At 66.4% G+C, this 54,414-nt stretch carries 59 protein-coding genes and 1 riboswitch (2 of these 60 only partly in view); of the genes, 34 read left to right on the forward strand and 25 right to left on the reverse strand.

Annotated elements, in window-relative coordinates; translation table 11 throughout:
- Positions 1-2,161, reverse strand: the 5' portion of a protein-coding gene (locus VGV37_RS12725) for an ATP-binding protein (RefSeq protein WP_326880053.1). The gene continues 701 nt to the left of window position 1, outside the view; only the first 2,161 of its 2,862 coding nucleotides appear in the window; its start codon is at positions 2,159-2,161; its stop codon lies off the left edge, out of view.
- Between the two features lie 315 nt (positions 2,162-2,476).
- Between VGV37_RS12725 and VGV37_RS12730 the strand changes: the two genes are divergently transcribed.
- The 4 genes from VGV37_RS12730 (at position 2,477) to VGV37_RS12745 (ending at position 5,863) form a co-directional block, all read left to right on the forward strand.
- Positions 2,477-2,893, forward strand: a complete 417-nt coding sequence (locus tag VGV37_RS12730) for an organic hydroperoxide resistance protein (protein ID WP_326880054.1) — start codon at positions 2,477-2,479, stop codon at positions 2,891-2,893.
- 86 nt (positions 2,894-2,979) lie between these two features.
- Complete coding sequence (locus tag VGV37_RS12735; RefSeq protein WP_326880055.1) at positions 2,980-4,065, forward strand: thioredoxin family protein; 1,086 nt, start codon at positions 2,980-2,982, stop codon at positions 4,063-4,065.
- A 98-nt stretch (positions 4,066-4,163) separates the two neighbouring features.
- On the forward strand, positions 4,164-4,613 hold the full coding sequence (locus VGV37_RS12740; protein ID WP_326880056.1) for a polymer-forming cytoskeletal protein: 450 nt from the start codon (positions 4,164-4,166) through the stop codon (positions 4,611-4,613).
- A 128-nt stretch (positions 4,614-4,741) separates the two neighbouring features.
- Entirely contained in the window at positions 4,742-5,863 is a 1,122-nt protein-coding gene (locus VGV37_RS12745; RefSeq protein WP_326880057.1) for a potassium channel family protein, read from the forward strand.
- A gap of 13 nt (positions 5,864-5,876) precedes the next feature.
- Here VGV37_RS12745 and VGV37_RS12750 read toward each other — a convergent pair whose 3' ends face one another.
- On the reverse strand, positions 5,877-6,992 hold the full coding sequence (locus tag VGV37_RS12750; protein WP_326880058.1) for a PHB depolymerase family esterase: 1,116 nt from the start codon (positions 6,990-6,992) through the stop codon (positions 5,877-5,879).
- A gap of 195 nt (positions 6,993-7,187) precedes the next feature.
- On the opposite strand from VGV37_RS12750, the gene VGV37_RS12755 reads away from it, so the two are divergent.
- Complete coding sequence (locus VGV37_RS12755; RefSeq protein ID WP_326880059.1) at positions 7,188-7,421, forward strand: hypothetical protein; 234 nt, start codon at positions 7,188-7,190, stop codon at positions 7,419-7,421.
- Between the two features lie 119 nt (positions 7,422-7,540).
- On the forward strand, positions 7,541-7,789 hold the full coding sequence (locus VGV37_RS12760) for a CsbD family protein (RefSeq protein WP_326880060.1): 249 nt from the start codon (positions 7,541-7,543) through the stop codon (positions 7,787-7,789).
- A gap of 53 nt (positions 7,790-7,842) precedes the next feature.
- On the opposite strand, the gene VGV37_RS12765 is transcribed toward VGV37_RS12760, so the two are convergent.
- The 3 genes from VGV37_RS12765 to VGV37_RS12775 form a co-directional block, all read right to left on the reverse strand.
- Positions 7,843-8,226 carry a low affinity iron permease family protein gene (locus tag VGV37_RS12765; RefSeq protein ID WP_326880061.1) on the reverse strand — a complete coding sequence of 128 codons (384 nt, stop codon included), beginning with the start codon at positions 8,224-8,226 and terminating at the stop codon, positions 7,843-7,845.
- A 40-nt stretch (positions 8,227-8,266) separates the two neighbouring features.
- Positions 8,267-8,389 (reverse strand): hypothetical protein, encoded by a 123-nt coding sequence (locus tag VGV37_RS12770; RefSeq protein WP_326880062.1) that lies wholly within the window; start codon positions 8,387-8,389, stop codon positions 8,267-8,269.
- A gap of 210 nt (positions 8,390-8,599) precedes the next feature.
- Positions 8,600-9,940, reverse strand: coding sequence for a PLP-dependent aminotransferase family protein (locus VGV37_RS12775; RefSeq protein WP_326880063.1), 1,341 nt, complete (start codon positions 9,938-9,940; stop codon positions 8,600-8,602).
- A gap of 91 nt (positions 9,941-10,031) precedes the next feature.
- Here VGV37_RS12775 and VGV37_RS12780 point away from each other — a divergent pair, with 91 nt between their 5' ends.
- Positions 10,032-10,841 carry an alpha/beta hydrolase gene (locus tag VGV37_RS12780; RefSeq protein ID WP_326880064.1) on the forward strand — a complete coding sequence of 270 codons (810 nt, stop codon included), beginning with the start codon at positions 10,032-10,034 and terminating at the stop codon, positions 10,839-10,841.
- 23 nt (positions 10,842-10,864) lie between these two features.
- Entirely contained in the window at positions 10,865-11,638 is a 774-nt protein-coding gene (locus VGV37_RS12785) for an SDR family oxidoreductase (protein WP_326880065.1), read from the forward strand.
- A gap of 1 nt (position 11,639) precedes the next feature.
- On the opposite strand, the gene VGV37_RS12790 is transcribed toward VGV37_RS12785, so the two are convergent.
- Positions 11,640-12,134: a RidA family protein gene (locus VGV37_RS12790; RefSeq protein ID WP_326880066.1), complete on the reverse strand. Its 495-nt coding sequence runs from the start codon at positions 12,132-12,134 to the stop codon at positions 11,640-11,642.
- Positions 12,135-12,299: 165 nt separating this feature from the next.
- Between VGV37_RS12790 and VGV37_RS12795 the strand changes: the two genes are divergently transcribed.
- Positions 12,300-12,644 (forward strand): cupin domain-containing protein, encoded by a 345-nt coding sequence (locus VGV37_RS12795; RefSeq protein ID WP_326880067.1) that lies wholly within the window; start codon positions 12,300-12,302, stop codon positions 12,642-12,644.
- A 177-nt stretch (positions 12,645-12,821) separates the two neighbouring features.
- A complete protein-coding gene (locus VGV37_RS12800; protein WP_326880068.1) occupies positions 12,822-13,361 on the forward strand; it encodes a hemerythrin domain-containing protein in 540 nt (179 codons plus the stop codon).
- Between the two features lie 118 nt (positions 13,362-13,479).
- On the opposite strand, the gene VGV37_RS12805 is transcribed toward VGV37_RS12800, so the two are convergent.
- The gene (locus tag VGV37_RS12805; RefSeq protein WP_326880069.1) at positions 13,480-14,340 is read right to left on the reverse strand and encodes an alpha/beta hydrolase; all 861 of its coding nucleotides are present in this window, start codon (positions 14,338-14,340) and stop codon (positions 13,480-13,482) included.
- 3 nt (positions 14,341-14,343) lie between these two features.
- A complete protein-coding gene (locus VGV37_RS12810) occupies positions 14,344-14,466 on the reverse strand; it encodes a hypothetical protein (RefSeq protein ID WP_326880070.1) in 123 nt (40 codons plus the stop codon).
- A 145-nt stretch (positions 14,467-14,611) separates the two neighbouring features.
- Between VGV37_RS12810 and VGV37_RS12815 the strand changes: the two genes are divergently transcribed.
- From VGV37_RS12815 to ligD, 3 genes are all read left to right on the forward strand, one after another.
- Positions 14,612-14,920 carry a plasmid stabilization protein gene (locus tag VGV37_RS12815; RefSeq protein ID WP_326880071.1) on the forward strand — a complete coding sequence of 103 codons (309 nt, stop codon included), beginning with the start codon at positions 14,612-14,614 and terminating at the stop codon, positions 14,918-14,920.
- Positions 14,921-14,986: 66 nt separating this feature from the next.
- Complete coding sequence (locus VGV37_RS12820; RefSeq protein ID WP_326880072.1) at positions 14,987-15,487, forward strand: cupin; 501 nt, start codon at positions 14,987-14,989, stop codon at positions 15,485-15,487.
- A 42-nt stretch (positions 15,488-15,529) separates the two neighbouring features.
- Complete coding sequence (gene ligD, locus VGV37_RS12825; RefSeq protein WP_326880073.1) at positions 15,530-18,181, forward strand: DNA ligase D; 2,652 nt, start codon at positions 15,530-15,532, stop codon at positions 18,179-18,181.
- 8 nt (positions 18,182-18,189) lie between these two features.
- On the opposite strand, the gene VGV37_RS12830 is transcribed toward ligD, so the two are convergent.
- Positions 18,190-19,092 (reverse strand): ADP-polyphosphate phosphotransferase, encoded by a 903-nt coding sequence (locus VGV37_RS12830; protein WP_326880074.1) that lies wholly within the window; start codon positions 19,090-19,092, stop codon positions 18,190-18,192.
- Positions 19,093-19,155: 63 nt separating this feature from the next.
- On the opposite strand from VGV37_RS12830, the gene VGV37_RS12835 reads away from it, so the two are divergent.
- The 8 genes from VGV37_RS12835 (at position 19,156) to glpD (ending at position 28,729) form a co-directional block, all read left to right on the forward strand.
- The gene (locus tag VGV37_RS12835; RefSeq protein ID WP_326880075.1) at positions 19,156-20,610 is read left to right on the forward strand and encodes an MFS transporter; all 1,455 of its coding nucleotides are present in this window, start codon (positions 19,156-19,158) and stop codon (positions 20,608-20,610) included.
- A gap of 60 nt (positions 20,611-20,670) precedes the next feature.
- Complete coding sequence (locus VGV37_RS12840) at positions 20,671-21,438, forward strand: rhodanese-related sulfurtransferase (protein ID WP_326880076.1); 768 nt, start codon at positions 20,671-20,673, stop codon at positions 21,436-21,438.
- Positions 21,431-21,652, forward strand: coding sequence for a SlyX family protein (locus VGV37_RS12845; protein ID WP_326880077.1), 222 nt, complete (start codon positions 21,431-21,433; stop codon positions 21,650-21,652). The genes VGV37_RS12840 and VGV37_RS12845 overlap by 8 nt, the downstream gene beginning before the upstream one ends.
- Positions 21,653-21,748: 96 nt before the next feature.
- Positions 21,749-21,937: a hypothetical protein gene (locus tag VGV37_RS12850; RefSeq protein WP_326880078.1), complete on the forward strand. Its 189-nt coding sequence runs from the start codon at positions 21,749-21,751 to the stop codon at positions 21,935-21,937.
- Positions 21,938-21,992: 55 nt separating this feature from the next.
- Positions 21,993-22,217: a hypothetical protein gene (locus VGV37_RS12855; protein ID WP_326880079.1), complete on the forward strand. Its 225-nt coding sequence runs from the start codon at positions 21,993-21,995 to the stop codon at positions 22,215-22,217.
- A 183-nt stretch (positions 22,218-22,400) separates the two neighbouring features.
- A complete protein-coding gene (gene pobA, locus VGV37_RS12860) occupies positions 22,401-23,576 on the forward strand; it encodes a 4-hydroxybenzoate 3-monooxygenase (RefSeq protein ID WP_326880080.1) in 1,176 nt (391 codons plus the stop codon).
- A 658-nt stretch (positions 23,577-24,234) separates the two neighbouring features.
- Positions 24,235-27,024, forward strand: a complete 2,790-nt coding sequence (locus tag VGV37_RS12865; protein WP_326880081.1) for a hypothetical protein — start codon at positions 24,235-24,237, stop codon at positions 27,022-27,024.
- 151 nt (positions 27,025-27,175) lie between these two features.
- Positions 27,176-28,729, forward strand: coding sequence for a glycerol-3-phosphate dehydrogenase (gene glpD, locus VGV37_RS12870; protein WP_326880082.1), 1,554 nt, complete (start codon positions 27,176-27,178; stop codon positions 28,727-28,729).
- Here glpD and VGV37_RS12875 read toward each other — a convergent pair.
- Positions 28,673-30,847 (reverse strand): HAMP domain-containing methyl-accepting chemotaxis protein, encoded by a 2,175-nt coding sequence (locus VGV37_RS12875; RefSeq protein ID WP_326880083.1) that lies wholly within the window; start codon positions 30,845-30,847, stop codon positions 28,673-28,675. The genes glpD and VGV37_RS12875 overlap by 57 nt on opposite strands.
- Before the next feature lie 244 nt (positions 30,848-31,091).
- Here VGV37_RS12875 and VGV37_RS12880 point away from each other — a divergent pair, with 244 nt between their 5' ends.
- The 6 genes from VGV37_RS12880 to VGV37_RS12905 all read left to right on the forward strand — a co-directional run bounded on the left by VGV37_RS12880 (position 31,092) and on the right by VGV37_RS12905 (position 36,633).
- Positions 31,092-32,168 carry an extracellular solute-binding protein gene (locus VGV37_RS12880; RefSeq protein WP_326880084.1) on the forward strand — a complete coding sequence of 359 codons (1,077 nt, stop codon included), beginning with the start codon at positions 31,092-31,094 and terminating at the stop codon, positions 32,166-32,168.
- Positions 32,169-32,226: 58 nt separating this feature from the next.
- On the forward strand, positions 32,227-33,312 hold the full coding sequence (locus VGV37_RS12885; protein ID WP_326880085.1) for an ABC transporter ATP-binding protein: 1,086 nt from the start codon (positions 32,227-32,229) through the stop codon (positions 33,310-33,312).
- A complete protein-coding gene (locus tag VGV37_RS12890; RefSeq protein ID WP_326880086.1) occupies positions 33,312-34,175 on the forward strand; it encodes an ABC transporter permease in 864 nt (287 codons plus the stop codon). The genes VGV37_RS12885 and VGV37_RS12890 overlap by 1 nt, the downstream gene beginning before the upstream one ends.
- A gap of 10 nt (positions 34,176-34,185) precedes the next feature.
- Complete coding sequence (locus tag VGV37_RS12895; protein WP_326880087.1) at positions 34,186-35,028, forward strand: ABC transporter permease; 843 nt, start codon at positions 34,186-34,188, stop codon at positions 35,026-35,028.
- A gap of 540 nt (positions 35,029-35,568) precedes the next feature.
- Positions 35,569-35,736 carry a hypothetical protein gene (locus VGV37_RS12900; RefSeq protein WP_326880088.1) on the forward strand — a complete coding sequence of 56 codons (168 nt, stop codon included), beginning with the start codon at positions 35,569-35,571 and terminating at the stop codon, positions 35,734-35,736.
- Between the two features lie 168 nt (positions 35,737-35,904).
- Positions 35,905-36,633, forward strand: coding sequence for a 2OG-Fe(II) oxygenase (locus VGV37_RS12905; RefSeq protein WP_326880089.1), 729 nt, complete (start codon positions 35,905-35,907; stop codon positions 36,631-36,633).
- Between the two features lie 8 nt (positions 36,634-36,641).
- Here the strand turns inward: VGV37_RS12905 and VGV37_RS12910 are convergent, their stop codons facing one another.
- Positions 36,642-36,926, reverse strand: coding sequence for a hypothetical protein (locus VGV37_RS12910; protein WP_326880090.1), 285 nt, complete (start codon positions 36,924-36,926; stop codon positions 36,642-36,644).
- 179 nt (positions 36,927-37,105) lie between these two features.
- On the opposite strand from VGV37_RS12910, the gene VGV37_RS12915 reads away from it, so the two are divergent.
- Positions 37,106-37,582: a MaoC family dehydratase gene (locus VGV37_RS12915; RefSeq protein WP_326880091.1), complete on the forward strand. Its 477-nt coding sequence runs from the start codon at positions 37,106-37,108 to the stop codon at positions 37,580-37,582.
- Positions 37,583-37,598: 16 nt separating this feature from the next.
- Here the strand turns inward: VGV37_RS12915 and VGV37_RS12920 are convergent, their stop codons facing one another.
- Positions 37,599-38,234, reverse strand: a complete 636-nt coding sequence (locus VGV37_RS12920) for a glutathione S-transferase family protein (RefSeq protein WP_326880092.1) — start codon at positions 38,232-38,234, stop codon at positions 37,599-37,601.
- Between VGV37_RS12920 and VGV37_RS12925 the strand changes: the two genes are divergently transcribed.
- Both VGV37_RS12925 and VGV37_RS12930 read left to right on the forward strand, forming a co-directional pair.
- Positions 38,227-39,660, forward strand: coding sequence for a phospholipase D-like domain-containing protein (locus tag VGV37_RS12925; RefSeq protein ID WP_326880093.1), 1,434 nt, complete (start codon positions 38,227-38,229; stop codon positions 39,658-39,660). The two genes, VGV37_RS12920 and VGV37_RS12925, sit on opposite strands and share 8 nt — an antisense overlap.
- Positions 39,661-39,702: 42 nt before the next feature.
- On the forward strand, positions 39,703-40,152 hold the full coding sequence (locus tag VGV37_RS12930; RefSeq protein ID WP_326880094.1) for an NUDIX hydrolase: 450 nt from the start codon (positions 39,703-39,705) through the stop codon (positions 40,150-40,152).
- Here VGV37_RS12930 and VGV37_RS12935 read toward each other — a convergent pair.
- Positions 40,119-41,201 (reverse strand): citrate synthase/methylcitrate synthase, encoded by a 1,083-nt coding sequence (locus VGV37_RS12935; RefSeq protein ID WP_326880095.1) that lies wholly within the window; start codon positions 41,199-41,201, stop codon positions 40,119-40,121. The two genes, VGV37_RS12930 and VGV37_RS12935, sit on opposite strands and share 34 nt — an antisense overlap.
- Positions 41,202-41,291: 90 nt before the next feature.
- Here VGV37_RS12935 and VGV37_RS12940 point away from each other — a divergent pair, with 90 nt between their 5' ends.
- Positions 41,292-42,476 carry a citrate synthase gene (locus VGV37_RS12940; protein ID WP_326880096.1) on the forward strand — a complete coding sequence of 395 codons (1,185 nt, stop codon included), beginning with the start codon at positions 41,292-41,294 and terminating at the stop codon, positions 42,474-42,476.
- On the opposite strand, the gene VGV37_RS12945 is transcribed toward VGV37_RS12940, so the two are convergent.
- Entirely contained in the window at positions 42,452-43,291 is an 840-nt protein-coding gene (locus VGV37_RS12945; protein WP_326880097.1) for an AraC family transcriptional regulator, read from the reverse strand. The two genes, VGV37_RS12940 and VGV37_RS12945, sit on opposite strands and share 25 nt — an antisense overlap.
- 92 nt (positions 43,292-43,383) lie before the next feature.
- Here VGV37_RS12945 and VGV37_RS12950 point away from each other — a divergent pair, with 92 nt between their 5' ends.
- Positions 43,384-43,794, forward strand: coding sequence for a DUF2000 domain-containing protein (locus VGV37_RS12950; RefSeq protein ID WP_326880098.1), 411 nt, complete (start codon positions 43,384-43,386; stop codon positions 43,792-43,794).
- A gap of 45 nt (positions 43,795-43,839) precedes the next feature.
- Here the strand turns inward: VGV37_RS12950 and VGV37_RS12955 are convergent, their stop codons facing one another.
- The 3 genes from VGV37_RS12955 to VGV37_RS12965 all read right to left on the reverse strand — a co-directional run bounded on the left by VGV37_RS12955 (position 43,840) and on the right by VGV37_RS12965 (position 45,882).
- Positions 43,840-44,910 carry a GTP-binding protein gene (locus VGV37_RS12955; protein ID WP_326880099.1) on the reverse strand — a complete coding sequence of 357 codons (1,071 nt, stop codon included), beginning with the start codon at positions 44,908-44,910 and terminating at the stop codon, positions 43,840-43,842.
- A gap of 142 nt (positions 44,911-45,052) precedes the next feature.
- A complete protein-coding gene (locus tag VGV37_RS12960) occupies positions 45,053-45,547 on the reverse strand; it encodes a Fur family transcriptional regulator (RefSeq protein ID WP_326880100.1) in 495 nt (164 codons plus the stop codon).
- Entirely contained in the window at positions 45,547-45,882 is a 336-nt protein-coding gene (locus tag VGV37_RS12965; protein WP_326880101.1) for a hypothetical protein, read from the reverse strand. The genes VGV37_RS12960 and VGV37_RS12965 overlap by 1 nt, the downstream gene beginning before the upstream one ends.
- Before the next feature lie 141 nt (positions 45,883-46,023).
- Between VGV37_RS12965 and VGV37_RS12970 the strand changes: the two genes are divergently transcribed.
- Positions 46,024-46,773, forward strand: a complete 750-nt coding sequence (locus VGV37_RS12970) for an SDR family NAD(P)-dependent oxidoreductase (protein WP_326880102.1) — start codon at positions 46,024-46,026, stop codon at positions 46,771-46,773.
- Between the two features lie 91 nt (positions 46,774-46,864).
- Here the strand turns inward: VGV37_RS12970 and VGV37_RS12975 are convergent, their stop codons facing one another.
- A complete protein-coding gene (locus tag VGV37_RS12975) occupies positions 46,865-48,004 on the reverse strand; it encodes a hypothetical protein (protein WP_326880103.1) in 1,140 nt (379 codons plus the stop codon).
- Positions 48,005-48,122: 118 nt separating this feature from the next.
- A riboswitch (FMN riboswitch) is annotated at positions 48,123-48,280 on the forward strand.
- Between the two features lie 135 nt (positions 48,281-48,415).
- On the opposite strand from VGV37_RS12975, the gene ribB reads away from it, so the two are divergent.
- Positions 48,416-49,078, forward strand: a complete 663-nt coding sequence (ribB, locus tag VGV37_RS12980; protein ID WP_326880104.1) for a 3,4-dihydroxy-2-butanone-4-phosphate synthase — start codon at positions 48,416-48,418, stop codon at positions 49,076-49,078.
- 34 nt (positions 49,079-49,112) lie between these two features.
- Here the strand turns inward: ribB and VGV37_RS12985 are convergent, their stop codons facing one another.
- From VGV37_RS12985 to VGV37_RS13015, 7 genes are all read right to left on the reverse strand, one after another.
- Positions 49,113-49,874, reverse strand: a complete 762-nt coding sequence (locus VGV37_RS12985; RefSeq protein WP_326880128.1) for a substrate-binding periplasmic protein — start codon at positions 49,872-49,874, stop codon at positions 49,113-49,115.
- 149 nt (positions 49,875-50,023) lie between these two features.
- Positions 50,024-50,395, reverse strand: a complete 372-nt coding sequence (locus tag VGV37_RS12990) for a 6-carboxytetrahydropterin synthase (RefSeq protein ID WP_326880105.1) — start codon at positions 50,393-50,395, stop codon at positions 50,024-50,026.
- A 1-nt stretch (position 50,396) separates the two neighbouring features.
- Positions 50,397-51,029, reverse strand: coding sequence for a 7-carboxy-7-deazaguanine synthase (gene queE, locus VGV37_RS12995; protein ID WP_326880106.1), 633 nt, complete (start codon positions 51,027-51,029; stop codon positions 50,397-50,399).
- A 104-nt stretch (positions 51,030-51,133) separates the two neighbouring features.
- Positions 51,134-51,616 (reverse strand): DUF3833 family protein, encoded by a 483-nt coding sequence (locus VGV37_RS13000; RefSeq protein WP_326880107.1) that lies wholly within the window; start codon positions 51,614-51,616, stop codon positions 51,134-51,136.
- 42 nt (positions 51,617-51,658) lie between these two features.
- Positions 51,659-52,873, reverse strand: coding sequence for a cyclopropane-fatty-acyl-phospholipid synthase family protein (locus VGV37_RS13005; RefSeq protein WP_326880108.1), 1,215 nt, complete (start codon positions 52,871-52,873; stop codon positions 51,659-51,661).
- A gap of 8 nt (positions 52,874-52,881) precedes the next feature.
- Positions 52,882-53,685 (reverse strand): DUF1365 domain-containing protein, encoded by an 804-nt coding sequence (locus VGV37_RS13010; RefSeq protein ID WP_326880109.1) that lies wholly within the window; start codon positions 53,683-53,685, stop codon positions 52,882-52,884.
- A gap of 7 nt (positions 53,686-53,692) precedes the next feature.
- Positions 53,693-54,414 carry the 3' portion of an NAD(P)/FAD-dependent oxidoreductase gene (locus VGV37_RS13015; RefSeq protein ID WP_326880110.1) on the reverse strand. The gene runs 622 nt beyond the window's last position, so the window shows 722 of its 1,344 coding nt (coding positions 623-1,344); its start codon lies beyond the right edge, outside the window; it ends in the stop codon at positions 53,693-53,695.

Raw genomic sequence — 54,414 nt, forward strand, 5'->3', positions numbered from 1 at the left:
TGGCTTGGGCCGGGTGGCCTTGCAGCCACAGCGTCCGGGCAAGGCCGCTGCCGGCCAGGCTCCGATGCTCGAAACCCAGATAGATCCTGCCGGTCCGCTGAGAATTCCCGCGCTGCTGCAGCGCCGCCTCGAGCGCTGCGCGGGCGCCGGCGAGATCGCCGGTGAAATGCAGGGAAATCCCCACCAGAGATTGGGCCAGGGCCATCGCGGCCGGATCCGCGATGGTCCCGGCCACCGTGGCGCTACGCCGGGCGTAAGCCAAGGCGACCCTGGGGTCGCCCACGCGCCCGTGGAACATGTTCAGGATGCTGAGCAACTGCAGCTGGGTGAGGGCATCGTTCCGGTCCTCGGCGATCGCGAGGCTGCGGTTCAAGGCGGCACACGCCGCTTCGCTGCTGCCGCGTGTGAACATCGACGATAGTCCCAGCCCTGCCTGGAGCTGCATCTCCTCCGCCCCGCCGCACGCGGCATCGTCGAGCGCGCCGATGGCCCGTTCCGACCACCGATGACATTCCGTCAGCAGGGACATCGCCAGGAAAACCGGTGCCGCGGCCGCGGCCAGCCCGATGCCGAGTTCGATATTGCCACCGATGCCGAAGCACCATTCCAGGGCGGCGCGCACATTGCCGAGACCTGCGAGATGCGGCGCGCGTTCCAGAGAGGTCGACAAAGTCGGCCATTCGGCCCCGGCCTGCTCGAGCCATCGTCGGCAATAGGTCGCGTGGCGCGTCGCCAGGTCGATGCGCTCCGCATCGTCGATGCCGATGTCGAGGGCATAGGCGCGCGTGGTCGCCAGCAGCCGGTAGCGCATCATCGCGCCGACCGCCCGGGTCGCGACCATGGACTTGGCGACGAGGCTGTCGATGGCGTCGAACACGAGACTATGGTCGACCGTCGGGCTCGTCGCGACGGCCAGGGCCGCTTCGATCGTGAAGGTTCCGACAAAGACGGCGAGCCGTCGAAACACCATCCGCTCCAGCGCCGACAGCAGCCCGTAGCTCCAGTCGAGCGTGGCCTGCAGAGTCTTTTGGCGAGGTGGCGCCGTCCGTTGCCCCGACCATAGCAGGCTCAGGCGCTCGTCGAGCAGGGCGGCAGTCTGCTGCAGGCCATAGGCGGGCACCCGGCCGGCGGCCAGTTCGATCGCCAGGGCGACGCCGTCGAGCTTGCGGCAGATGCTCGCCACGATCGCGGCGTCCGCATCGGTCAATGCCAGGGGAGCACCGCTCGCCGCCGCGCGCTCGATGAACAGCTGGGTCGCCGGGAACGTCAGGGCGGTCGCGGCTGTCAGTCCGGGATCCTCCGGCGGAAAGGCGAGAGGGGTCAGCCGATGGACCTGTTCGCCTTCGACCCTGAGCGCTTCGCGGCTGGTGGCCAGGATATGGACTTGCGATGCGTTGATGAAGATGTCCGACGCCAGCGCCGCGGCCGCCTCGACCAGATGTTCGCAATTGTCGATGATCAGCAGCAGCCGCTTGTCACGCAGATAGGCCATCAGGCTGGGCATGGCATCGTCGGACCGGATGGCCAGCCCCAGCATGGACGCGAGCGAGCCGGCCACCATCGCCGGATCGCTCAGCATGCCCAGATCGAAAAACAGGACGGCGCCCTCGAACGACTCCAGCAGGTCGTGAGCGATGGCGACCGCGACCGTGGTCTTGCCGACCCCACCGGAGCCGACGATCGTGACGAAACGCGAGGCGACCAGCTGGGTCGACAACATGAGCACGCCGTCGGCACGCCCGACCATACGCATCAGCCGGGCCGGCAGGAAGTTGGCGCCCGGAACGGGGACCATGGCCTTCGCGAGCTCGATGGCCCGGTCGATCGACCGCGAGACCGGCGCCACGAAACAATAGCCCCGCCCCGCCAAGGTGGTGATGTATCGCGCGCCGTCTTTCCCGTCGCCCAGTGCCTGGCGCAGGCTGGCGATATGAAACCGCAGGCTGCCTTCTTCTACGGTGACATCAGGCCAGACCTCGGCCATCAGCTCCCGTTTGCCGACGACCTCGTTGGGTCGAGACACCAGCGCGATCAAGGTATCGAGGGTGCGCGCGCCCAATTCCAGAGGAGCGCCGTCCTTGGTGAGGAGCCGCTCGCTCGCCACCAGGCTGAAGGGACCGAACGATACGACGTCCCTCGTCCGAGCCGCGGGCCCCTCCATTCGTCATCTTTCGCAGCCGCGTGATCAGGGCCGCATCCTAGGGCAACGGTCGGCGCCGCACCATAGGGATCGAAGCCGCTGCGACCTCGCGATCGGAGCGCCGCTGGCAAACGCTAACAGGCATTCGCAACCGCTAACGGGTCTTCCTTGCGGCCTCCGCTTAAGTGAGTGCGGTCAAAGGGGAATGATCGTGCCCTCAACATCCGTACCACTCGACCGGCGCAGCTTTCTCGGGAGCGCCGAACTCCGCGTAGCCTTCAGGTCGCTGCGCTGACAGCTGCGCCGAAAACTCCGAAACCCTGAAAGGAACGCATCATGACCGAACTCGCGAAAGTCCTCTACACAGGCAAGACCCATACGACGGGCGGCAGGGATGGCGCGTCGCGCAGTTCCGACGGCCGGCTGGACATCAAGCTTTCCACGCCCGGCAGCGCGGGCGCCGGCACCAATCCGGAGCAGCTGTTCGCGGCCGGCTGGTCGGCCTGCTTCGAAGGGGCGATGAAGAAGGCGGCCGCCAAGATGAAGATCGCGCTGCCGGCCGGGCTGGCGATCGATGCCGAGGTCGACCTCTGCCTGGCCGATGATGCGTATTTCCTGCAGGCCCGCCTCAATATCAGCCTGCCCGGCCTGGAGCGCGACGTCGCGCAGGCGCTGGCCGATGCCGCCCACCAGACTTGTCCCTATTCCAAACTGACACGCGGAAACATCGACGTCGCGATCAACCTGGTCTGAGCGCGACCCGTCGCCGACCGACCTGGCCCAAGCACCGGGCCGGCCGGGCGGGCGGCTCCTTCATCCAACTTCGGGCGGCGCAACCGATGGTACTCCTCATCCTCCAGTCCCTCGCGGGCCTGTTCGCGATCGCACGACACCTCAGGGTCCCGATCCTGTCGTGTGTCCTCGCAGCCGGGCTGATCGTATCCCCTGCATCCGCGGCCCCGGCGCCCTCAGGTCCGGTCGGTGCCCTGTTCGGCGCGCGGCAGTGGCTGAATACGCCGCCGCTTCATCCCGAAGACCTGCGAGGCAAAGTCGTTCTGGTGAATTTCTGGACCTACTCCTGCATCAACTGCCTGAGGGTGCTGCCGCATGTCCGGGCCTGGGCCGAGGCATACAAGGACCGCGGGCTGGTAGTCATCGGCGTGCACACGCCGGAGTTCGCGTTCGAGAAGGATGTCGCCAACGTCCGTCGCGCGTCGATCGCGCTCGGCGTCGGCTATCCCGTCGCCATCGACAGCGATTTCGCGATCTGGCGGGCGTTCGGCAACCAGGCTTGGCCGGCGCTCTATTTCATCGGCGCCGACGGCCGGATCCGCCAGCAGGTGCTGGGCGAGGGCAGCTACGCCGAGTCGGAGCGCCTGATCCAGAAACTGCTGTCGGAAGCGGGCGCACCGATGGGTTTGGATCTGGCCGCCGTCAGCGCCAGCGGCGCGCAGGCCGCGGCGGACGAACGAGATCTCCGGTCGGACGAGACCTACATCGGCTATGGGGAGGCCAGGAATTTCGCGTCGCCCGGTGGCGCCAAACCGGATGCCTCGAGCCTCTATCATGCCGCCCCGGCGCTGCCGCTCAACCGGTGGAGCCTGGACGGCGCCTGGACGGTCGGGCGCGAGTTCGCCACGCTGGACGAGGCGGCGGGCAGCATCACCTATCGGTTTCACGCCCGCGATCTTCACCTGGTGCTGGCCCCTCCGGCGCAGGGGCGTCCCGTTCGGTTTCGCGTCACGATCGACGGCGCGCCGCCCGGAGCCGACCATGGTGCCGACGTGGACACCGAAGGGTGGGGGCTGCTGCAGGACGACCGCCTGTACCAACTCGTTCGGCAGGAGGGCGCGATCACCGACCGGACCTTCAGGATCGAATTCTCCGAGCCGGGTGTCCGCGCCTACGCCTTCACGTTCGGATAGCACGATATCGATCGACCAAACTTCCACACATCCCTCATTCGGCCGGATCGCGTACCAACGCATGGCTTCGTTTCCGCTTTCGTCAGGATGCTTGAAAGATGTCGATCGAACTGCCCCGTCGCCCCGCAACGCCGTTTTCGGCGGTGCCCAGTGCCCTCACGCCGGTTGAGGTCGAGACGAAGACGCCACCCGACGCGCCGAAAACCGAGACCAAGGCGCGTCAGATGCGGGTCGGTCGCGGGATTACGCTGTCCGGCGAGATCAAAGGATGTGACTGGCTGCTGGTCGAAGGCAGCGTCGAGGCCACCTTGCTCGAATGCAGTGCCATCGAGATCGCTGGGTCGGGCGTGTTCAAGGGAACGGCGACCGTCGACAATGCCGAAATTTCCGGCCGGTTCGAAGGATCCCTGACGTTGCGAAAGCGCCTGTTCATCCGGCAGAGCGGGCGGGTTTCGGGTGAAATCCGCTATGGTCAGCTCGAGGTCGAATGCGGCGGCCGGCTCTCGGGCGATATCGGGTCGGAAGAGGTCACGCCCCGACGGGACTAGCGGCCGGGAAGGTCTCCTTTCGAGGCGGGTAGCTTTCCCCGTGCACTCTTTCGTTCCGCCGGGCGTTGGTCTCGTGGGACGGCTCGAACTTCGGGCCGTTCCATGCCGCGATGGCCGGGGAACTTTGAATGATGGCGACGATCGCTGCCGTTTCGGCCGGCCTCGTTCTGATCGTGCTCGTCATGCAGGACGTGTTCGAGGTCCTGCTGCTGCCGAGGCGTGTCCGGCGCCGGTGGCGTCTCGCCGGCATCCTGTTCAAGACGACCTGGAGCGGCTGGAGCTGTGTTGCCCGGCTGCTGCCGGAGGGGCACGGGCGAGCGGCCTTCCTCTCGATCTACGGGCCCCTGTCGGTCGTCGTGCTCTATCTCGCCTGGGCCTCGACGCTGATTTTCGGCTACGGCCTCTGCCAATGGGGCTTCAACGCCGACGGCCCCGCGGCTCCGTCCCTGCTGTCCGACCTGTATTTCAGCGGGTCGACCTTCTTCACCTTGGGCTTCGGCGACGTCGTGCCTCATACCCGAACGGGCAAGGTGTTCGCGGTGATGGAGGCGGGCAGCGGTTTCGGGCTGATCGCCGCCGTGATCGGCTATTTGCCCGTCCTCTACCAGCTGTTTTCGCGGCGCGAGGCCCATATAATCCAGTTGGATGCGCGGGCCGGTTCGCCGCCTTCGGCGCTGTCGCTGCTGGCCGGGCATGCCGACGGCGATGCTATGGGAGAGCTCGACATGTTCCTGCGCGCCTGGGAAGTCTGGGGCGCCGAACTTCTCGAAAGCCATCTGTCCTATCCCATGCTCGTGGCATATCGGTCCCAGCATGACAACCAGTCGTGGCTGGCTGCGCTGACGACGATCATGGACACGTCTGCCGTCGTTCTATGCGGCCTGAAAGGCACCAAGACCTTTCAGGCCCGGATGACCTTCGCCATGGGGCGCATGGTCATCATCGAGATGACCAAGGTGCTGGGGCTTTCGCCGGCAACCCCGGCGACCGGACGTCTGACGACCGAGCGTTATGAAGTTTTCATGGGGCGCCTGTCGCAGATCGGTCTGCAGCCAGCGGAAACGGGCGCGGAGGAGCGGCTCGCCGCCTTCCGCACGACCTATGAACCGTTCCTGCTCGCCCTGTCGCAATTCCTGATGCTCCGGCTGCCGGACTGGATGCCGACGAGCACGCCGGACAATTGGCAGACCAGCATTCACGGCGACCTGGCAAAACGCCTCGTCGACGATGCGCCGTCCCGCCCGTCGTAGTCCGGTGCGCGGCTCAATCGCGTCCCATCAAGCCCGCGGCCCGCAACGCCTTCTCGATGACGCCGCCGACGTCGAAGCGTTTCAGTGCAGGGTGCGTCTTCGACCTTGATGCCGCGGGCTGCTCGGATGGCGCTTCGGCGATGCGATGCTCCAGCAGCCCCCACGAACGGGCGATGACCGCTGTCGAGGAAATTCCCGCATCGAGGATATGAGGGCCGGGAACACCGCATCGATCGTCGGGATCGGCGGCCGCGGGATCGATCGGGGTGCCATGGCCCATGCCTGCGATCGAATAGGCCTCGACGACCGGCTCGCCGTCGCGCAGCCAGGCCCGATGCGGAACGCCCGACACCGTGTTCTTGCTCGACGGCTCAGCGGGGCATCCGTGCAGGTCGAGCCACTGCTTGACGATCTCGGCTGCATTGCTGGGTTTCACCGTCGTGTCGGCGCTGCCTTGCCAAACCGAGACGCGCGGCCAGGGACCGGCGTGCGGAGACGCCTCGCGCACCATGTCGCCCCAGATGTGCCGGGTCCGGCTGCCGCCCTGAAACATGCAGGCGAGCGCTTCCTGGGTGTTGGTGGCGCAGCCGTAGGGCAATCCGGCGATGATCGCGCCTGCGGCGAAAATTTCCGGATAGCACGCGAGCAGGCTTGAGGTCATGGCGCCGCCGGCCGACAGGCCCGTGACGAACACCCGAGCCGGGTCGAGGCCGTGGTCGAGGATCATCCGGTCGATCATCTGCCGGATCGACAGCATCTCGCCCTGGTCGCGCCGCGTATCCTCCGGCAGGAACCAGTTGAAACAGAGGTTGGGATTGTTGGCCCGTTGCTGTTCCGGCAGAAGCACGGCAAAGCCGAACTTCGCGGCGAGGGTGGTCCAGCCGGTGCCGTGATCGTAGCTGGCCGCCGTCTGGGTGCAACCATGCAGCACGACGACGAGCGGCGCCGACGGCGGCAGGAAGTCGGGCACGAAGCTGCGCATCAGCAGATTGCCGGGATTGGTGCCGAACTCTACCGTATCGACGAGGTTTTCGGACCCGCCTGCCGATCCGGCGGCGGACGCGCCCATCGCTTCAAATTGCTTACGGTAGCGCGAGAAATTCGTCAGCGTGTCGCCGAGGCCGGGCATGAACTTGATCTCCAGATAGGCGGTCGGGCGAATATCGCCAGAAATCGACCGCTCATCACAAACATCTGCTGGCTCATTCGGTTGCAGTGCAGCATAGTGAGGGCATCGCAGTCACCGATCCGTTGCCCGCTCGCACCTTGTCTTCCGTCGGCGTTCCGGTCCAACGCCTGTCGCCAGTCAAAGATGGAGCCTTCCATGACGCCAGGGCTTACCAAGGTCGACCTCGCGCTGGTCTCGCTGGAGGGCGGGCGGCTCGTGGGTGCTCCCAGACAGGTCGCGACCCTGCGGCGCGCTGCCTGGCGTCTGCAGGACAGGCATCCTGCGGTCGCGACGATCGGCGGGGTTCGGGTCGAGATGACGCTCGGCGCCTCGCTCCGTTCGCTTTTCTCGCTGTTCGACGGACCGTCGCAGGCCAAGCCGACGCCTTGATCGCGTAAAATCCGCACGGCCGGGCACTCGATGTTCGGTCGTGCCGGAACCTCCTCACCGCTGGCGGTTTCCTATGGGTGCGGTTTCCTATGGGTAACGTCATCGGGGGAGTGAGCGACATGGACGAAAATACCATCATCGGCGCCGCGAAGGAGGCGACCGGGCGCGTCGAACGATCAGTCGGTGCCATCGTCGGCGATCCGAAGACCGAGATCCGCGGCGCCGCCCGCGAACTGGGCGGTGCGACGCAACGGGCGTTCGGCGATGCCAGGGACGACGTGCGCGGGGCCGTCAACGGCTCGACCGCGCCGTTTCTGGCCGGGGTCAGCATCGGCCTGGTCGTCGGCCTGTTTCTTTCGCGTAGATAGACTGCGTCACCGTCCGCTCCCGCCAGGGGGCGGACGTTTTACGCCGATCGCGCCTATCCGGCCGCCGTCCGCACAATTTCGGCCGCCTCGCCGCAATGATCCTGCAACTCGGCCTTGACGATGGCGATCTGCTCTTCCGTCGCGTCTTCCAAGGTCATCATCGAGTTGCGGGCGTCGACGCTGACCCGGATCAGTTCGTCGATCTTCAGGTGGAGCGCCTGGGTATCGCGGTTCTGGGTGTTCTGGATCAGGAACACCATCAGGAATGTGATGATCGTGGTGCCGGTATTGATGACCAGCTGCCAGGTATCGGACCAATGAAAGAAGGGTCCCGACACTGCCCAGACCACGACGATTAGGATCGACACCACGAAGGTGGACGCGCGGCCCGCCTGCCGTGCCGTCAGGTTGGCGAGGCGCGAGAACAGGTCGTTCATGTCGGCTGCCCGGCTGGCAGCGCGCGTCCGCGGACCTCGCTCATTTCCCGACCGCCTTGTCGATTTTCTCGCCCGCTTTCTGAGCGGGTCCCTTGTCGTCGCAACTGGTGACGACGAGCGCCAGAGGAAGCAGCAGGATCAGCAAGCGCGTGAGCTTGAGCATGAAGGGTCCTTTCGTAGGAAACAGGCCGCTCGCCGAGGGCCGACGGTGGGCAGGAAGCATCTTTCGTCAGGGCTAACACTCCAATCCGCAGATCGGCTCATCGGCGTCGTGCGTTTTACGGCGGAACGAGGTCGCGGCAAGCAACGCGTTGCCCGGCACGGACCTGCTCTCCTCGTTCGGGTCGAACGTGCGATGCTCGGGTGGATCCGACTATTCCGTTGCCCAGGCCTCGCGTGTGCTCCGGGCGAGCGTGGCCAAACTTCCAAGCGCGCTCGTCAGGACGTCGACGGGCGGCGACGCGAGCGCCAGGCGTACGGCGTTGGGGGCATGGCCGGGCGCTGTCGCGAAGGCCGCGGCAGGCGTGATCGCGATACCGCGGCGGCCGGCGGCGGCGGTAAATTCCTCCGCGCGCCACGCCTCCGGCAAGGTCAGCCAGCAGTGGTAGGCGCGCGGATCGCCGCGGACATCCAGGCCGGCGAGCCGGTCCTGGGCAACGCGCTGACGCAGGGCCGCATCTTTTCGCTTGGCATCGACGATGGCGGCAACCGTGCCGTCGGCGATCCAGCGCGAACCCGCGGCGAGCGCGAAACCCGACGCGGCCCAGGCGCCGGAGCGTAGCGCGGCCGCTACCCGGTCTCCCATCCCTGTGGGTGCGACGATGAACCCGAGCGTCAGCCCGGGCGACAAGCGCTTGGACAGGCTGTCGATCACGATCGTCCGGTCCGGCGCATGGCCTGCCAAAGGCGTCACCCCGTCCGCCAGAAAGGCGTAGACCCGGTCCTCGATGGCGAACAGATCCAGGCGGCGCAGCAGGGCAGCGATCTCGGCGCGGCGTCGATCGGTCATCGACACGCCGATCGGGTTGTGCAGGGTCGGCTGCAGGTAGACGGCGCGGAGCGGCGAGGCGCGATGCGCCGCCTCTACCGCGTCCGGCCTCACGCCGACCTCGTCCATGGCCAGTGGAACCAGGACGATGCCGAGACGCGCCGCCAATCCTTTCACGACCGGGTAGGTGAGGGGTTCGACGCCGAGCCGTTCGCCCGGCGGCACCAGCGCCGCGAAGGCCGCCGCGAGAGCCTGCCGGCCATTTCCGGCGAACAGGATATCCGACGCTGAGGGATGCCAACCGTCCTGCGCCAGGAAGCCCGATGCGATCTGGCGTGCCGCCGGTGATCCATGCGCACCGATCGCCGCGAAACTTGCACCGAGTTCCGGCGAACGGCGCAACAGGCCGCTCAGGCTGCGCGCCAGCAAGGCCGGCTGCTCCGGCACGGTCGGGAAATTGAGCTCCATGTCGATCGGGGCGCGGGCCGGCTCGGCAAGGGCCGGGAACAAGGGCGCCGGACCGACGCGGACGAAAGTGCCGCGCCCGACCTCGCCCGAGACCAGCCCACGCCTCACCAGCTCGCGATAGACCCGGCTCGCCGTCGAATTCGCGATCCCATGACGATAGGCGAATTCCCGGTGCGGCGGCAGGCGCTCCCCGGGCGACAAGCGCCCGCTGGCGATGTCGGTTGCCATGGTGTCCGCAATCGCGCGATAGCTCTTCATCGATATTGCTCCGAGTGCAATGTTTCGATTGCACTCGAATTATGCCAGAGAGATGGTCGGTGCATCAACCCTCCAAACGCATCGGTGGACCATGGCGACAGTCTCCTTGAACGACATCCACATCGGCTATGACGATGCCGGCAGCGGCGAAAACGCGTTGCTGCTGATCCATGGCCACCCGTTCAACCGTTCCATGTGGCATCCGCAGATCGCTGCGGTGGTCGATGCGGGCTGGCGCGTCGTCGTGCCGGATCTGCGGGGCTATGGCGAGACGACGGTGGTGCCGGGCAAGACCACGCTCGACCGGTTCGTGGCCGATCTCGTGGCGGTGCTCGATCATCTCTGCGTCGGCCGGGTCGTCGTCGGCGGGCTGTCCATGGGCGGGCAGATCGCCATGGAATTCTGCCGCCTCCATGCGGAGCGGGTGAGGGGGCTGATGTTGGCCGCAACTTTCCCCCAGGCGGAAACGGACGAAGGGAAACGCGGCCGGAACGCGATAGCGGACCGCCTGTTGCGCGAGGGGATGGGGGCCTACGCCGAAGAGGTGCTGGGCAAGATGGTCGCGCCGGGCAGCATCGCCGCCCTGCCCGACGTGGCGCAGCACGTACTGGGCGTGATGCGCGCTTCCGATCCGGTCGGTGCCGCGGCGGCGTTGCGCGGCCGGGCCGAGCGACCGCCCTACATCAATACGCTCGCCGCCCTCGATGTGCCGGCGCTCGTCGTCGTCGGGGACCAGGATGCCTATACCAGCCGGGCCGATGCCGACCGGATGAGAGACCTGCTGAAGCGAGCGGAGCTTCTGTGGCTGGAGGGCGTCGGCCATATGCCCAACCTGGAAAGCACGGCGGCGTTCAATGCCGCACTCGTCCGCCTGCTCCATGACGTCGCCCCGGCGACCTGACGATCTGAGGACCGGAGAATTCCATGACCGAGACGACACAGAAAACCATTCTCATCACCGGCGCCAGCGGCGGCTTCGGGCTCGCCACCGCCCGTCGCTTCGCGGCGGCCGGCCACCGGGTCGTCGCGATGGCCCGGCGCGCCGACAAGCTCCAGGCTTTGGCGGACGAACTGGGAACCGACCGGTTGCTGCCGCTCGCAGCCGACGTCCAGGATCGGGCGGCGGTCGAGCAGGCGATCGCGAGCCTGCCTGTCGCTTTCGCCGAGATCGACTGCCTGGTGAACAATGCCGGGCTGGCGCTCGGGCTGGAAACGGCGCCGAACGCCGATCTGGCCGACTGGGACCGGATGATCGACACCAATTGCAAGGGCCTGGTCTATGTCACGCGCGCCGTGCTGCCGGGCATGGTCGCGCGCGGCCGCGGGCATGTGGTCAATCTGGGCTCGGTCGCCGGCAGCTACCCCTATCCGGGCGGCAACGTCTATGGGGCGACCAAGGCCTTCGTGCACCAGTTCACGCTCAACCTGCGCAGCGACCTGCACGGCACCGGCGTCAGGGTTTCCGCGATCGAGCCGGGCATGTGCGGCGGCACGGAATTCTCGGAAGTGCGCTTCAAGGGCGACAAGGCGAAAGCCGCCGGCGTCTATGCCGGCATGCAGCCACTGACGGCCGAGGACATCGCGGAGGCGATCTGGTGGGCCACGGCGCTACCGGCCCACGTCAATATCAACACGATCGAACTGATGCCGGTGGCGCAGAGCTTCGCACCCTTCCAGGTGCACCGGAAGCCGGCCTGATCTACCGGCCGGCCGGTTCGACCGCCAGGGTCAACTCGCCCGCGATCGGTGCGTCGCGGGCGAGTTCGTGCTGATAGAGCGCCGAGCGGGCATGCCGGCCGAGTTCCGGCCCAAACACCTCGATCAGCAGGTCGGACGCGCCATTCAGCACCTTGGGGGCGTCACGGAACCCGGCCGCCCCGTTCACGAAGCCCAGCAACCGGATGACGCGCACGACGCGGTCGAGATCGCCCAGCAGCGCCTTGGCCATGGCGAGATGGTTGATCGCCATCAGGCGCGCCGATCGATAGCCGTCTTCGATCGAAAGCTGCGCGCCCAGCTTGCCGCTGATCGGCAGATAGTCTTCGTCCCGGTCGTTGACGGCCGTGCCGTAGGTTCCGGAAAGATACAGAATGCCGGCATGTTCGACGCCATAGGCAAAGCTGCCGATCGGGCGCGGCGGCCGCGGCAGGACGATGCCCAATTCGGCAAGACGATGTTCGACGCGACCGACCATGAACATGGCACTCCCCAGGAAAGATCAGGGAAAATACACGTCGCGCGTGTCGGATCAAAGGTCTTGGTGCAGGCGCCTCCCGATTCCGCCGGACGGGTTGCGCCCGGGGCATCGGGCGGGCATTGTCCATTCCCCGCGAGGAAGTTAGCCGGCAGGGAGCGCCCGATGCCTGACCCCGAAACCACCTTCAGAGACATTGCCGGGCGCGCACGCGCCCTTGGCGACGGCTGGCCCAGCGATCAGCTTGCCCGCATCCAGGGGATCGGCCTCAAGCTGTTCCGGGTCGACCCGAAGGGATTGCCGCCGGAATCGCACCCGGCCTATGCCGAGGGCCTGCTGATGCTCGATGGCGAGATCATGCTGGTGCTGGGTGACGTGTCCATCCGGCTGCTCGGTGGGGATTTCCAGGTGATCCCCGCAGGCGTGCCGCACGAGATTCTGCCGGGCGGGCGGGGCGCCTTCCTGCTGGTCGATCCCGAACCGCCCAAGGAAACCGAAGGCAGCCCGTAAGCCCGCTTCGGATTTCAAAGCGCAACCGCCGGCCGGCCGCCAAGCGCGCCGAGCGGGCTGGATCTCGGCAACATCATTCCATGCGCCGGCGAAGCCGATGACACGCCTTCCGCTCGCAACCCGGTTCGGGTCTGCGTGTTTGGGCAGACTGGAACCGTATCCAAACAGGAGAGGCCGATGTCCGCTGCCACGAAACATGCGACGACCAAACCCGCGACCCGTTCGACCAAGACGAAGCCGCGCCGCACACGGCGCACCGGAAGCCGGGATCCCGTGGCCGTGACCCTGTTGAAGAAGGATCATCGCGAGGTCGAGGAATATTTCGACCAGTACGAGCAACTGGAGGACGATGCCGAGAAGCTGGCGCTATTCCAGAAGATCGCGCTGGCGCTCAAGGTCCACACCCAGATCGAGGAAGAGATCCTCTATCCGGAAGAGCGCGGCGACGTCGAGGACGACATGCTTGACGAGGCCTACGTCGAACACGACGGCGCCAAGAAGTTGATCGCCGAGATCGAGGCGATGAAGCCTTCGGACGAATATTACGACGCCAAGGTCAAGGTGCTGGGAGAATATATCAAGCATCACGTCAAGGAAGAGGAGCAGCCTGGCGGCATCTTCTCCCAGGCGAAGAAGGGCGACGAAGACCTGAACGAGATGGGCGAGCGCCTGAAGGCACGCAAGCAGGAGCTGATGGCCCAGATGGGTGCTGCCTGAACGGCACGCGCCTCTTTCGCGAAATGAGGCCGTCGGGCAGCAATGCCCGACGGCCTTTTGTTTTACGGTCGGTCCTGGATCCGGTCGCAGAAGTTCCGCCGGCCGTTCGCGATCGAATTCAGGGCGGCGCCAGGAAGCTCACAAGCTCGCTTGCGAGTTCCTCCGGCGCTTCCTCGGCCATGTGATGGCCGCAGTCGATGCCGCGGCCGCGCAGATCGGTCGTCCAGGGTCGCCAGACCTCGAGCACGTCGCCGTACAGCCGTTCCAGATCGTCCCTAAGCGACCATAGGACCAGGGTCGGGCATCGGATCCGCTGCCCGGCCGCCCGGCTTTCCTCGTCGTGCCGCCGGTCGATCGCCAGGCCGGCGCGGTAATCCTCCAGCATGCCATGCACGGTGGCGGGGTCGTGGATCGCCCTGCGATAATCCTCGAACGCTTCGGGACCCATCAGGTCGGGCGTGCCGCCGTACCAGGCATCCGGATCGGCCAGGATCGCGCGTTCGGGCCTTTCCGGCTGGGCGAAGAAGAACCAGTGCCACCAGGCCGTGGCGAATTTCTCCGTGCAGCGCTCGAGCGCTTCGAGGATCGGCACACCGTCGAGGATGGCCAAATGGGTAAGGGTGCCAGGATGGTCGAGCGCGGTCCGGAACGCGGTATAGGCACCCCGATCGTGGCCGACCAGGGCGAAGCGGTCGAAGCCCAACGCCCGCATCAGGGCCACGCAGTCCCCTGCCTTGGCCCGTTTGGAAGACCCCGCATGGTCCGGTGTGTCGAGCGGCTTCGAGGATTGGCCGAAGCCGCGCAGGTCCGGGCAGACCACGGTGTGGTGTTCGGCCAGCACGGCGGCCACGCGATGCCAGGTCGCGTGGGTCCGCGGATGTCCGTGGAGCAACAGGACGGGCGGGCCGGAGCCGCCGTGGCGTACCCGCAATGTCGCTTCCGGCAGCTCTATCCGATCCAGGCTGAAGCCTTCGAACATCGCTCAGATGTCCTTGCCGCTATCGCTTCCCCCCGTCCGGACCGGGCCGGCCCGGGGCGCAGTTGTTTGCTCCGCCGTCTGGGCCGTCGGGTCGATCGCGGTGCCCGCTTCGTTCGTATGCGCCATGCGGCTCTCCTGGATCAGAGGGATATCCCCGTGGTGCTTAAAACCCAAATCCCTGATGCCGGTTGCGTGATCATCGGAGGCGGAAGCGGCCGGGAACCCGTGCCGGAGATCTCTGTTGGGAATGCAGACTGCAAGGAGAAGCGTCATGCCGCGCGGCGAAAAATCCAAGTACACCGACAAGCAGGAACGCAAGGCCGACCATATTGCCGAGAGCTATGAGCATCGCGGCGTTTCCGACAAGGAAGCCGAGCGCCGGGCCTGGGCGACCGTCAACAAAGACGATGGCGGCGGCAAGAAGGAAGGCGGATCCGGCCGTGGAAAATCGACCGGCCACCCGGCGGCCCATAAGGGTGGCGAGGCTTCGGCATCAAGGTCGGCCGCCAGCCGGTCCGCCTCGGCAAAGAAGGCGGCGGCAACGCGCAAGCGCAATGCCGAGCATCACGCGCATTCATGATCCGGTGGTGAAGCCGTCCGTCTCGGTAGGACGGACGGCTTCACCAGTTCGAGACGGCGAGGCATCGTGATCCCGGAACGCCTGCTGCTCGAACCCCGCGGTTGGGTGCCGAACCATCCGAGCTTGCCGGTGCTGCTGTATCGCGGCGTCGTGCCGGGCACACCATCGGAGGAAACGGCGGCGAGTTTCGAGGCACTGTTCGACCGGCACGACTGGCTGGCGCAATGGCGCGACGGCGTCTATCCCTATCATCACTATCATTCGACGGCGCACGAGGTGCTGGGTTTTGCCGCCGGGTCGGCTCGTTTGATGCTGGGTGGACCGGGCGGGCGGGAAGTGCAGGTCTCGGCCGGCGACGCGGCACTGCTGCCAGCCGGTACCGGCCATTGCCGGATCGAGGCCAGTCCGGATTTCCTGGTGGTCGGCGCCTATCCGCCCGGCCAGCAGTTCGACATCTGCCGCGCGGCGCCGACGACGGAAATGCTGCGGACCATCGCCGAACTCGGCTTTCCCGAGACCGATCCGGTCGGCGGCGCTGAAGGCTATTGGATCCGATTGCAGCGCTGAGCGTTGGATGAAGCACCCGGACTTCAGGATGGAGCAATCCCCGTGTCGGCCACCAGCCAGCTCTCCAAATACCGCCAGAAGCGGGATTTCAAGAAGACCGCGGAGCCCAGCGGCCGGACACCGATCGCGCCGTCGAACCGGGGCCGCTTCGTCATCCAGAAGCATGACGCGACGCGCCTGCACTACGACCTGCGCCTGGAACTCGATGGTGTGTTCAAATCCTGGGCGGTCACCCGTGGTCCCTCGCTCGATCCGCAGGACAAGCGGCTCGCGGTCGAGGTCGAGGATCATCCGCTCGACTATGGCGATTTCGAGGGTACGATCCCCAAGGGCCAGTACGGCGGTGGGACGGTTCAGCTGTGGGACCGCGGCTACTGGGAGCCGGAGGGCACCAAGTCGCCCCAGGAGGCCTTTGCCGACGGCGACCTGAAATTTTCGCTGGACGGCGAGCGGCTGCACGGCAGCTGGGTTCTGGTGCGCATGAAACACGACCGGACCGGCGGCAAGCGGACCAACTGGCTGCTGATCAAGCATCGCGACGACCACGCGAAAGACGGTGATGCGGATGGGGTCCTGGCCGAGGATCGCTCCGTCGCCTCGGGCCGGGCGATGGCCGACATCGCCGCGGGCAAGGGACGGGGGCCGAAGCCGTTCATGCTGGCCGGCCGCGTGGCGGCCGAAGCCGATGCGGTCTGGGACAGCAACCAGGGCGATGCGGCCGAGGCACGGGAAAAACGCGAGACCAAAACCACCGGGCCGGGGCGCAAGGCGAAGGCCGAAACCGCGATGCCGGATTTCATCGCCCCCCAGCTGTGCGAAACGCGCGAGCGCCCTCCGTCCGAGGCGGGGTGGTGCCACGAGATCAAGTTCGACGGCTATCGGCTGCAACTGCGCGTGCAGGATGGAACGGCGACGCTGAAGACCCGCAAGGGGCTTGACTGGACAGTGAAGTTTCCAGCGATTGCGCGTGCCGCAGGATCCTTGCCGGACGGCATCGTCGACGGCGAGGTCGTGGCGCTCGACGAGTCCGGCGCCCCCGACTTTGCCGCCCTGCAGGCGGCCTTGTCGGAGCAGAAGACCGAAGATCTGGTATTCTACGCGTTCGATCTGCTGTTCGATGGCGCTGAGGATCTTCGGGCATCGCCCCTGGCCCACCGAAAGTCCAGGCTACAAGCGCTGATCCAAAAGCATGCACCCAGCGAACCGCTCATCCGGTTCGTCGAGCATTTCGAGACCGGCGGCGATGCCGTGCTGCGCTCGGCCTGCCGGCTGTCGCTGGAAGGGATCGTCTCCAAGCGGCTCGACGCGCCGTATCGGTCCGGCCGCACCGACAGCTGGGTCAAGGCGAAATGCCGGGCCGGCCATGAGGTCGTGATCGGCGGCTGGACCACGACGAACGGAAAATTCCGTTCGCTGTTGGTCGGCGTCCATCGCGGCGATCATTTCATCTATGTGGGGCGGGTCGGCACCGGCTATGGCGCGGAGAAAGTGAAGACCCTGCTGCCGCGGCTGCAGGCGGCCGCTTCCGATAAATCGCCGTTCACCGGGGTCGGCGCCCCGCGCAAGGATGCGACCATGAATTGGGTCGCGCCGGAATTGGTGGCCGAGATCGAGTTCGCCGGCTGGACCGGCGACGGCATGGTGCGCCAGGCCGCGTTCAAGGGCCTGCGCGAAGACAAGCCGGCGGACGAGGTCGAGACCGAACGGCCGGCACCGGCCGAGAGCACCGAGGTGCCGAAGCCGACCGCGGCAATCAAGCCTACGTCCCGGCGTGCGGGTTCAGGCGGCACGGCGACGATCATGGGCGTGGTGATCTCGAAGCCCGACAAACCCCTGTGGCCCGATGCCGGCGATGGCGAGCCCGTGACCAAGGCCGATCTCGCCCGGTATTTCGAGGCGGTCGGATCCTGGCTGATGCCGCATATCCAGGGTCGGCCCTGCTCGATCATCCGGGCGCCCGACGGCTTCGCCGGCGAGCAGTTCTTCCAGCGTCATGCCATGCTCGGCACGTCGAACCTGTTGAACCTGGTCACGGTGTCCGGCGATCGGAAACCCTACCTCGAGATCGACCGGATCGAGGGGCTGGCCGCGGTGGCGCAGGTGGCCGCCCTCGAGCTGCATCCCTGGAACTGCCAGCCGAAGCAGCCGGAAGTGCCGGGCCGCCTGGTGTTCGACCTGGATCCCGGGCCGGACGTCGCGTTTTCCACCGTCGTCGAAGCGGCCAAGGAAATGCGGGACATCCTCGACGAACTGGGGCTGATCAGCTTCTGTAAGACGACCGGCGGCAAGGGCCTGCATGTCGTGACGCCGCTCGCCTCGGCCAAGCGCAAGAAGCTGACCTGGCCCGAGGCGAAGGGCTTCGCCCACGAGGTATGCCGGCGGCTGGCGCGGGACAATCCTGATCGCTACGTCGTCAACATGGCGAAGAAGCTGCGCGGCGGGCGGATCTTCCTCGACTATCTGCGCAACGACCGGATGTCGACGGCGGTGGCGCCCTTGTCGCCGCGCGCGCGTCCGGGCGCCACGGTCTCGATGCCGGTTACCTGGACCCAGGTGAAGGCCGATCTCGACCCCAAGCGCTTCACGATCCGCACCGTGCCGCAGCTCCTCGCCAAGACGACGGCCTGGGCGGACTATTGCGATGCGGAGCGACCGCTCGATGCGGCGATCAAGCGGCTCGGCAAAGCGGAGTAGGGCCGGCGTCACTCCAGCTGGGCGCGGATCGCCTGCAATTCCTCCAGGCGATCCGCGCTCGCTTTCGGGTAGGTCATCTTCAGACCCTCGAGCGTATCGAGCACGATCTGCGAGACGATCAGGCGGGCGTTCTGCTTGTCGTCGGCCGGGACGACGTACCAGGGCGCGTCCCGGCTGCTGGTGGCGCCGAGGCACTGCTCGTAGGCCTTCATATATTGCTTCCAGAACTTCCGTTCCTCGAGATCGGCGAGGTTGAACTTCCAGTTCTTCTCGGGATCGTCGATGCGGGCGATGAACCGTCGCCGCTGCTCGTCCTTGGACAAATGCAGGAAGAATTTGACGATCCGGGTACCGTTTGCCTGAAGATGTCGCTCCAGGTTCGCGATCGAGCGGTACCGATCCGCCCAGAGCGCCTTTCCGTGTTTCGGGCGGTTCGGGATGCCTTCTCCCTCCAGGATCTCCGGATGGACTCGGACGATCAGCACCTCTTCATAGTAGGACCGGTTGAAGATGCCGATGCGGCCACGCTCGGGCAATTCGCGGGTGGTGCGCCAGAGAAAATCATGCTGCAGCTCGGCCGGTCCGGGATGTTTGAAGCTGGAGACCTGGCACCCTTGCGGATTGATCCCCGACATCACGTGCCGGATCGCCCCGTCCTTGCCGGCCGCGTCCATCGCCTGGAAGATCAGCAGGACGGAATGACGGTTCGATGCATAGAGCAACTGCTGTTGCGCGCTGAGCCGCAGGACGTGGTCGTCGAGGATCTGCCGATAATGCTCTTTGGAAGAGTAGATCGGGTCGACGAGCGTCGGCCATTGCCTGAGGTCGACCGTGTCGCCCTCCCGCACGCGGAAATCCTTGGCATCGATCTTCATCTGGATCCTTTCGGCCGAACGGCTCTCGTCGTTCAAGGCCAACGCTCCTGGAACCGGAACCTCCCGCCCGGGTTCACTTCACACCAGGAGAGATCGTGAATGATTACAGCGGCCCCGTCGCTTCCGTCGTCTGAGGGCCCGATCCTCGAAACCGATATCCCGTCGCGGCTCGACCGCCTGCATTGGGGACGCTTCCATACGCTGGTGATTGCGGCGCTCGGCATCACCTGGGTGCTCGACGGCCTGGAGGTCACGCTGGCCGGCGCCGTCTCCGGCGCGCTGCAGGCAAGTCCCCGGCTGCACCTGAGCGACGACCGCATCGGTCTCGCCGCCAGCGCCTACCTGATCGGCGCGGTCGGTGGCGCGCTCTATTTCGGCTGGCTGACCGATCGCCTGGGCCGCAAACGCCTGTTCAACATCACCCTGCTGCTCTACCTCGTGTCGACGGTCTTGAGCGCCTGCGCGGTCGATTTCTGGAGTTTCGCGCTGTTCCGCGCGCTGACCGGCGCCGGTATCGGCGGCGAATATGCGGCGATCAATTCGGCGATCCAGGAACTGATCCCGGCCCGCCTGCGCGGCCGAACCGACCTGCTGGTCAACGGCAGCTTCTGGCTGGGGGCGGCCGCAGGCGCGGGCGGGGCGGTCTGGCTGCTGCAGCCGGGCTTCCTGCCGCCGGACATCGGCTGGCGGCTGGCGTTCGGCATCGGCGCCATCCTGGGCTTGGTCGTGCTGCTGCTGCGCCACTGGGTACCGGAAAGTCCGCGCTGGCTGATGACCAAGGGGCGGCTCGACGAAGCGAACGAGATCCTGCGCGACATCGAGGCGCGCTGCGGGCAGGGCGATCCACCGGCGGACATGCCCCGCATCAGGATCCGCGCCCGTCCGGACGCGATCGGCTTCGTCGAGCTGGCGCGCAGCCTGATGCGCGATCATCCGCGCCGGGTCGCCCTCGGCCTGGTGCTGATGATCGCCCAGGCGTTCTTCTACAACGCGATCTTCTTTACCTATCCGCTGGTGCTCGGTCGCTTCTATGCCGTGCCGGCCGACCGCATCGGGCTATACGTGCTGCCGTTCGCCATCGGCAACTTCCTCGGTCCCGTGCTGCTCGGCCGCCTGTTCGACACGGTCGGGCGCAAGGCGATGATCGCCGGCACCTTCGCCATGTCGGGGCTGCTGCTGATCCTGCTGGCCTGGCTGTTCGTGACCGACCGGCTCGATGCGGAAAGCCAGACGATCGGCTGGAGCGTCATCTTCTTCTTTGCGTCGGCGGCGGCGAGTTCGGCCTATCTGACGGTGGCCGAAAGCTTCCCGCTCGAGATCCGGGCCCTCGTCATCGCGCTCGCCTACGCGGTCGGCACCGCGGTCGGCGGCGTCGCCGGCCCGGCACTGTTCGGCCATCTGATCGGCACCGGCGCCCGCATCCAGGTCGGCGGCGGCTATGTCTTCGCGGCCTCGCTGATGCTGATCGCGGCCGGGGTCGAGCTTTGGCTGGGACTCAATTCCGAGGGGCGGTCGCTTGAGGACATTGCCAAGCCCCTGGCCGGAGTCGATTGACCGGCCGCCATGCGCCACGCCCGGGTTTCCCGCCGGCGTCGGGGCTGCTAGATACGGCGCATGTGCTATCACGTCGCCGCTTTCTACCAATTCGTCGCCCTGCCGGACTTCCGGGAGCTCCAGGAACCGGTGCGTCGGTTCTGCGAGGAGCTTGGCCTGCGGGGAACCCTGCTGTTGGCTGCGGAGGGTATTAACGGTACCCTTGCCGGCGCGGCCCCGGCGATCGAGGCGCTGGTCGAGGAACTGATCGGCGGTATGCTGTTTGGCGGCCGGCTCGACAATCTGGACCTGAAGCGCTCGACCGCTCGGGAGATGCCGTTCCAGCGCCTCAAGGTCCGGCTGCGGCGGGAGATCGTGACGCTGGGCGATCCTGCGACCGATCCGACCCGCCGGGTCGGGACCTATGTCGCACCGACCGACTGGAACGACCTGTTGGCCGATCCCGAATTGGTGCTGATCGACACACGCAACCGCTTCGAGGTCGCCCTGGGCAGTTTCCCCGGCGCGCTCGACCCCGATACCGAACGCTTCAGCGAGTTCCGCGACTTCGTCGCCCGCACGCTCGACCCGCGCACCCATCGCAAGGTCGCGATGTTCTGCACCGGCGGCATCCGCTGCGAGAAGGCCAGTGCCTACATGTTGGAGCAAGGGTTCGAGACGGTCTTTCATTTGAAGGGCGGCATCCTCAAATATCTGGAAGAGGTGCCGGCGGACGAGAGCCGCTGGTCGGGCGAATGCTTCGTGTTCGACGAACGGGTGACGCTTGGCCACGGTCTGGTCGAACGGTCGGTTGCCGGGCCTTTACGGGAGGAAGCCAGCCATGAGTGATGCCGAAGCGCTGGCCCGGCGCGTCGATGCGCTGGAAATCCGCCTGACCCACCAGGACGAGATCATCGAGGATTTGAACCGGACCCTCATCGACCAGTGGAAACAGATCGATCTGCTGACCCGCCGGCTGGCCCGTCTCGGCGATCGGCTGGAGGCCGTCAAGGATGGCGCCGACGCCGGGCCGCAGCGCGAACCGCCGCCCCCGCATTACTGACCCCGGGCATCGATCGCCAGAAACCTCAACCGGTCGGACGATCCCGCGTGGTACCGTGACACGAGAATACGGAACGCAGTTGCCATAGGAGATTTCATGGCTTTCAAGCCGAATTACAATCAGCAGCGCGCCGAGCGCGACCGACTGAAGAAAGCGAAGAAGGAAGAGAAGCTGAAGCGTCGCCAGGAGGCGGCGGCACGCGGCGAGCCGGTCGACGGCCTGGCCGACGACGATCAGGACGGCGACGAGGCGGAACCTGGTGAACAGGCCGAACCGTCGGCATGAGCCGTCCTTCCTGTCCGGCTCCGCCTGTTTCCGTTCCTTACCGAGTACGCTGATCATGGCCCGCAAGAAAGCGACGGACAACGTGTTCGTGTTCTTCGACATCGTCTATGAGGACGGTGCCCTCAGTTCGAACCGCAAGGTGCGGAGCGGCGAATTGCTCGGCCTCGACGGCGACCTGCCGGCGCGGACGATTCTGGAAGCCGAGGATGAAAAGATCGGCCTGATGTCCGGCCGCCCGCGTGGCCCGATCAAGAGCCTCGTCCGCTCGCCCGGTCAATAAGCCGGCGCGCTGCCCGAGCGGTAGCGCACCGCCGATTTATCGACGGCCCGATCTGAAAACGGCCCGCTTCCGCAAGCACGGCAGCGGGCCGTGCCGTTCCTCAGTTCGCTGAACAAATTGTTTGCTTAGCAAACATAGTCTGTTCTAATCACGTGGTCGGAACGTGGGCGAGAGGTCAGGGTGATGCGTACGCAGGTCGGGATCGTCGGGGCAGGGCCCGCGGGGCTGCTGCTGTCCCATCTGCTGCATCGCTGCGGCATCTCGTCGGTCGTCCTCGAAGCCCGCAGCCGCCGCTATGTCGAGGAGCGCATTCGCGCCGGCGTGCTGGAGCAGGGCACGGTCGATCTGTTGAACGAAGCCGGCGTCGGCGCCCGCATGCAACGCGAAGGGCTGGTCCACCACGGCATCGAGCTGCGCTTTTCCGGCCGCAACCATCGCATCGATTTCGCCGATCTGACCGGGCACGGCGTCACCGTTTATGGCCAGCACGAGGTCGTGAAGGACCTGATCGCCCAACGGCTGGCCGATGGCGGCGACATCCGTTTCGAGGCCGAGGAGGTCTCGGTACAGGACGTGGAGACCGCGCGTCCGAGGATCCGGTTTCGCCATGCGGGTCGGAGCCAGGAACTCGATTGCGATTTCATTGCCGGTTGCGATGGTTTCCACGGCATCTGCCGGCCGTCGATCCCGGCCGGCCAACTCACGACCTACGACCGCGTCTATCCGTTCGCCTGGCTCGGCATCCTGGCTCAGGCGGCGCCGTCCCAGGACGAACTGATCTACGCCAATCACCCCGACGGCTTCGCGCTCTATTCCATGCGCTCGCCCGAGATCACGCGGCTCTATCTGCAGTGCCGGCCGGACGAGGATCCGGCGGACTGGTCGGATGACCGGATCTGGAGCGCGCTGCACGCACGGTTGGGCGACGGGGCCGACGGCTGGCGGCTCAACGAGGGGCCGATCCTGCAGAAGAGCGTGACGCCCATGCGCAGCTTCGTGACCGAGCCGATGCGCCACGGCCGGATGTTCCTGGCCGGCGACGCGGCCCATATCGTGCCGCCGACCGGCGCCAAGGGCATGAACCTCGCCGTCGCCGATATCAGGGTGTTGGCCGCGGCACTTGACGGCTTCTACCGGCGCGGCGACGAGGCGGGACTCGACGGCTATTCCGCGACCTGCCTCCGGCGGATCTGGCGCATGCAGCGGTTTTCCTGGTGGATGACCTCGATGCTGCATCGCTTCGACGACAAGGGCGATTTCGACCAGCGCGTCCAATTGGCCGAACTCGAGTATGTCACAAGTTCGCGAGCAGCCTCCGAAAGCCTGGCGGAAAACTACGTCGGACTGATGCGCCGCTGACCCCCGGGGTGGCGGGCTACCGTTTCAAGGGCCGCCGACGGATGGCTCTCATCGAAAGCCATGCGTGGCGTGGACACCGCGCTGCACCACGTCTTCGTGCAGGCAAGACGAGGGCGAATGGAAGCGCCGGTCTTGCCCGCGGCCGGAGGCCGCATGCGTTCCAAAGGATTGCCGCCATGTCCGCTACCCTGTCCCGTCTGCGTCGGATACTTCCCATCATCCTGTTGCTGTTCGCGATGGGATCCAGCCTGTCCGCCTGCGCCGACATTCATCCAAGTACTGTGGCTCATAGTCCGAACTTTCACGGCTGATTCGACATTCTTGCCGGACTTTTTGGTCGGCGGGACTTCAGTGAGAAGGCTCGCCATAGGAAAAGACCTGAAATTGACACACTAAATTCGATCGCCATCTTCAATGAAATGCTCCATCTAATTGAAGATAAATTCCGTAAAATTACAGTAAAATCATCTATGGGAATATTTCTGTAAAATGTAATAAATGTAGTATTGCTCGTAGCTCTGCAAAATGGTAAAAGTTAACTTATCCGAAACCCACTAAAACCTAAAAAGTGACGGAGACGTCGTATTTGTGGCGACGTGGTCTGTAAAAAGCTTTAGAGGTCAGAGTGATGGGCGCTTCGGTGCGGTGTTTGGCGCTAATGGGTACTGCGATTGCCATCGGTTTTACGCCGGCGGCGAAGGCCCAGACGGTTCTTACGGCGACCAACGCCGTCAACGGGGTCATCGCCGTGCCGGATACGGCCGGAAAGCCGGTAACGGTTCGCGGCGATGGCAAGACGGGCATCAGCCTGTGGTTCCCCTATTATTGGGTGCCGGCCGTGAAGGTCGTCAGCGACAACGGCACGATTCTCGAGACCCATGCCAGCGGGCAAGTCACTACACTGGTCAACGTGCCGAGGGTGTCTTTCAGCGACGGCACACAGCTCGACCTCACCGGCGCCCAGCCGGTCGCCACGACGCCGGTGCACCTGAGCGCCACGGGCGTGATCTGGCGTGCTTCTGCCGTTCCGACGTCGGCGAGCACCGCCGACGTGGTAGGCGTGCGGCTCGAGAACAACACGACCAAGGCGATGCCGTCGCGTGCCGTGACGTTCGGCCAGGCTTTCGTCAAAGGAGATGTGCCGGCCGGTTCCGCGCTCGTCGCCAAGCTGTCGACGGGCGGCGTCCTGCCGGTCCAGATGGACGTGAAGGCGCGCCATGCCGACGGGTCGGTCCGCCATGCTGTCCTCACCATCATGGCGCCTGCCATCGCCGCCTCGTCCGCGGTCCAGCTGATGCTGTCGCACAACCCGACCGGCCCTGCCGGGGCTGTCCTGACGGCGCAGAGCCTTCTGGCGCACGGCTACAACGTGCAGCTGGTGTTGAGCGGCAAGTCGATCAACACGACGATCAACGCGGCCACTGTCCTGTCGGCAGCGCTCGCGAACGGAACGGCGCAGACCTGGCTCTCGGGTCCCTACGCGGCCGAATACCGTGTCTCGACTCCGATCGATACCCATCTGCGCGCCACGTTCGATATCCGCACCCTGGCGGACGGCGGCGTCATGACCGACGTCACGGTGGCAAACGACTACGCCTACCTGGCGCCGGTGACCTATAGCTACAACGCGCAGCTCGTCGACCATGGCGCGACGGTGTGGCAGGCGAACGGCGTCACCCAGGGTCGCTTCCAGGAATGGCACAAGTCGGTGCTGAGCGAGACCGCTGGCCCCCATGTGGTGTTCGACGTCAGCTATCTCGAGCGCGCCGGTGCCGTTCAGAATTTCGACCTGAGCTCGGGCGTCTCCGCCAGCGCCGTCCAATCGCAGCAGAGCGCGCTCACCGCCACCAATACCGCACCGGTCGGCAACGCGCTCATCGTCCTTTATATGGGCCAGACCGGCGGACGCGACGACGTCGGCCCCACGACCAACTGGTCGGCCAACTATCTGGTTGCCCAGAACGAGGCGACGCAGGCGGTCATGCTGGCGAACGCCGATGCGGCGGCCAGCATTCCCTGGCATATGCGCGAAACCAGTGGACTGCTCGTCACCGCCGACAGCCGCCCTGGCCTCTGGATGGACCAGCGCTGCGTCGGCAAGGATTGCGCCACGGGCGGTTTCGACACCAGCTCGACCGGCTGGACGCTCGACTTCGCTCACGAAGCGGATCTGACCTACGTGCCCTACCTCGTCACCGGCAGCCATTTCTATCTGGACCAGCTCCAGGTCGAGGCGAACGCCAGCTTGTTGGCCAAGAACCCGTCGTACCGCACGGCAAGCGGGCTGCTCTACACCTCGAACCAGATCCGCGGCACCGCCTGGAACATGCGCGACTTCACCAACGCCGCCTGGATCACGCCCGATGCCGACCTCGCGAAGAGCTATTTCGTCGTCAAGACCGCGAACAACCTGGCGGGGCTCGACGCGCTCTATGTGACCCAGCGCAGCATGAAGGCCTACGGCGCGATCGAAGGCTTCATCATGGGCGATCACCCGACCAGCACGGCCCCCTGGGAGCAGGATTTCGTCGCGATGATCCTGTCGCAATCGACGGCGCGGAGCTTCAACGGTGCGTCGGACCTGTCGAACTGGATGACGAACTTCATCGCCGGTCGCTTCATCAACGGCGCCAACGGCTATAACCCGCTGCACGGTTCGACCTACTGGCCGTTCACGATCGACCCGGTCACCAACAAGACGATCAATACCTGGGCCTGGTTCTACAATGCGAATTTCGCGGGCCAGCCGGCGCCGACCGAGCTCGACGGTTATCCGAGCGGCCGGGACGGCTATGCCGCGATCGGCCGCGCCGGCAATGCCGCCCTGTTCTCCAGCACGGGATCGACCGACGCCCTGCAGGCCTACAGCTATATCGTCAGCCAGACGCCGGCCATCTATGCGGCCTTCCAGACCGGCAATGCCTTCAACATCAATCCCCGGCTGCCGGATGGACATGTCTTGCAGAACAACGAGATTTTCCCCGCTGCCGCCAGCGGCGGAACGGTGACCGCGCCCACCAGCCACTCCCTGCTGATCGGGGCGGCCACCACGACGACCTTGAAGGCGGCACCGGGCGTCTCGATCCTCTATGCCGGAACAGGCCCGACGACGCTCGTCGCGGCGAACGGCACCAACTACATCTATCCGGGCGCCGGCCGGAACATTGTCACCGGCGCGCCGGGCACTGCATACATCAAGACCGGCACCGGCGCCGTCCAGATCAACCTCGCCGCCACGGACAACGCGGTCGATACGATCGACAACTTCAAGCCGGGCGTCGACCATATCCATGTCACCGGCTTGACCGGTACGGCGGTAGCCATCCTGGCGTCCGCCGCACCCACGACCTCGGGCGGGCGCAGCGCCGTCATCCTGAAGGTCGGGGCCAGCCACTCGGTCGTGGTCAGGGGATTGACCACCGCCCAGCTGCAGGGCGCTTTCAACTAGGCGACTTTCGGGCGGTCGGCTCCAGCCGGCCGCCCGGCTTCCTTTCCCGGCGACCTCGTTCATCTGTCTGTGCTCGGAAACGCACATATAAATTTCGATTGCGAACATGCGTTTCGCGACCTACTTGTTGAGAGTAAACAAGGGGGTTGCGATGGGCGGGAATGAGCGGGTCGATCTGCTGATCGTCGGCGGCGGCATCAACGGCGCCGGCATCGCCCGTGACGCCGCCGGTCGCGGGCTCGGGGTCCTCCTGGTCGAACAGTCGGATCTGGCGAGCGCCACGTCGTCCGCCAGCACCAAGCTGATCCACGGCGGCCTGCGCTACCTCGAATATGGCGAGTTCCGTTTGGTGCGCGAAGCGTTGATCGAGCGCGAGCGGTTGCTGGGGCTGGCACCGCACATCATCTGGCCGCTCCGGTTCGTGCTGCCCCATCCGCCGGGCTTGCGGCCGGCCTGGATGATCCGGCTCGGCCTGTTCCTTTACGATCATCTGGGCGGGCGCCAACGCCTGCCGCGGTCCCATGCCGTCGACCTCACGCGCGATCCACGCGGTGCCGGCCTCGATCCCTCGATCACGCGCGGCTACGTCTATTCCGACTGTTGGGTCGAGGACGCCCGGCTGGTTGCGCTCAATGCGCGCGATGCGGCCGAGCATGGCGCCGAGATCCTGACCCGCACCCGGTTCCTGTCCGCCGAAAAGCAGGGCGACCATTGGCTCGCCACCATCGAGGATCGCATCGACGGCAGCCGGCGCCAGGTAGCGGCCTCGATCCTGGTCAATGCGGCCGGCCCCTGGGTCGGCGACGTGCTACGCCGGCGCCTGGGCGATCCGAACGGCAAGTCGCCACGCCTGGTCAAGGGCAGCCATATCGTCGTGCCGCGCCTGTTCGACGGCGAGCACGCCTACATCCTGCAGAATCCCGACAAACGCATCGTGTTCGCCATCCCGTACGAGGGCGAGTTCACGCTGGTCGGTACGACCGACATCCCCTACGAGGCCGATCCGGCCCAGGTCGCGATCGATGACGGCGAGACCGCGTATCTGACCGAGACGGTCAGCCGCTATTTCAGGAAGAAGGTCACGCCGGCCGATGTCGTCTGGAGCTATTCCGGAGTCCGGCCGCTCTATGACGACGCGGCCTCGAACGCGTCGGCGGTGACGCGCGACTATGTGCTGGATGTGGAAGGCGAGAAGGGCGGACCGGTGCTGCTGTCGATCTTCGGCGGCAAGATCACCACCTCGCGCCGACTGGCAGAGCATGCGCTGGAAAAGCTGGGGCCGTTCCTGCCGCGGCCGACCAGGCCCTGGACCGCGACCGCACCGCTGCCCGGCGGCGATCTGCCCGGCAGCGATTTCGAGGCGTTCCTGGCCGGCCTGATGCGCGCCAAGCCATGGCTGCCGGCGACGCTCGCCCGCCGCCTGGCCCGGGCCTACGGCAGCCGGGTCGATCGGATCCTGGGCGCAGCGCGGGATCTGGCCGACCTCGGCCGGGACTTCGGCGGTGGCCTGACCGAGGCCGAAGTGATCTATCTGCGCGACCAGGAATGGGCGCGCACGGCCGACGACGTGCTGTGGCGTCGGTCCAAGCTCGGCCTGCACGTGCCGGCCGGCACGCGCGCCGCGCTCGACGCGTTCCTCGGCGACGGTTCAGCCGGCGCGGATATGGGCCAGGAACGCGCTAACCTGGCTCTCAAGCTGGCTTGACTGACGGGCGAGAGCGGCCGCGGCCTCCGCGACCGACGAGGCTTCGAGACCGGCTTCGGTCACCGCGCCGCTGACCTCGGTAATGGTCGCCGACACGGCTTCGGTCCCGCGGGCGGCCCCGTCGACGTTGCTGGCGATTTCGCGGGTCGTCGCTTCCTGCTCCTCGACGGCGGCCGCGATCGTCGTGGTGATCTCGTCGATCTTGGTGATCGTGCTGCCGACGCCGCGGATGGCCGCCACGGCCCGGCCGGTGGCGCTCTGGATGGCGCCGACATGGGCACCGATCTCGTCGGTCGCCTGCGCGGTCTGCTGGGCGAGCGCCTTGACCTCCGACGCGACCACGGCAAAACCCTTGCCGGCATCGCCTGCGCGCGCCGCCTCGATCGTGGCATTGAGCGCCAGCAGGTTGGTCTGGCTGGCGATCTGGTTGATGAGCGCCACCACCTCGCCGATCTTCTGGGCGGTCTCGGCCAGGCCGCGCATCTCGGTATTGCCGTGCTCAGCTTCCTCGACGGCGCTGCTGGTGGCGCGGGTCGCCTCCGACACTTGGCGCGCGATCTCGGCGACGGAGCTCGCCATCTCCTCGGTCGCGGCCGCTACGGCCGATACGCGCTCCGACGCGCGTGTCGCATCCGCCTCGACGTTGATCGCCCGGTCGCGGGCGACGGTCGTCCGGTCGGTGAGAGTGCCGGCGGCCTGGGTCATCTGGCCGGCTGACTGGGACACGGACGAGACGACGGCGCCGACCGTCTGCTCGAACTCATGGGCCAGCGCCATCAGCGCCGCACGGCGGTTCGCCTCGACGTCGTGGCGATTCTGCTCCTGCTCGCGGCGCAATGTCTCGGTCTCGCCCAGCCCATCCTTGAACACCTGGACGGTGCGGGCCATTTCGCCGATTTCGTCGCGCCGGGCGAGGCCCGTCACCTCGCTGGCGAGATCGCCGCCGGCCAAGCGTGCCATGACCTCGCGCAGGCTTTCCAGCGGCCGGGTGATCTCGTTGCGGATGATCAGCCAGGCGAGCAGCAGGCCGATCGCCGAACCGCCGAACGCCAGCAGCATCAGCAGGCTGCGGTTGGTCGCATAGTCGCCCCTGGCCTTCGCCACCTCGGCCTGCATCGCCTGGCTGGTCTCGTCGAGCCAGGATCGCGCCGCAGCCTCGGCCGCGTCGAGAGCTGCCTTGCCGCGTGTCGTGGCGATCGTCTGCGCCTTGCCATCGCCGTTTTCACGGGTCAGGCGGCGAATTTCCTTGTCGACGGCCAGCCATTGGTCGAACCCGTCGTCGACCGTGTTCATCTGGTCCATCATCTCGGGCGGTGCCAGCTGCGAGCTGGTGAAGGAACGCAACTTGTCGCGCAAGTCGGAGATGTGGCCGGCCGCCGTATCCAGATCCTTTTCCAACTGATCGAGCCGCTTGTCGTCGATCTCGGCGATCGTATCCTTTTCCAGGCCATAGAAGTGGTTGAGCTCGGCCAGCAGGCGCAGGCCGGTACCGATCATGCGCTGGACCAGAACGTTGCGTTCGCTGTCCGCGAGCTTGGCTTCGGCGTCGACCATGATCGAAACCTGGCTTTCGACCTTTTGAAAGGCTTCGGCGCCCTTCGTGGTCGACAGCGTGAGGGCCCGGGACTTGGAATTGAGCTTGGCGAGGCCGCTCATCTCGTCGACGATCGCACCGTATTTGTCGGCCTGATCGAGGAAGTCCTTGAGCTTGGCCGATTGCGCCGCCCCCGGCAGCGCCTGGAGAGCGTCGCGCAAACTCGCGAAGTTGGTCTTCTCTGCGGCGACCTCGGCAATGGCGGCCGCCTTGCCGGCGTCGGTGCGCTCGATCACCAGATCGCGGGCGGCACGGGAGGTCTTGACCAGGCTCAGCACGGCGTTCTGCGCCAGCGCCATCTGGTGGACCGGGCCGGCAGTCAGCGATTCGAGGCGCGCGTTCTGGGCGGCCAACTGGCTCAGTGACAGGATGATCGCGGCAACGACCGTGGCGACCAACAGTCCAACCGCCGTTCCGAGCTTCGCGGAGAGACGCAAATTACTGAAAGCAGCAAACATAAGGCGTCCCTCCCCGGGACTCGTTACAGGCCTGCCTGTCAAGTGGTCAGGCCAATTTGCAGTCATTTACGCATTTCGTCTCGATCTGGGCAAGGTGCCAGATCGGTTACGGATTCTTTGCGGCTTCCACGGCTGGCTCGACCGAGGTTAGTGTGTTGGCGCAGGCTCGAAACCGCCCGGACGGGGTATCGGTCCGGCATGCCGTTCCTAGAGGCAAGCACGCCCATCGACCATCCGACGTTTGTAATCAAGAGCCGCTAACCCTGGCGGCCTGTTCAAGTTTCCTGTTCCTCTTGGGGGAGGTTTCACGATGAAGATTTCTATCGGCAAGATGGCCACCGGTATTCTCCTGGGCACGCTCGCCACGGCGGCGGGTACGGCACAGGCGGCGGATACCCTGCGGCTCCTCACCTGGGCCGACTATGCGCCCAAAGAGGTTATCGAGCAGTTTACCAAGGAGACCGGCATCACCGTCGAGGTGACGCTGTCGAACAACGAGGAAATGATCTCCAAGCTGCGTGCCACGGGCGGTGCCGGCTTCGATCTGGCGCAGCCGAGCCAGGACCGTATCCTGGGGCCGCAGCAGGATTTCCACATCTACAAGCCGCTCGATCTCGGCAAGGTTCAGGTCGCCGAATTCAAGCCCTCGATGCTCGAGGCGACGAAGAAGAACACCACGGTCGCCGGCAAGGTCTACGGCCTGCCGGAAATCTGGGGTACCGACGGGCTGGTGGTGAATTCCAAGCTCGCGCCGCAGGTCAAGGACTATGGCGACCTCTGCACCGACGCAGTCGCCGGCAAGGTCAGCTATCGCCTGAAGCGGCCGGCCCTGATCGCCTTCGCCTTCGCGTCGGGCGCCGATCCGTTCGCGGAATACGGCAACGCCAAGGCCTATCAGGCGCTGATGGAAAAGGTCGGCGCGACGCTCGCCGCCTGCAAGAAGGACGTGAAGTTCTACTGGGACGGCAAGGATGCGCTGCTGAACGGCATTCGCGCGGGCGAAGTTGTCGCCGCGATGGCCTGGGATACGGGTGGCTGGAAGCTGAACGGAGAGAATCCGGACATCAAGTTCGTGGCACCGAAGTCGGGCGCGCTCGGCTGGGTCGACACGTTCGCGATCCCGGCCAAGGGGCGCAACGATGCCGCCGCCTACAAGTGGATCAACTTCAACCTGCGCCCGGAGATCGCCGCCAAGGTCGCGGCCTCGGCCGGGAATTTCACGGCGTCGCAGGGTGCCGAAGACAAGATGGATCCGAAGCTGAAGGCGCAGTTCGCCGCCAGCTTCCCGGATGCCGACTTCAAGAACATCAAGTGGTATCCGGCCGTGCCGGCGGGGCTCGAGGCGATCGAGGGCAAAGTGCTCGATCGGTTGCAGGCGTCGAACTAACGATCCAGAGGCGCCGGGTCCTGGGGTCGGCCCCAGGACCCGCTTTCGTCGGGCGAGCATGAGCAAAGACCTGGATGTCCAAGGCATCGTCAAGAGCTTCGGCGGTCCCGCCGCGGTCGATGGCGTCAGCTTTCACGTGCCCGAAGGCAGCTTCTTCTCGATCCTCGGGCCATCGGGCTGCGGGAAGACCACCCTGATGCGGATGATCGCCGGCTTCATCGAGCCGGACCAGGGCCGGATCACGGTCGCCGGCCAGTCGATCCTGGGCCTGCCACCGAACCGCCGGCCGGTCAATATGGTGTTCCAGAATCTGGCGCTGTTCCCGATGATGAACGTCGCCGAAAACATCGCCTACGGGCTGAAGTGCCGGGGCGAGGACAAGGGTGCCATCGGGCCCAAGGTCGACCGTATCCTGGGCCGCGTCGGGCTTGCCGGTTTCGGCGACCGGCGCGTCGACCAATTGTCCGGCGGCCAGAAGCAGCGCGTCGCGATCGCCCGCTGCCTGGTGCTGGAGCCGGCACTGGTGCTGCTGGACGAGCCGCTGGGTGCGCTCGACCTCAAGCTGCGCGAGCATATGAAGATCGAGCTGAAGCAGCTGCAGGGCGAATTCGGCACGACCTTCGCCTACATCACCCACGACCAGTCCGAAGCACTCGTCATGTCCGACCAGGTGGCCGTGATGGCGCGCGGCCGCTTCGAACAGGTCGGCAGCCCGCGCGATCTCTATTACCGGCCGGCTACCCCATTCGTCGCCGGCTTCGTCGGCCAGAGCGTTCGCTGGCACGGCAAGGTCGAGCAGCGCGATGCCGGCTGGGTCCTGCTGCGCACGGCCGAGGGCTTGCCGGTCGTGGCCGCCTGGGACGGCACCGGGACCGACGCCCAGCTGTTCGTGCGGCCGGAGGCGATCCAGCTCGCCCGGACCGAGGCGGAGCTGGGCACGCTGGAAAACAAGTTCGAGGGCACCCTCAGCAGCCTGCTGTTCGACGGTGCCGCATCGAGCGTGCTGATCGCGGAGAATACCACGAACACCGAGGTGCGCGTGGCGCTGCCGCAGAGCGGGCCGATGCTGCAGCTGGTGGCGGGCGACACGGTCTGGTTCGGCTGGGCCGGCGAGGCCGGCGCCTGTTTCGCGGTCGATGCCTGATGGGCCGCGCCGGACGGCTCTCCACGTTCCTGCTGTTCTGCCCGGCGCTGCTGTGGCTGGGCCTGCTGATCGTGGCCCCGCTCGTCGACATGGGCGCGCTGTCGGTCAGCGAGCGCGTCTCGTCCGACGAGTTCCGTTTCGGCTTCGCCAACTACGCGACCTTCTTCGAGGAGCCGGTCTATTGGCAGACCTTCGCCCGTACGGCCGGCTTCGCAATCATCGTGACGGCGGCGACCCTCGTCGTCGCGTTTCCGACCGCGCTCTATATTGCCAAGCAGGCGAAAGGCATGGGACGGGTGGCGTTGTTCACCTTGAGCCTGCTGCCGTTCTGGGTCAGCGAACTGGTGCGTACGCTCGGCTGGATGATCCTGCTGCGCGAAAGCGGGCTGATCTCGGGCCTGCTGCAGTGGCTGGGTCTCGCCCAGGGCCGGGTCGAACTGCTGTATAACGACGGCGCGATGCTGGTCGGCCTGGTGTATGGCGGCCTGCTGTTCATGCTGATCCCGCTGATCAATGCGCTCGACAGCCTCGACGAACATCTGGTCGAGGCCGGGCTCGATCTCGGCGGTAGCCGCTGGACCGTGATGCGGCGGATCATCATCCCGCACGCCATGCCGGGCATCGTCGCCGGCTCGATCGTCGTCTTCATGCTGACCATCGGGAATTTCGCGACGGCCGTACTGTTGGGCGGCAAGAACAGCCTGTGGTTCACCCAGGCGATCTACGACCAGTTCATCACGCGCTTCGACTGGCCCCAGGGTGCGGCCTTCGGCTTCATGCTGCTGGGGCTGTCTTCGGTGCTGGTCTGGCTGGGCCTGAAGCTGACCGGGCAGAGCCTGACGCGGAGCCTGCAGCAGCCATGAACCCGCAATCATGAATCCCACTGGCCTGCGCCTCGTGCTCTGGCGGCTCTATGTCGCCCTGTTCTACGGCTTCCTGTTCGCGCCGCTGGTCGTCGTCGGCGTGTTCGCATTCAACGACAGCCTGTTCCCATCGCCGCCGTGGAAGGGCTTCACCCTCGACTGGTTCGTGGGCCATCCGTTCGGCAAATCCGGCGTGTTGACCGACCCCGACATGCTGGGTGCGGTGTTGACCAGCATCTGGGTCGCGATCCCGGTGGCCCTGCTTTCGGTCGGCGTCGGCACGGCCAACGCATTCCTGCTGGAGCGGCGGCGCTTCTGGGGCAAGGCCTTCCTGTCGGTCGCCATGCTGTGGCCGCTGGTCATTCCCGGCGTGATCCTGGGCATCTCGATCCTGGCCTTCGCCAGCCGGATCGCGAACGGTCTCGAGGACATGCTGGACACGGATCTCGATTTCATGCGGCCCGGCCTGCCGCTGGTCATCCTGGGCCAGGCCTCGTTCATCGTGTCGATCGCGACCCTCGTCGTCGGCGCGCGGCTGCGGAAGTTCGACCGCAGCCTTGAGGAAGCGGCGCTCGATCTGGGCGCCAGCGGCGGCCGGGTACTCCGGACGGTGCTGATGCCGTTCCTGCGCCCCGCGCTGATCGGCGCGTTCCTGATCGCGTTCCTGATGTCGTTCGAGAACTTCAACACGACCCTGATGCTGGTCGGATCGGATTCGCCCCTGCCGATCTACATGTACGGCCAGATGCGCGAGGGAGCCACGCCGGCGATCAACGCCATCAGCCTGCTCCTGGTGCTGGCAACCGGCATCCTCGCCGGTGGCGCCGCGATCGCGTCCAACCGGCGACGCTGACGGTCGCTGCCGCTTTTTCCCGAGTCGGACATCCGAACCGCGTGCGAACGCGTCCGAAAGGTTGAAAAACGGCACCGTCATTCGGGTTTCCCCGGTCGATCGACCAAGCCCGTCCGATCGCCGCCAGACTTGGATTCGGTCACACTGAGGCATTCTTGCTACGGTCGCCAGCGCGATGAAATATGCGATTCGCCGCCGATTGATTTCGGTTTCGCGCGGAGCGTACAACGGCGAAGAGCAGGCGGCTTTTCGTTCACATGCTCGCGCACTCCGCTACCTTCGACTGGGTGTCTAGTACGTGCGGCACGCTCGATATTTACGGCTACGTAGTCGATCTGGGCATTTATCCTCAATCTTAAGAATTTATCGCAGTAGCGTGTGTCAAATTTCGGCGTATCCCTTGTGAAAGGTGATTGCCAAGTCTTGGCGACATGCTATTAGTGCTATCGTGAACAATGGGTGGATCGTTAGGCCGGCCGAACACCGGAACATCGATCATTCTCGCACTCAGAACAGTCTGTTGAAAGTCAGGAGATCTCCATGAAGGCCCTCGTTTCCGCTCTCGCCCTGCTGTCGTTCGTCGGCGCCGCCACCGTTCCGGCCGTCGCGTTCGCCCAGGACGCGACCAGCAAGCCCGCGAAGAAGAAGCACACCGCCCACAAGACTGCCAAGAAGTCGTCGAAGAAGAAGGCCGCCACCCAGTCGTAATCGACGGGTCGGTTCTTCCGATCAAACCCCCGAGGCGACGGCCTCGGGGGTTTTTTATTGCCTGCTCTCCAGGGCGGGGGCGAATTGCCCCGCAAGGAACGGATGGGTCCGACCGTCCACTGGTGCCACTCTGTTCCGAGGCTGAATTCAAGGCGGAGAGCAATCGGCATGGGCGAAGCGAGCGAAATGATCGGTGGCCGGGATCTGGGGCAACTCGACTGGACAATAATCCGTCGCGCGCTCGACCGGCACGGCTGGGCGACCGTGCCGCTGTTCGACGCCGCCTCGTGCCAGGGCCTTCGGGACCTGTGGCAGACGCCGGACGCGTTCCGCAAGGAAGTGGTCATGGAACGCCACGCCTATGGACAGGGTCGCTATCGCTATTGGGCCTATCCATTGCCGCCCGAAATCCTGGCACTGCGCCAGGCGCTGTATGCCGGGCTGCGGCCGCTGGCCGAAGATTGGCGTGTTCGGCTGGGCGGGGCGGGAGCGGCCTACCCGGTCGCCTATGCCGACTATCTCGAGCGATGCCACCAAGCAGGCCAGACCAAGCCGACGCCGCTCATCCTGCAGTACGAGGCCGACGGCTATAATTGCCTGCACCAGGACCTCTATGGCGCCGAGATATTCCCGGTCCAGGCTACGATCCTGTTGTCCGAGCCGCGGGTCGATTTCGAGGGTGGTGAGTTCGTGTTGGTCGAGCAGCGGCCGCGCGCGCAGTCGATCCCGGAAGTCGTCCCGCTCGAGCGGGGCCATATGGTCCTGTTCGCGGTCAATCACCGCCCGGCGCCGGGCGCCCGGGGCGATCGCCGGGTCACGCTACGCCATGGTGTCAGCCGTGTCCGTCGCGGCCATCGCACGGCGATTGGTGTGATCCTGCACGATGCGGAACGCTGAGGCTGCGCCTATCGGCGGCGGATGGCCTTGAAGGGCAGGATGTCCGCATCGGTCGAGGGTGGCAATTCTTTGGGGACCGCATGCTCGACCAAGCCCAGCAGCTGATTGCAGAACCATTCCGCGCGCCGGGCGCGCTCCTCGATGTCGGGGTGTTGGCCGACGATCTCGGCCACGATCTCGGTCAATGCGGTCGGGAAGGCCCATGGATCCAACTCGCCCGCTTCGATGAGCTGGTTGCCCTCGCTCCAGATGCGACAGCGCAGGCAGCGGCAGTCTTTTACGTGTTCGGCCATGGATCAAAACCAAAAAGTGCAGCGCCGCCATTCTCTACCACCAGACGAGTTAACCATTCGTGTGAGCGCCTGGACCCGCATCCTCGTATCGCCGCGGGCAGGCTTGTCGGAAACGCAAAAGCTAGCATCGTGAAAGTGAAATAGGATCCATCGGCTTTCGATCAGCGAGAGGGGTTCTGATGGTGAAGTTGAAGGAGCAGGGCGCGGCGCCGCGCCTATTTCTGGACGACCTGCATGTCGGACAATTCTTCGCGAGCGGCACCCACCCGCTCGACGAGGCGCAGATCCTGGCCTTCGCGCAGGCGTTCGATCCGCAGCCGTTCCATCTGGACGACGCGGCGGCGCGCACGACATTGTTCGGCGGCCTGGCGGCAAGCGGTTGGCATACCGCCGCCGTCACCATGCGGCTTCAGGTCGAGAGCGGCCTACCGTTCGAAGGAGGCATCATCGGCGCGGGTGGCGAGATTTCCTGGCCGCGCCCGACGCGGCCGGGCGATATCCTGCGGGTCGAAAGCGAAGTCTTGGAGATCACGCCATCACGCTCGCGTCCCGACCGCGGCATGGCGGTGGTGCGCAGCGAGACGAAAAACCAGCGTGACGAAGTCCTGCAGGTGCTGGTCGCGAAGCTGGTCCTGCCGCGGCGGGCGGCGGACTGACGCGGCGGTCAGGCAATCACGCCGGCGCGTTCTCCCGGAAGGGCCGCATCTGCGCCTCCATCGCGCGGCCGAATGCCGGGCGGGCCTCGCAACGCTGCCGATAGGCGTCGAGGATCGGATAGCGCGCGAGGGTGCCGCAATCGACGAGTTCACGCAAAACCGTCGTCATGATCAGGTCGCCGGCGGTGAAGCGGCCTTCGAGATATTCCTTGCCGTCGAGCCAGGCCGAAAGCGCCGCCAGCCGCCGGTCCAACGACGTCCCGACCTGCTCCTTCCAGGCCGCGCCGGCGTCCGCCTCGAGGTGGATCTGGTTATGTGCAAACGGCTCGATGGAATTCAGTGCCGCGATCACCCAGGTGGTCACGCGCGCGTGGCCCGCGGCATCCCGGGGCGCCAGCGCTTCCGACCTGGTGGCGAGATGCAGGACGATCGCCCCGGATTCGAACATCTCGACGTCGCCGTCCTTGTAGGCCGGTACCTGGCCGAACGGCTGCCATTCCCGATAGGCTGCCGATTTCTGAACCGTGCCATCGATCAGCGTCGCCTCGTAGGGCAGCGCCGCCTCTTCCAGCGCCCAGCGGACCCGGAGATCGCGGACGTATCCCTGGGCGAAGGGCGGAACCCAGCGGAATGCCGAAACTTCGATGGTCATGGGCGTCTTCCCCTCAAGTTCCAAAGGCTCGCGGGATAGTGTTGATATCAACATAATATGTCAAGCAAGTGCGGCCCACGTGTGGAACAGCCGCAACGCGCCGCCGTTGGCCTCGTATCCGAACCTTCGCGCGAAGCAGGACATTCACATGCGGCAGCTTTGGCTTCTGATGGCTCTGAATTTGGGACTCGCGGCCTGCGCTGTCGCGCCGCCGGTCGACCGGGATACCGAGCGGGCGATGCAGGACGCCGATGCGCCGGGCCGTATCGCCATCTTTCGCCGCGAGGGCGAGCGGATCGCGCCCACCAAATTCATTGATGGCAACTCGGTCGAGCTGCTGCACAACGGTCCCGAGACCTACAGCGCGATGGAACAGTTGATTGGCGACGCCCGCCAGCGCATCGACATGGAGAGCTATGAGTTCGATACCGTCGAAGGCGGAAAATTCGCCGATCTCCTGATCGCGAAAGCTGCCCAGGGCGTGACGGTCGACCTGATGTATGACGCATGGGGATCTTTCGAGACTCCCTCCAGCCTGTTCGACCGCATGCGCCAGGGCGGCGTTCATGTTGTCGAATTCAGCCCCTTCGATCCGGTGGCGTTGGCTACCCTCGACCTCAATCGGCGTGACCATCGCAAGCTGCTGGTGGTCGATGGCGCGGTGGCGATCACGGGCGGTGTGAACATCAGCCAGGTGTACGAGAACCGCCAGCGGCAGCCGCAGAGCGACGATCCCGAGCAGCTGCCCTGGCGGGATACGGACATCCGGATGCGAGGTCCGGTCGTGGCCGAATTCGAGCGGCTGTTCGTGACGGCGTGGCGTGAGCAGAAGGGTCCCGCACTTCCCGACATGGCGTCTTCCGGGACGCGGGCCGGTGAACTGCAGGTCCAGGCGGTCGACGGCGCGCCGATCGATCACCGGCCGCTCATCTACCGGACCCTGCTCGTCGCGATCACGCTCGCCCGCTCGTCGATCCACCTGACCACGGGCTTCTTCGTGCCGACACCCGACCTCGAAGACGCGCTCGAAATCGCGGCCCGGCGCGGCGTCGACGTCGAACTGGTCGTGCCCAGCCAAAGCGACAGCTCCATGGCCCTTGCCGCGGGGCGCGCTCGCTACGAAGACCTGATGGCCGCCGGTGTCCGCATCTTCGAGCGGCAGGATGCCGTGCTGCATGCCAAGACCGCGGTCATCGACGGTGTCTGGTCGACGGTCGGATCGTCCAACCTGGACTGGCGCAGCGTGGTCGACAATGCCGAGATCAACGCCGTCGTGCTGGGTGGGGCATTCGGCGGACAGATGGAGCAGATGTTCGACGAGGACCGCACGCGCTCGAAGGCGATCGAGCCCGCGCGCTGGGCCGAACGGCCGTTCGGCGAGCGGTTGCACGAATGGACGGCGCAATGGCTGGACGTGCTTCTGTGATCGTCCTTTGACGTCGCGATTCCGACCTTCCATAGTTGGACCATGAGCCGCGATTACCCCGCTTCGCCGATGGTCGGCCTTCTCGCGATCGTTCGTCGCGGCGAACGATTTCTGCTGGTGCGCCGGGCGAAGGAGCCCAACCGCGGGCGTTGGGGCTTCCCGGGCGGTGTCCAGGAACTGGGCGAGACGGTGATCGAGGGCGCGCGGCGGGAATTGGCCGAGGAAACCGGCCTCGCCGCCGCCGGCGGCCACGCAATCACCACGCTCGATGCGATCGACCGCGATGACGCCGGCCGCGTCCGCTACCACTACACCCTGATCGCCGTGCTGATGGCAGATGTCGCCGGCGAGCCCGTCGCCGGCGACGATGCGGCGGAGGTCGGCTGGTTCGGTCTCGCCGACCTGCCGGCCATTCCTGCCATCGCCGCTGTCGGCCCGCTGATGATCGACCTGCTGGCTCAGGCGGCCGCCTTGGGCATCGGCCCGACATAGGCCGATTGGGGACGGATGATCCGGCCGCCCTGGGTCTGTTCCAGGATATGGGCGGTCCAGCCGACGACGCGGCCGATCGCGAAGACCGGCGTGAACAGGTCGCGCGGCAGGGCCAGCGCCTCCAGCACCAGGGCCGTATAGAATTCGACGTTGGTGTCGATCCGCCGGCCGGGCTTCAGCCGCGCCAGCACCTTGAGCGCGCCGGCCTCGACCGCCTCGGCGAAGCGGATCCGGTTCGTGCCCCCGCGCAAACCGAGCGCCACACCTTTCAGGACGTCGGCGCGCGGATCGCGCACCCGATAGACCCGGTGGCCGAAGCCCATCAGTCGGTCGCCCTGCGAGATCGTCCGCTCGAGCCAGGGCTCGATCCGGTCTTCGCTGCCGATCGCGTCCAGCATGTCTAGCACCGGTCCCGGTGCCCCGCCATGAAGCGGGCCCTTGAGCGCGCACAGCCCGGCCACGACCGAGGAAAAGACCCCGGCCTGGGTCGAGGCGACGACGCGGGCCGTGAAGGTCGATGCGTTCAAGCCGTGATCGGCGACCGTGACCAGATAGGTCTCGAGCGCCGTCACGTGCTCCGGCTCGGCCGGCTCGCCGCGCAGCATGCGCAGGAAATCCGCCGCCTGGGACAGGGCGGGATCGGGCGGTAGAACCGCCTGTCCCAGACCATCCCGGGCGAGTGCCGCGACGAATACCGGCATCGCCGCAGTCGCCAGCACATGGTGCGGCAGGTCGCTCGCGTCGGGCAGGGCGGCCAGCAACAGGCGCAGGCCCTCGATCGCGGTCAGGCTCCGGGCCGGGACCAATAGGGGTTGCGCGATCTCGAACGCCACCGCGCGTGCGGCGCCGAGCGCTTTGCCGATCGAAGCCGGGTCTCCATCGGCGAAGCCGTCCCACAGAAGGGCGGCAAGCGCCTCCTGGCTGGTGTCCCCCGCCAACTGCTCGATGTCGTATCCCCGAAAGATGAGGCGGCCCTGCTCGCCATCCACGTGGCTCAGCACGGTCTCCGCCGCGACGATGCCTTCCAACCCATCCGATGCTGCTGACATGGCGATTCTCCGTTCAATGTCTCGCCAGACATCGGGCCGGACGCTAGTATCGTCAATATTGATTCAATTCATCAATATAAGGAAAAAGGCGTGCCGACGACCGACCTCATCGATGCGAGCGCGGCGATCGCCCTATTGGGCGTTGGACGCGCGACGCTCTACGCCTATGTCAGCCGGGGCCAGATCCGGTCGGAGCCGGACCCGGCCGATCCCCGTCGCCGGTTGTACCATCGGGCCGATCTCGAGGGGCTCAAGCTGCGAAAGGCACGGGGGCGGCGACCCGACAAGGTCGCCGAAGCGACGCTGGATTGGGGCTTGCCGGTGCTGGAATCGGGCATCTCGCTCATCGCCGACGGCCGGCTGTTCTATCGCGGCCGGGAGGCGACCGAGCTGGCACGCTCCGCCACGATCGAAGCGGCCGCCCGATGGCTTTGGAATTGCGGCGAGACCGATCCGTTCGACGCACCGGCGCCGCCGTTGCCGGGCCTCTGGCCGGCGATCCTGCCGGGTCTGGCCGATCTGCCGCCGATCGAGCGCGCGCAGGCGCTGTTGGCGCTGGCGCCGCCGTCCTTGCCGACCTTGCGGCGGACCGTGGTGCGACTGTGGCCGGAGGCCGCGGCGCTGTTGCGCCTGACCGCGGCGGCGGCGCTGGGGTGCGCGCCGTCGGCGATGCCGATCCATCGGATGCTGGCTGATGCCTGGGGGCTGGACGCGGCCGGCGCCGACCGGGTGCGCGCAGCGCTGGTGCTGTCGGCCGATCACGAACTGAACGTCTCGACCTTCACGGTCCGCTGCATCGCGTCGACCGGCGCCGTGCTGACGGCGTCGCTGCAGGGCGGCCTCGCGGCGTTGTCGGGCCCGCGTCACGGCGGCATGACGGGCCGGGTCGAAGCGCTGTTCCGGGCGTTGGAGCAGGACGGCGACGTCGAGCGCCTGATCGCCGGCCGTCTCGCGCGCGGCGAGACGATGCCGGGCTTCGGTCATCCGCTCTATCCGGCGGGCGATCCGCGCGGTGCCGCATTGCTGGCCTTGGCCGAGCCGGACGCGCTCACCGGGGGACTGGTCCGGGCGGTGGTCGATCTGACCGGGCAGTATCCGTCGCTCGACGTCGGGCTGGTCGCGCTGGCCCGGCAGCTGGGCCTGCCCGCTGGATCGGCTGCGGCCCTGTTTGCGATCGGCCGCACCGCCGGCTGGCTCGCCCATGCGTTGGAGCAGATCGGGCAGGATCGGCTGATCCGCCCGCGGGCGCGCTATATCGGTCCGGTCCCGGCCTGAGCGGCGCGGGCGAATTGCACGGGGGTGATGCCGAACGCGCCCTTGAAGCGGCGGTTCAGGTGGCTCTGGTCGACGAAGCCGACGGCGGCGGCAACCTGGGCCGCCGGTTCGCCCTCGGCAAGCAACCGCCTCGCGGCGGCGAGCCGAAGGCGCAATTGATAGGCGTGGGGCGGCAGCCCGTACCGCTGGTGAAATTGCCGGCACAGCTGGAACCGGTTCATATCGGCCAGCCGGGCCAACTCGTCCGTCGCGATCTCCTCGGCCGCATCGGCATGAAGCCGGTCGCGGACCCGCCCGAGCGCACGGTCGTGACGGCCTGGCGATCGCGGCGTGGCGATGCCTCCGCCGTGGCCCGCGAGCCGGCGGATCGTGGCCGTAAGGCCGGCGTCCCGCTCGAGCCGGGACGATGGTGCCGCGAGCAGCGCGTGGGTCCGGGCGATCAGCAGGCCCAGCGCCTCGTCGACGATCAGCGGCGTCGCGAAGAACGGCAGGGGTGCAGGGCGGTCCGCGCATTCGTCCAGGACGGCACGCATCGCTTCGGGCGCGACATAGAGCATCCGATAGACGAAGCCCCCGGGATCGCCGGCATGACCGTCGTGCGGTTCGTCCGGATTGAAGGCCATGACCATGCCGGGCGTGCTGGCATGGGCCGCCCCCCGGCAGCGGAAGGCCTGAACGCCCCATTCCGTGATGCCGATCGCGTAGCCGTCGTGGGCGTGGCGTTCATAGACATGGCGCCGCATCCGAGCGCGCAGCAATTCCACCCCGGCCTCCGGAGCAGTCGCATACTCGGCCCAGTCGACCGCTCGTTCCATGGTGCTCCTCGAGACGGCAACCCGGTACAAGTGGGGTGCGCGCGACGAAGATACCATCCGGTCCCGTTCCACCAAGGATCAAGGATGATGGCATGCGATTCGAGACCAAGATAGCCGTGGCCCTGCGCGCCGACTTGCCGGTCTGGCAGAAGCTCAACGTCACTGCCTTCACCGTCAGCGGCCTGGCCGCGACCGACCCGGCGATGGTCGGGGAACCTTATGAGGACGCCTCTGGCCGGCTCTATCTGCCGATGTTCCGCCAGCCGGTGCTGGTCTTCGCTGGTGACGCGGCTGATCTGCGACGCGCCTACGAGCGCGCGACGGAGCGTGGCATCCGCATGGCGATCTTCACCGAAGAACTGTTTTCGACCGGCCATGACGAGGCCAACCGCGCCGCGGTCAAGGCGGTGGCGAGCGCCGACCTCAACCTGGTCGGCCTGGCGCTGCGCGGCGATCGCAAGGACGTCGACAAGATCCTGAAAGGCCTGTCGCTGCATGCCTAGGATGTCTGGTCCCGGCCCTCGATGGAAAATGCCGGGACCAGATATCTAGGAGCGGTGTGTCTTCACGGCGGCCCGGTCCAGGAAGATGTCCAGGCTGCGCTGGATCACGTCGCGCTTCAGGCCGTGGGTGATGAATACCAGCCGGCTGTTGCGCGGGGCGCCGGCCGGCCAGCCGTCGAGCTGGCTCGGCGGATGGAACAGGTGCTGCACGCCGTGGACGACGACCGGCTTGTCGTTGCCCGCGATGTCGAGGATGCCCTTCACGCGCAGGATCTTCTCGCCGGAGATCGAGACCAGCCGATCGAGCGCCTCGGCGAGCGCTTCCCAGTCGAGCGGTTCGGCATAGGCGAGACAGAAGCTCTCGATGCCGTCGTGGGGATGGTGCCCATGGCCGTCGTGATCATGATCGTGATCGTGCCCATGATGATCATGGTCGTGGTGATCGTGCCGGGACGCATGGGCGTCGGCGGCGAGCCAGGCCTCGAGCCGTTCGCCCCGGTCGTCGAGCGCCATGCCGAACAGCTGATCCGGATCGACCGCGCCGTGGCTTGCCTCGATCGGCACCGCGCCCGGGTTGATCTCCTTCAGGCGGGCACGCACGCGCGCGACCATCTCGGATGTCGCGATGTCGGTCTTGGTCAGCACGATCCGGTCGGCGACGGCGGCCTGCTTCACTGCTTCGCGATGCAGGTCCATCTCGGCGTCGGCATTGACCGCGTCGATCGTCGTGACCACGCCTTCCAGCCGATAGCGCGCCGCGGTCAGCGGCTCGACGATCAAGGTGTGGAGCAGAGGGGCCGGATCGGCGAGCCCGGTCGTCTCGACGATGACCCGGTCGAACTCCGGGATCTGGCCCTTGACCCGCTTCAGGAACAGTTCTTTCAGCGTATCGGCCAGGTCGCTCCTCAGCGTGCAGCAGACGCAGCCGCTTTCGAGCAAGGCCACGGTCTCGTCGCCGGTCCGGATCAGCTCATGGTCGAGGCCGACCTCGCCGAACTCGTTGATGATGACGGCCGTGTTCTTCATCTCCGGCCGGCGCAGCAGCTGGGAGAGCAGGGTGGTCTTGCCGCTGCCGAGGAAACCGGTCAGCACGGTGACCGGTAGACGTTGCGTCATCTTGGCTCCGGGGTTCGAAAGAGGCGTTGATCGATCGGCCATTCCCGCGAAAGCGGGAATCCGGCGTCATACGCGGCAGGGCGGACAAAGGGACTCACGTCGCCGCCGACGCCGCTCCCGCTTGCACGGGAATGACGACATACTATTGCACGACCCGCGGGGCATCGGGAGCAAGGCGGGCGCAGTCGCCGCACAGGCCGCGAACCTCGATGGTCTGGCGCTCGGCTTTGAAGCCCTGGCGTGCCGCACGTTCACTGACCGAATCGGCGATTTCCGGGTCATCGAGCTCGCCGATCGAACCGCAATTGCGGCAGATCAGGAATTGCCCGCTGTGCGCCTGCTCGGGATGGGGGCAACCGACATACGCGTTCAGCGACTCGATGCGGTGGACCAGTCCATTCTCCATCAGGAAATCCAACGCCCGATAGATCGTCGGCGGTGCCGCGCGGCGATGGGTCGTGCGCAACTCGTCCAGCAGGTCATAGGCGCCGATGGGCTCGTGCCGCTTCCAGATCAATTCCAGCACCTGGCGACGGATGTCGGTCAGCCGCGCGCCGCGGGCACCGCACACCGTTTCGGCACGGTCGATCGCATCTTCGATGCAATGGGCGTGGTCGTGGCTCTTGGGGGCGAACATCAGCCGGCCTTGGCCGCACTGGCGACAGGTGTCGTCGAGCCGACGACCGGGCAGCCGCAGATCGGGCAACGGTAAGCGGCGAGCGCACTCGCGATCCGGTCCGCACTCATGGTGCCGGCCAGGCGCGTCCGTTCCTCGGCCGCCAATTGCTCGTGGTATCCGTCGCCCGCCAGACGGCAGCGGTCGGCGTAGAGCCTGTGGGTGGCGACATCCATCGGCTGCTCGGTCCAGGCCCGGGCCGCCTCAGTGCCGACGAACAATCCCAACCCGCCCAGCGCAGTCGAACGCAGGAAACGGCGCCGGGCCAGCGATGGCAGCCGGTCGGATGGGCTCATGGCACTCCTTTTCGAGCGGTCGAGGGACGCCCGCCGATGTCTAAAGTAGGCGCGCGCTGCCTTAGGGTCAACGGATCGGCGCCCCTGGACGAACCGCGCGCGCGGCATAGCTTGGGGGCGGGCCAACACAAGGGAAGCACCATGGCACGTCTCGTCTGGATTACCGGAGCCAGCACCGGCATCGGCCATGCCTTGGCCGTCGCCCTGGCACGGGACGGCTGGACCGTCGCCGCCAGCGCGCGCGATGCGGATGCGCTCCGTCGGATGGCGGCGGAGAGCGCCGGTCGGGTTCACGCCTTCCCGCTGGATGTCACCGACGAACCATCGGTCATCACGACCCTGACGGCGATCGAGCAGACGCTGGGTCCGATCGACCTCGCCCTGTTCGCCGCCGGCACGCACCTGCCGATCAGCGCCGATCATTTCGATACCGGAAAATTCCGCAAGCTGGTCGAGGTCAACCTGATGGGCGTCGTGAATTGCCTGGGCGCCGTGCTGCCGGGCATGATCGCACGCCGCGCCGGCCAGATTGCGATCATCTCCTCCGTTGCCGGCTATTTCGGCCTGCCGACCGCGGCGGCCTATGGCGCTACCAAATCGGCGCTCATTACGCTCGCCGAGGCGTTGAAATTCGATTGCGACCGCCATGGCATCGCGGTGAGCATCGTCAATCCGGGTTTCGTGAAGACGCCGCTCACCGATAAGAACCCGTTTCCCATGCCGTTCCTGATCGGTGCGGAAGAGGCGGCGCGCCGCATCATCGACGGCCTCGCCACCAAGCGGTTCGAGATCGCCTTTCCGCGCCGCTTCGTCCTGATCCTGAAGCTGATCCGGCTGTTGCCCTATCGGCTGTTCTTCCCGCTGGTGGCGCGCGGGACCCGGACCGGATGATGCCGCAGATGACCCCTGGTCCGACCAGCGATCTCACAGACACCAGGCCGATCCCTGGCCCTGCCCGCTACGGGACAGGCGTTCCGCGACCCTAGTCCGAGGTCACTCTTCCGGGCAGGCGTTCCCGGAAGAACGCCAGGACGGCAGCATCGAAGTCCCGATGGAAGGCGACGCGGTCAAAGCCCGGCCGATCCGCACAAAGTTTCGGGAGGCTCGCGATCAGTTCGGCCGGGCAGGGCGTGAGAAAGGCGAAATGTCCCGCATCGACGACGAGATGGTAGTCAGGCTTGACCGGCAGGTTCCGGCCGACGGAGACGACGTATTCCGTGGTCACGCCGACCCTGTCCTCGGCGCTGAATTGGGATGCCCAGAGCTGGATCGGAACGCTCACGTCTCTCAGGCTCTCCGGGGTGAACATGGGACCGTAGCCCGGATCGGCGATGACGGCGGCCTTGATGCGCGGATCGTTGAGGAAGGCGTCGGGCGGGATATCGCCCGGTCGCTCGCCGCTCGGGCAAAGTGCGAAGCCGGTGCCGGGATCGGGTTTGCCGCCGATTGCGACGAGGCCGGTATAGCCGCCCCGGGAGAAACCGAAGAACCCGATCCTGTCCAAATCCAGCCGGGACCGGTCGGGCCACGCGGCAGACATGTAGTCGATCACCCGCCCGATGTCCCGAGGGCGTTCGGTCAGCACGGCGCTGGTACAGGCACGGCTCATGTCGGGGCCGCTATCCACCGGATGATTGATCGCCACGACTACGAACCCGGCGTCCGCAAGCGTCGCGGCGGTGTCGCGATGGCTGGTGAACTTCCCGCCGAAACCGTGGGAGATGACGACGAGCGGCAGCTTCTCTCCCGCGACCGGACAATCCTTGGACGCCGCGAGAGTGATGTGACCGACCTTGATTGCGGTCGGCGGGATCGGGCAGGGATACCAGACGGCGCCTGTCAGGGCCGATCCGCCTGAGATCGGGGGAATCTCGATGAATTGAACGCCGGCCGCGTGGGCCGCCGAGATTGCCAGGCAGAGCGCCACTGCCAGAAATGGGCCGGGAAAACGCATCGATCCTGCTCCTTGGTTCGGCCCGGAGGCACGGCGAGGTTGAACGGCTCGGGCACACACGCATCGGGCGTGCCAACGCGATCGGGCCGTTGATTTCAGTCTGGAATTTCCATTTCGAGTCGGAAGCCGCGCCGCCGTCCTGGCGAACTCCGCCATATTGTGGCGCATTCGGCGATCTCTATCCCGGGGAACGGCCCTCGCTTGCCCGTCGCTCGTGACCGCTTGACGACCACCCCCTGCCGTCCCCATGTTCATGGGGAACCCTCGAAAGAGGGTTCGAGTAGATGCTTGTTCTCAGGGCAGGGTGCAATTCCCGACCGGCGGTAGTCGTCTTCGTGAGAGGACGGGAGCCCGCGAGCGCTTCGAGGCCGCAAGGCGTCGAAGGTCAGCAGACCCGGTGAGATGCCGGGGCCGACGGTACAGTCCGGATGGAAGAGGACGAGTTGGCGACCTTCCGCGGGGAGTCTTTCCCGGTGGGCGGCCGTCCACGCCCACGGTTGATCCGCATGCTCGCGGGCCATCCCTGGTAACTCTTTGTCGCGCCCTGATTCAGGCTCGCCCCGAAATGGAGTGAGTGCCATGAATCAGAATGACAAGACCGCGCTGACCCTGGCCGATTTCGGTACGGCCGAATTGCGTGTCGAGCGGGCCGCGGCCCAGATCCGGGCCGGCGGCGGCGTGATCGTCGTCGATGACGAGGATCGCGAGAACGAAGGCGACATCATCTATGCCGCCGAGACGATTTCTCCCCAGCAAATGAACCTGTTGATCCGGTCCGGTTCGGGCATCGTCTGCCTGGTCCTGACCGAAGAGCGCACGCGCGCGCTCGATCTGCCGCCGATGGTCGCCCAGAACACCGGGCGCTACGGCACGCCCTTCACCGTCTCGATCGAGGCGAAGGAAGGGGTGACGACCGGCGTTTCGGCGGCCGACCGGGTGACGACGGTCCGGACCGCCATCGCCGACGGCTGCGTGCCCTCGGATCTGGCGCGGCCGGGCCATGTCTTCCCGCTGCGGGCGCATCCGGGTGGCGTACTCGCTCGGCGCGGCCACACCGAGGGGACGATCGAACTGATGCGCCTGGCGGGCGCCAAGCCAGCCGGCGTGCTGTGCGAGGTGATGAACGAGGACGGCACCATGGCGCGCCTGCCCGAACTGATGGAGTTCGCCAGGCTCCATGCCATGCCGATCGTCACGATCGAGGATCTGGCGGCCTATATCCAGCAACGCGCGGCCGCGTAGCGGGATCGGCGGGAAGGGCAACCTTCCCGCCGTTTTACCTGTATTTCGCCATCACGCGCACCAGATCGCCGCTATCGATCAGGCTCTGCTGACGCTGGTCGAAGGCGTCGATCAGGGCATCGACGGCCGGAAAACCGGACCGGATGCCGAAGCGGAATTCCGAGAGTCCGCCGCTGAGGAAGGGTGCGTCGATGCATTCGAGCACCTGGATGTTGCTCGCCTGCTTGGCATAGCGGGCGGCTTCCCGGCTCTGGATGACGATGTCGGCCCGATCGGCCGCGACCATCAGGAACGTCGTGCCGTCGTCCTTGACCGCCATGACGTTGGGCCAACCCTCCATCAGGGCTTTCGGCCAACTGTCGCCAAGCGTCACGGCGATGGTGAAGGCGCGGAGGTCGTCGAGCGACCGGATCTGGCGGATCTGCGCCGCCCGCGGGTTGCCCGGGGAAAAATGGATGACGGCCGAGTTCCGCGTGAAGAGGGGGCGTCGGGCAAACCGCATGTAATGCGCCCGCGCCGGCGTGGCGATCGTGACATGGGCATCGGCCTCGCCCGATCTGACCATCTCCTGGGATCGCGCCCAGGGAAAGCCGTCGAACTTGAAGTTCCAGCCGAGCGTGGCATTGATCGTATCCAGGCCGTCGACGATCATGCCGGTCATACGGCCGCCAGAATCCTTGAAGGCGACCGGTGGCGCCGATTCCGGAATTGCGACGATGATCGACGGCGCTGCCGGACCGCCTGCAAGAGCGCGACCGGCCCGCAGACATGCCAGTGCCGTCAATCCGGTCAGCATCGATCTGCGGGTAGTAGTCACGGCCGGAATGTCTTTTCCAATCAGCAACGACGGCTCTTCCGGCTTGATCGCGCCGTTCTCCGGCGCGTCGGTACCACGGCATCAGTCTGCGGCAAGCCGGGCCGTCCCGTAAGCCCTTGTTTCGGGCGCTATCGCCGTCGGATCGTGCAGCGCTCGCCGATCGAATCGCGATGCAGCGTCACGCGCGTGATGCCGGGCAGGCGCTGGGCCGCACGCTCGAAGATCCAGCTGCCGATGATTTCGAGCGTCGGGTTCTCCAGGCCGGGAATTTCATTCAGGGTTGTATGGTCGATCTCGGCGGCGATCCCGGCCAGCACCCGGTCGATCTCCGTGAAATCGACGATCCAGCCGAGCCGCGGATCGGGTGCGCCATCCAGGCTGACCTCGACCCGGAAGGAATGCCCGTGCAAGCGGCGGTACATATGCCCGTCCGGCATGTTCGGCAGGCAATGGGCCGCGTCGAAGCGGAATTCCTTGGTGATTTCGATATCGTAGGACAATTCAGGCGATCCCGATGATCTTGTGGGTCTGCAGCGACAGGCGCCAGCGCGGGTGGGTCAGGCAATAGTCGACGGCGGCGGCGGTGTTGGCCGCGCGGTCGGGCCCGTCCATCGGCTGCAGGAAGAAATGCTTGAAATCGAGGCGGCCGAGCAGGTCCAGGTCCTGGCCGGCCTGCGGATAGACCACTTTCAATTCATGGCCCCGCTTCGCCACCAGATCGGCTCCCTGCTTCGGGCTGACGCAGATCCAGTCGAGGCCGTAGGGCGGCACGACCGTGCCGTTGGTCTCGACCGCGATCTCGAAACCGTGGGCGTGCAGCGCCGCGATGAGGGCCTGGTCGAGCTGCAGCAGCGGCTCGCCGCCGGTCATCACGACATAGCGCCGCTCCGTCCCCGCCGGCCAGGCGGCCAGGATACGGTCGGCCAACGCTTCGGCATCGGCGAACTTGCCGCCGCCCACGCCGTCGGTGCCGACGAAATCGGTATCGCAGAATTGGCAGGTCGCCGACGCCCGGTCGGCCTCGCGGCCGGTCCATAGGTTGCACCCGGCGAAACGGCAGAACACGGCCGAACGGCCGGCCTGTCCGCCCTCACCCTGCAGGGTGTGGAACAGCTCTTTGACGGTGTAGGTCATGGATCCCACGCACAACAGCCATCGGCCTGAACGCCGACGCCGGCCGGGACCATAGCAAATCCCGACGGTCTTTGCTCATGCAGCCTCGCGAAACCCGCGTTGCATCAGCTCTTGCGGAAGAACATCGAGATCTGGCCGATCTCGATGCCGATTTTCGAGACCCGCGTGCGGGTGATCAGGGTCCGTGCGTCCTGCAGATACATGCGATCGTCGAACCGCACGACGACGATGCGGCTGCCCAGCTTCAGGCGGAAATCATAGATCCAGGAAAAGCTGCTGCCCGAAGCCGTGCCGGAGGCCAGGCCGACGACGTCGTTGGCGACGGCCTGGTAGCGCGCATCGTCCTGCTTGCGGATGCGCCAGACCCGGTGGTCGATCGACTGGTCGTCGTAGAGGAAATCCTCGGTCAGCACCAGGTCGCGACCGTCCCATCGGCCGTCGATCGTCACCTTGAACTGGCGGCGCAGATTGCCGAATCGGTCCTGAAAGATGCCCCAGGCGCGCGTCGGCCCCAGGAAATAGTCTTCGAGCACCAATCGCTGCCGCGACGGTGCTGCGTCGGCCAATGCCGAGCGCTGTTCAAACATCTTTCATGGCCCCCGCCGTTCGACCAGCGATCTAGGGCGTGCTCAGGGTTTGGCGAGGGCGATCTGCAGCACGTCGATGCCGCCCGAGAGAAAACCCGCTTCGCAGTAGCTGAGGTAGTAACGCCACAGGCGGCGGAACCGCTCGTCGAACCCCATCTGGGCGATTTCCGGCCAGGCGCCGTCGAAGCGCTGGCGCCAGGTCGCGAGCGTGCGGGCATAGTCGCGGGCGAACCCCGCCTCGTCGAGCCAGGCGAGGCCGGTGGTCGACGCCAGGCTCTTCAGTGCACCCGGCGACGGCAGCATGCCGCCGGGAAAGACGTGACGCTGGATGAAATCGGCGCTCTTGCGATATTGCTCGAAGAACCGGTCGGCGATGGTGATGGCCTGGACCGCCGCGATCCCACCGGGCTTCAGGCGGGCGTTCAGGGTCTGGAAATAGGCCGGCCAATATTGCTCGCCTACCGCCTCGATCATCTCGATCGAGGTGATCCGGTCGTAGGTGCCTTGGACGTCGCGATAGTCGATCAGCTTCAGCTCGACCAGGTGGCTGAGGCCGGCCCGTTCGATGCGCGCGCGGGCGAATTCCAGCTGGGACGGCGAGATGGTGATGCCGGTGACCCGGCAACCGTGGCGGCTCGCGGCATACTCGGCGAACCCGCCCCAGCCGCAGCCGATTTCCAGCACGTGATGCTCCGGCAGCAGGCCGAGCAGCGCGGTGATCCGGCCGTATTTGGCATCCTGCGCCGCTTCGAGGTCGGTGTTCTCGTCGGCATAGATGCCCGAGGAATAGGTCATGCTCGGGTCGAGCCAGCGCTGGTAGAAGCTGTTGCCCAGGTCGTAGTGCTGCTCGATGTTGCGGCGTGCACGGGTCTTGGTATTCGCCTTCATGGCGTGCAGCACGCGATTGACGAAGCGCGCGACCAGCCCGCCCTGCAGCTGCTTGTGCGACAGCACGTCCTCGGCCAAGGCCGCCAGCTCCAGCAGGGCCGTGAGGTCGCTGGTCTCCCAATCTCCATCCATGAACGCCTCGGCGAAGGCGACGCCGCCGCCGAACAGGAACCGGTAGGCAGAGTTCGCCCGGTTGAACAGCAGATCGGCGGCAGGACCGGGCGCGGCGCCGCGGAAGCGATAGCGCCGGCCATCGGGCGCCTGGATGGTCAGGTTGCCTAGCGGCAGGCCATCGGCCATGCGGATCAGGGCGCGCAGCCCGTACGGCAGGCCGGCACGGGAAGGGTTGCTGGGATCGGCGCTGGTCATCGGCGGTCTCATGTCCTGGTCGCAGAGGTTGCCGGCACGAGGCCCGGTCCGTAGGTGATTTCGACCGGCGGCAGTGCCGGCCGCGCCTGGAATTTGGCGCCCTTGCGCCACAGCCGCAGCGCCTCCCAATGGATCGCCGCCATGACCTTGACCGTCATCAGCGGATAGCGCAGCAGGGCGCGCACGAGCGTGCGGTCGTCGAACGTGGCGGCCTTGCCGCTGAGGATCGCATGCAGTGTCTGGCCGTCCTTCGCGCGCTGGCGGATGGCGACCATCAGGCGCTCGGCCGGCGGCAGCACGCGGAACCGGTAGTCGCCTTCGAGTTCGATGAAGGGCGAGACGTAGAAGCGCTTGGCGCAGGCCTGCTCGACGATGCCCTCGCTGCCGGGACGGACCGGCTCCAGATAGCAATGGCGCTCGCCGAACGTGTTGCTGACCTCGTAGAGGATCGCGGCCAGCTGCCCGTCGGGTGCCTCGCAGAAGAACACGCTCAAGGGGTTGAAGACATAGCCCCAGAGGCGCGGGAAGCAGAGCAGGCGGATGCGGCCACCCCAGGCATGCTTGAGCCCGGCCGCCGCCAGGTGCTCCTCGACCCACGGCCGCAGCGACGAGCCGTCCCGGGGGCCATGGTCGCGATCGTGAAACGAGAACAGGTTGGGCCGATTGTAGGAAAACAGCTGCAGGCGGCGACCGAGCGTTTCCAACCGGTCGAGATCGACCAGGATCGAGAACACCCGGTAGGTGAAGCGATGCCGCACGGTGCCGAGCCGTCGGTGCATCACGTCGCCGAAATAGATCGTCCCGTCGGTCATGCCCTGCTCATGCGGCGTCTTCGAACGCGGTCAGCGCGGGTGCCCCGTCCAGCGGCCAGACCGCGTCGGCGGCGAAGGCCGGCGCGGTCCGCCAGGGCGGTTCGACGCCCAGCGCCCGGGCAACCGCCAGGCCGGCGGAAAAGCCGTCCTCGTGGAATCCCCAGCCGCAATAGCTGCCGCAGAACCAGACGCCGCCCGCACCCTGCAGGCCCGGCAACCGGCGCTGCGCCGCCATGGCGCGCTGATCGAACACCGGATGATCGTAGAAAAATTCGCGCTCGACCAGTGTCGGATGCGGCTCGTCGATCGGATTGAGCGAGACGAACAGGTCGGGCGCGTCGCCCAGGCTCTGCAGCCGGTTCATCCAGTAGGTCACCGACACCGAGGCGGCCGAGGGGTTGGCCTGCTCGCGCGCCAGGTAGTTCCAGCTCGACCAGACCCGGCGCCGGCGCGGCATGAGCTTGGGGTCGCGATGCAGGATCGCCCGGTTCCGCTGGTAGCGGAAGCTGCCGATGATCTCGGCCTCGCTCGGCGATGCGTCGACCAGCATCCTGGCGGCCTGGTCGCCATGGCACGCGAGCACCACCTGGTCGAAATGCTGGGTCAGGCCGGACCGCTCGGTCACCTCGACCCCGCGGCCCGTACGGCGGATTGCCTGGACCGGCGCACCAAGGCGAATGCGGTCGGCGAACGGGGCGGCGAGGCGGGCGACATATTCGCGGCTGCCGC

It is taken from the genome of Aliidongia sp. (assembly GCF_035943795.1).
Taxonomy (GTDB): Bacteria; Pseudomonadota; Alphaproteobacteria; order ATCC43930; family CGMCC-115725; genus Aliidongia.

Excerpts from the sequence above, each read along its gene's own strand:
- VGV37_RS12730 (WP_326880054.1), top strand. The coding sequence starts at position 2,477 with ATGACCGAACTCGCGAAAGTCCTCTACACAGGCAAGACCCATACGACG.
- VGV37_RS12735 (WP_326880055.1), top strand. The coding sequence starts at position 2,980 with ATGGTACTCCTCATCCTCCAGTCCCTCGCGGGCCTGTTCGCGATCGCA.
- VGV37_RS12740 (WP_326880056.1), top strand. The coding sequence starts at position 4,164 with ATGTCGATCGAACTGCCCCGTCGCCCCGCAACGCCGTTTTCGGCGGTG.
- VGV37_RS12745 (WP_326880057.1), top strand. The coding sequence starts at position 4,742 with ATGATGGCGACGATCGCTGCCGTTTCGGCCGGCCTCGTTCTGATCGTG.
- VGV37_RS12750 (WP_326880058.1), bottom strand. The coding sequence starts at position 6,992 with ATGCCCGGCCTCGGCGACACGCTGACGAATTTCTCGCGCTACCGTAAG.
- VGV37_RS12755 (WP_326880059.1), top strand. The coding sequence starts at position 7,188 with ATGACGCCAGGGCTTACCAAGGTCGACCTCGCGCTGGTCTCGCTGGAG.
- VGV37_RS12760 (WP_326880060.1), top strand. The coding sequence starts at position 7,541 with ATGGACGAAAATACCATCATCGGCGCCGCGAAGGAGGCGACCGGGCGC.
- VGV37_RS12765 (WP_326880061.1), bottom strand. The coding sequence starts at position 8,226 with ATGAACGACCTGTTCTCGCGCCTCGCCAACCTGACGGCACGGCAGGCG.
- VGV37_RS12770 (WP_326880062.1), bottom strand. The coding sequence starts at position 8,389 with ATGCTCAAGCTCACGCGCTTGCTGATCCTGCTGCTTCCTCTGGCGCTC.
- VGV37_RS12775 (WP_326880063.1), bottom strand. The coding sequence starts at position 9,940 with ATGAAGAGCTATCGCGCGATTGCGGACACCATGGCAACCGACATCGCC.
- VGV37_RS12780 (WP_326880064.1), top strand. The coding sequence starts at position 10,032 with ATGGCGACAGTCTCCTTGAACGACATCCACATCGGCTATGACGATGCC.
- VGV37_RS12785 (WP_326880065.1), top strand. The coding sequence starts at position 10,865 with ATGACCGAGACGACACAGAAAACCATTCTCATCACCGGCGCCAGCGGC.
- VGV37_RS12790 (WP_326880066.1), bottom strand. The coding sequence starts at position 12,134 with ATGGTCGGTCGCGTCGAACATCGTCTTGCCGAATTGGGCATCGTCCTG.
- VGV37_RS12795 (WP_326880067.1), top strand. The coding sequence starts at position 12,300 with ATGCCTGACCCCGAAACCACCTTCAGAGACATTGCCGGGCGCGCACGC.
- VGV37_RS12800 (WP_326880068.1), top strand. The coding sequence starts at position 12,822 with ATGTCCGCTGCCACGAAACATGCGACGACCAAACCCGCGACCCGTTCG.
- VGV37_RS12805 (WP_326880069.1), bottom strand. The coding sequence starts at position 14,340 with ATGTTCGAAGGCTTCAGCCTGGATCGGATAGAGCTGCCGGAAGCGACA.
- VGV37_RS12810 (WP_326880070.1), bottom strand. The coding sequence starts at position 14,466 with ATGGCGCATACGAACGAAGCGGGCACCGCGATCGACCCGACGGCCCAG.
- VGV37_RS12815 (WP_326880071.1), top strand. The coding sequence starts at position 14,612 with ATGCCGCGCGGCGAAAAATCCAAGTACACCGACAAGCAGGAACGCAAG.
- VGV37_RS12835 (WP_326880075.1), top strand. The coding sequence starts at position 19,156 with ATGATTACAGCGGCCCCGTCGCTTCCGTCGTCTGAGGGCCCGATCCTC.
- VGV37_RS12840 (WP_326880076.1), top strand. The coding sequence starts at position 20,671 with ATGTGCTATCACGTCGCCGCTTTCTACCAATTCGTCGCCCTGCCGGAC.
- VGV37_RS12845 (WP_326880077.1), top strand. The coding sequence starts at position 21,431 with ATGAGTGATGCCGAAGCGCTGGCCCGGCGCGTCGATGCGCTGGAAATC.
- VGV37_RS12850 (WP_326880078.1), top strand. The coding sequence starts at position 21,749 with ATGGCTTTCAAGCCGAATTACAATCAGCAGCGCGCCGAGCGCGACCGA.
- VGV37_RS12855 (WP_326880079.1), top strand. The coding sequence starts at position 21,993 with ATGGCCCGCAAGAAAGCGACGGACAACGTGTTCGTGTTCTTCGACATC.
- pobA (WP_326880080.1), top strand. The coding sequence starts at position 22,401 with ATGCGTACGCAGGTCGGGATCGTCGGGGCAGGGCCCGCGGGGCTGCTG.
- VGV37_RS12865 (WP_326880081.1), top strand. The coding sequence starts at position 24,235 with ATGGGTACTGCGATTGCCATCGGTTTTACGCCGGCGGCGAAGGCCCAG.
- glpD (WP_326880082.1), top strand. The coding sequence starts at position 27,176 with ATGGGCGGGAATGAGCGGGTCGATCTGCTGATCGTCGGCGGCGGCATC.
- VGV37_RS12875 (WP_326880083.1), bottom strand. The coding sequence starts at position 30,847 with ATGACTGCAAATTGGCCTGACCACTTGACAGGCAGGCCTGTAACGAGT.
- VGV37_RS12880 (WP_326880084.1), top strand. The coding sequence starts at position 31,092 with ATGAAGATTTCTATCGGCAAGATGGCCACCGGTATTCTCCTGGGCACG.
- VGV37_RS12885 (WP_326880085.1), top strand. The coding sequence starts at position 32,227 with ATGAGCAAAGACCTGGATGTCCAAGGCATCGTCAAGAGCTTCGGCGGT.
- VGV37_RS12890 (WP_326880086.1), top strand. The coding sequence starts at position 33,312 with ATGGGCCGCGCCGGACGGCTCTCCACGTTCCTGCTGTTCTGCCCGGCG.
- VGV37_RS12895 (WP_326880087.1), top strand. The coding sequence starts at position 34,186 with ATGAATCCCACTGGCCTGCGCCTCGTGCTCTGGCGGCTCTATGTCGCC.
- VGV37_RS12900 (WP_326880088.1), top strand. The coding sequence starts at position 35,569 with ATGAAGGCCCTCGTTTCCGCTCTCGCCCTGCTGTCGTTCGTCGGCGCC.
- VGV37_RS12905 (WP_326880089.1), top strand. The coding sequence starts at position 35,905 with ATGGGCGAAGCGAGCGAAATGATCGGTGGCCGGGATCTGGGGCAACTC.
- VGV37_RS12910 (WP_326880090.1), bottom strand. The coding sequence starts at position 36,926 with ATGGCCGAACACGTAAAAGACTGCCGCTGCCTGCGCTGTCGCATCTGG.
- VGV37_RS12915 (WP_326880091.1), top strand. The coding sequence starts at position 37,106 with ATGGTGAAGTTGAAGGAGCAGGGCGCGGCGCCGCGCCTATTTCTGGAC.
- VGV37_RS12925 (WP_326880093.1), top strand. The coding sequence starts at position 38,227 with ATGGTCATGGGCGTCTTCCCCTCAAGTTCCAAAGGCTCGCGGGATAGT.
- VGV37_RS12920 (WP_326880092.1), bottom strand. The coding sequence starts at position 38,234 with ATGACCATCGAAGTTTCGGCATTCCGCTGGGTTCCGCCCTTCGCCCAG.
- VGV37_RS12930 (WP_326880094.1), top strand. The coding sequence starts at position 39,703 with ATGAGCCGCGATTACCCCGCTTCGCCGATGGTCGGCCTTCTCGCGATC.
- VGV37_RS12935 (WP_326880095.1), bottom strand. The coding sequence starts at position 41,201 with ATGTCAGCAGCATCGGATGGGTTGGAAGGCATCGTCGCGGCGGAGACC.
- VGV37_RS12945 (WP_326880097.1), bottom strand. The coding sequence starts at position 43,291 with ATGGAACGAGCGGTCGACTGGGCCGAGTATGCGACTGCTCCGGAGGCC.
- VGV37_RS12950 (WP_326880098.1), top strand. The coding sequence starts at position 43,384 with ATGCGATTCGAGACCAAGATAGCCGTGGCCCTGCGCGCCGACTTGCCG.
- VGV37_RS12955 (WP_326880099.1), bottom strand. The coding sequence starts at position 44,910 with ATGACGCAACGTCTACCGGTCACCGTGCTGACCGGTTTCCTCGGCAGC.
- VGV37_RS12960 (WP_326880100.1), bottom strand. The coding sequence starts at position 45,547 with ATGTTCGCCCCCAAGAGCCACGACCACGCCCATTGCATCGAAGATGCG.
- VGV37_RS12965 (WP_326880101.1), bottom strand. The coding sequence starts at position 45,882 with ATGAGCCCATCCGACCGGCTGCCATCGCTGGCCCGGCGCCGTTTCCTG.
- VGV37_RS12970 (WP_326880102.1), top strand. The coding sequence starts at position 46,024 with ATGGCACGTCTCGTCTGGATTACCGGAGCCAGCACCGGCATCGGCCAT.
- VGV37_RS12975 (WP_326880103.1), bottom strand. The coding sequence starts at position 48,004 with ATGCGCCACAATATGGCGGAGTTCGCCAGGACGGCGGCGCGGCTTCCG.
- ribB (WP_326880104.1), top strand. The coding sequence starts at position 48,416 with ATGAATCAGAATGACAAGACCGCGCTGACCCTGGCCGATTTCGGTACG.
- VGV37_RS12985 (WP_326880128.1), bottom strand. The coding sequence starts at position 49,874 with ATGCTGACCGGATTGACGGCACTGGCATGTCTGCGGGCCGGTCGCGCT.
- queE (WP_326880106.1), bottom strand. The coding sequence starts at position 51,029 with ATGACCTACACCGTCAAAGAGCTGTTCCACACCCTGCAGGGTGAGGGC.
- VGV37_RS13000 (WP_326880107.1), bottom strand. The coding sequence starts at position 51,616 with ATGTTTGAACAGCGCTCGGCATTGGCCGACGCAGCACCGTCGCGGCAG.
- VGV37_RS13005 (WP_326880108.1), bottom strand. The coding sequence starts at position 52,873 with ATGACCAGCGCCGATCCCAGCAACCCTTCCCGTGCCGGCCTGCCGTAC.
- VGV37_RS13010 (WP_326880109.1), bottom strand. The coding sequence starts at position 53,685 with ATGACCGACGGGACGATCTATTTCGGCGACGTGATGCACCGACGGCTC.